We start from the raw sequence: 48,309 nt of genomic DNA on the forward strand, positions 1-48,309 counted from the left end.
TTATTTTTAAGTTGTCGACATTTTTTATACAGTACTGGGGATGTTATGATAAAAGATTTTAAAGCTACGTATTGTTTTCAATAAAAAAGAGTAACCATCCTTCAACTACCAAAGTAGTTGAGGTGGTTACTTTTCACCGGCTTCCAATTAGCCAACGCACTTCATGCGGAGTTCAGCTACATGGTCTAGGTGTTGATGTACCCCTTCTAATTGAGTTTATGCTTAGTTTACCTTCGAACTGTTCTCATCCTGTATCTCCTCTACTGTTCTAATGCCGTATCATCCATGTGTAGGAGAGGTTGAAGGGTATGGCTAACAATGCCAGAGAATAATGCTAGTACATGACATGCATGCATTGACATCTAATACTATGTCTGAAAGCCTTTGTAATGGTGGGTGTATTTAAACAAATACACAAGCACATTAAATAGAACATGCATTAGAATGACTACAAATAGATTAGTCGTGTATACATAGACGGTTGCCAACATAATCCCTACTATTAATTTGTAATAGCTTTTTGCTTTGAGCTGAAAGTAGTGAATAAATGTGAATGTCAAAGACGAAAAAGTTATATAAAATAATGGCGGAATTTCGTGAGCTGTAAGCAACTCATACATCACAAAACGAAAAATATATTCTTCTAATATCGGGATAAGGATAAGCGTTTGTAAAAGAAATTTCTTCTCTTTACAGGCTTTAAAGAAATACTTCACGCTTTTCAGTTCGAGAATTACTTGCATTGATGGAATGGCGATACACAAACATATTAGTAATAGAATACGCATATCCCGGACAAATAAAAAACTAAGAAAGATCGAACTTAGTAGCGCATATACAAATTTATCGGTTGTTCCTTTCTGTACAATTATTGTTTTATCAAAGAGTAAATAAAAAATCCCTGGAAAAAAGATGAGAATGGTAACAATTCTATGGAAGAGGATGGACCAGATCATTTAAAATGCCTCCGATGCCATTGTATCTTGGATGATATTTTTGTGGAAAACTCGGTGTACACAAAGGAAGTAATTCTGGTATAACAACTCGGGTAATTACTTGTTGAGACCCTAAGAAGTCAGAAGGTGTAATGTTTAAAAATGCTGCATATTGACTGAAGGATGGAACGCTCTTTACTAAGTCTTTAAGATTTTCGCTCCTTTGGCTTGCTGGTAATGTACTTTCTCGGAAGGCTAGATTTTCCGGCTTTCCCTTTCGAGCATAAAAAAGAACATTGTCATCAAGGTTATCAAAAACTGTTTGATTCAAAACCGAGTGGAATGTCTCTGCATGCGTCCAACTCGCATTCATATTATATTCAACGATGGCAAGCGTCTCCATCAATGATCGATATACTGCTCGTTCTAACGAATAGGACCCTTGGATCCCAACTGTATATCGAGGCATATAAGGTTGATTCGAGGTTATTTCACACATGACAATCGGAATAGGTTTGTCCAGCGTTATATCAATGATCGAGACATCAAAATAATCATAAAAAGGTGAATCGCCAAGTATCTTATCGATTAACTCTCTCCAATCATCTGTAATATCTTCACACCGCAATCCCCCAAACCAATACAAATTGTATGAGTCCAATTGATAAATTTCAATAATTGCAGCTTCAAGGCTTTGTTCAAATGTCTCATGAGAGGCAGTTCCTGTCGAGACTGCATTCGGAGCTGCAATCTTTTCATCTTTCTTTAAAAAATGAGTCCCTGATACCATTAATTGCATTGGAATATAAACAAACGTTCCTGGTTCATTCAAAGAATTCATTTTTACCCATGATAGCTCATCTGTAAGCTGTATATAACGACAATCTTGATCGTCATAGAGCAAGTTCACATATTCAAGTGGACATATGAGATCTCCAGTATCCACTTCTTTTTGAAGCGTTTTATAATCTCTCTTTACAACTAAATGCTGAAGCCCTCTGAATTGGGATGCATAAGCAAACCTTTCGGCTGATTCCCCTAAAAACGACATTCTTGTTTCATTATATAACTTGCCATAACCGCTCAAGTGGTAGGTAAAATGGATATCTTGGTCGTAGACAAATTTTTCGAAGCTTGGATAATTAGAAGTGATAAAATGAAAATCCGGCAATGGAAATGAACGGAGTCGATAAAACTTATCTGGAGATTTCCACAGTCCGGTAATTTTCCCGTCGAAATGGCGCATACGATCATCAATATGTTGATCAGTCAATTTAATTTTCATTTGCAAGTAATTCCTTCGTAATATTGACTGAAGCTACATTCTGTTCATCAAAATCGACTTGATGAATACCAGCGCACGTATTACATAGGATTGTTCTTCGATTAAAATCAAAGGAATACTCAAAGTTAGGGAAATAATAATAGAGGACAGCTCCCGTGAGCATAGACATGCCATTTACTTCTGTTTGCTCGATATTTTTCATAATCAACCCTAAACCAACTAGCAATTCTGCACTGGTCACTTCAAAATCATCATAGACAAATTGGGTTTCTGCTTGATAGTGAAGGCGAGACAGAATTTTCTTTTCTAGGCATTCATAACAGCCCGTCAATTTGGGTTCTACGCCAAACAACAAAAAATTTTCATTATCAAATAGTGCCATAAAAAAGCTCTGATCTAAAGCAACCATTAGTTTATTGACTGTTTGCACATTACGTCGTTCATTTAGAGTAGCTATATAATACACCGAGGAATACGACGAAAAGACTTCTCGTGCATTTTCGATAGAAGCATCTACCTTTAAAAAATTTGTATCAGCGCTAAGCAAATCCATATCAGCATCTGAGATGATTTCCGACCTTTTAAAAACGTTACTGCCCGGTACGCTATTTTTGACCATATCAAACACCTGTTGGTCTTCAACCATCACAAGTGTTTCGCCTGATTGAATCTTGTTACGGATGATTCCATAATTGTATAACGTTTTGAAATCATTTTGATGGATATGATTGGATTCAATCGTTACTTCCTCACCATCCAATATCGCTTCAAGAAGTTTGATGAACGTTGGAGAACTGCTCTCTTTATCGATGACCAACTCTGTCTGATGGAGAGCACCTTTTCTCAATATAATTTCCGTACCATTTTTCGTTAGTTGGACGCCTTTCGTTTTCTTATACGTAATTCCTGTCCGTACTTCAATTGGGATGCTTGTCATGTTTATTGCTCCTTTCCAACCATAATGGAATAGATGATATGTGAGTTCACACCATCTAGACCGATTGTTTTTTCAGCGTATTTCTTATCAAATCCTGCTACATCGCAAGAGCTATATCCTACACTATTTGCAACAAGATGAATATTTTGCGCTATCATGCCTGTTTCCACAAAAGCCAACAACATCCCAAGTTCTCCATACTTTAAATAATTCCTGTTAAGCTCGTACGAAAATAGCAAACTCATATTGGCATTCTGAGTATCTATTGGGGCATTTTGATACAGTTCCTCAAGATTACCCGTATAGGTGATCTTTTTTAGCGCATGGGTATAAGGACGATATAAATAGATACCATTCCGTAAGCCTTCAATTGCATTCACAACACAATAGACTGAGATTGGATAGATCCCTCCTCCAGACCCATGGTAACGACGGTAGGAACGATTCCCCTCCGCATCTTTTGAATATCGATTACTAATCCCAACTGAATAGGTGAGCAGTGTAGATAATTCATCCAAATTCATTCTGTAATTGCTGAACGCTCTCGTACTTTGGCGTGATTTTAAAGCCTGGCTGAGCGATCCCCTTACGTTTTTCGGCTTAGGCAATGCAATCATGGATGAATCGTCTTCAACTTCTTCCATACTTCTATGGGCATTAATCGTATCTGCTAATCCTGTTTCATTATAAAAGTTCAAAGAACGGATATCACTGATTCCTATATTGGTCATGCCAAGTAAGTAATTAAAAGCATTCGAATCTGCATAGCCTTTTACGATATTGGCAAATAACTTCGTATTGGATAGGTTGGCAATGTTATTCCTATCCTCATAAACAAGACTGTGAAGATTCATCAATCCTTTGTTCATCGATTGGCACCTCCCTTACTTCGCCGATTACTCAAAATTTCCAAGAAGAAAAACAGAAGAATTCCCATTCCCATTCCGACGAGCGCCATATTAAAGTTATTCGGAACACCACGTGCCGCTGCACCTTCAACTGGTTCAAATCTGAAATATTCCAAACCAAGGATTGTTAACGATTTATCGGTTTCAAGTTTCTGGATATCGACCTGTTGATAGCCATACGTAATGAGAAAGTAAAATCCAACCATCGTAATAATAATGGCCAACACAAAAGAAATTGAAATGCGTTTCATATTCATAGGTTGCACCTCTTTTTTCAATGTAATAATTCCCTTGACCCTTTTCTATAGAAAGAGGGTCAAGGGCCCTGATACCCCTCTGACAAAAATTACTCATGATGAAGAATTAAGACGATGAGCTACAGCAACAAGAGCATGAACAGCTACAACTACAAGATCCTGCAGCATAGTTCAATGCTTGCGTCTGTTCTTCGGTGCTTAGAAAACTATGCGACTGAATCGTGCTAACTTTCACATCCACTTACCTCACCTCCTTTAAATTCACTCTCAACCTTGTACTTATCTATTTTCCTAATGATTGAAAACTATAATGGAATTTAAACGTTTTTCGGATAAGCATATAAATCACTATCCCTATAACAACTAAATAGATCAGCGTCAATCGAACAAACTCTCCTAAAAAAAGGTCAGTAGTAAACCAGATATTGATAAAATCATTCATCAAATATTTCACCGGAAAATAGTTCATCGCATTTTGGACACCTTCCGGTAACGTGTTAAATTCATTGAATCCGCCTGATAGAGCAAGTATGGAAAACATAAGCGCTAACCCAGCAACTTGTACGATTTGTACTCTTTCGGTCAGGAGTCCCAACATCACGCCTAACGACAAAGTAAATATGGCTGCAAGCAAATAGTGTGAGATGAAACTGATGATGGCCAAGCCCCCTGGTATGTTGAGCGAGAAAACAATTTTTGCAAACAAACAGACGAGTACAAACTGGATGATCGCGATCATCATGTGTACGACAACTTTTGAACCAAGGATTGCAAATGGATTGATGCCAAAAAGAAGGTACCTTTCCATCACGCCTGACTCTCTTTCAGCTGTAATTGAGACAGGAAGTGAAACCAAACATAAAGGAATTAACCCAATACCTGAAGCGATCATGATGTATTTATCAGAAAGATGATAACCGTCTCCGATTTCAATGTTTCCAACACTTCCTACTACGATAACCATCATCATAAGGGGAAATAGTATACTAAAAAATAATACGATCGGGATTCGCAGCAAAATGACCTTCAACTCAATCCCTATATAGCGTAAATACCTCATACGATCTCTCTCTCCGTCTGTTGTCGTATATACGTATAAAGCGTCTTAATATCTTTCGGTTTATACGTGAAAGGAATATTGTCATGTCGCAACTTCTCCATGACTTTTTCTTCTTCCTCCTGATTTTTTGTCATAAAGATCTTCTGGGTATCTGTTTGTACAAAACGGAGTGACAAATTCTCAAATGACACATCACGATCAATGCTGATTGCTGAGAAAAATTGATGGGTCGCACATAAATTCTCGATTGTATCGAAGGCTAGCAATTTACCATCATCTAAGATCAATAGCTTATCTGCCAATTTTTCGATTTCTTCAAAGTAATGGGATACAATTAGGAGTGTTTTCTCAGAGGTGAGTGATTGGATGAGCTTAATAATTGAATTTCGACTATCGAAGTCTAAGCCAGATGTGATTTCATCGAATATTAATAGAGCGGGATTGTGGAAAATTACTAGAAAAATCGTCAGTCTCTGTTTTTCCCCTCCAGACAAATAAGAGAGTCTTTTATCTACAAGCTTCTGTAGATTAAATCGCTGTAACCCTTCTTGAATGCGTGAATCTGCTAAAGAACAATTACACACGAGCGAAATGATCTCTTTAACTTTCATTAAATCGGAGAACTGATTGTGTTGCATTTGTATACCGACGTCTTTCGTTTGAATATGCCGATGCACGTTGCCATTGTAATGAATTAAGTTCAGAATTACTCGAATCATTGTCGTCTTCCCTGATCCGTTGCTTCCAATAATGCCGATTTTATCTCCTTTTTCAATCGAGATATCAACGTTTTTTAAATCCAAAATGGTTCTGTCTTTTTTCACCACAGATATTTGTTGTAATTCGATTAGTGGCATTCGTAAAACCTCTTTTCTTATTACTTTGACGAATCATACATGAAGAACTCTCAAGAGAAGTTAATATAAACGAAAATAACTTAAATTCTGATTATTTATAACACAATTATAGATACAAGGTATTTACGATGTCAACACTATTTTCATTAGGTAAAAAGCATTAAATCCATTACGAAATTATAACATTTCCAATCTACCAATCTTTATACCTAGCGAATTTTTCCAAAAGAATTTCAGATATTGGTCTTCGTTCGACAAGTTTTTACTCTAATTTTAAATCTCTACTATTAATTATTAACATAGCCTTCCAATACAACTGACTAAGATTGGATTTTTTAAAAAAATAGTTTAGGCGCAAATTACTATTACTAATTCACCGTTCACAGTTGAAAAAAACACAAAAAGGTTCCAGATTGCATTCAAAAACGGACACATTCCCAATACTTTTTCATTCATGCTCACATACTTAAGTAGAGTAGGAAAATCTTACACCTACACAATACATATACATTCATGTGAGACTTCCAAAATACATTATTTTTATATCATCCTGAATTAACAATCAAATTGACTCAACATGATTTTTCATATATCCTAAAATTTATTTCATAAAATATTACTGAGGGTTGGGCAAAATGAACACTTTACAATGAAGTGATACGTATCATGCTCTGACCCACAAATAATCCAGATAATTATTATGCACGCTAGTATATGTGGTGCCTCTTCTTGTTCATTGTAGAAGAGGCCTTTATTTGTAAGTTAGCTGAGGAAAGGAGGAAGAAATGCAAAAAGGAAATCCGTGGGCATTGATTCCATTTGTTGTTTTTCTATTATTATTTATCGGCTCGGGAATTGTATTAAATGACTTTTATGCATTTCCTGTAACGGTTGCCATTTCAATTGCTAGTGCTGTTGCCCTCTTCATGAACCATAAAGAAACGATGACCAAAAAAATTGAAGCCTTTACGACTGGCGCTGGGAATTCGAGTGTCATGTTAATGGTCATCATTTTCTTACTAGCCGGGGCATTCTCGGAATCCGCCAAAGGAATGGGCGCGATTGAAGCAACGGTCAACTTTGCACTATCTATCTTGCCACAAAACTTATTAGTTGTTGGCCTGTTTATCATTGCTTGTTTTATCTCTTTAGCAATGGGCACTTCAGTTGGAACGATCGTTGCCCTCGCTCCAATTGGTTTAGCGATTGGGGAGCAAACAGGACTTTCAATACCCCTATTAATGGCAACTGTTATTGGTGGGGCGATGTTTGGTGATAACTTATCATTCATTTCGGATACAACGATTGCATCGGTGCGCTCACAAGGCGCCGAAATGAAAGACAAATTTAAAGTAAACTTTCTTATCGTTATGCCTGCAGCAATTGTCACTTGTGTTCTGTTAGCCTTTTTGACGCTGAATTCCTCAGCCAACGTGACACATGCGAGTTTTGAATGGTACAAGTTAATTCCTTATGTATTCGTTATTGTTTTTGCTTTAATCGGCGTCAATGTCTTTACCGTATTAGCAAGCGGAATCATCCTCGCTGGAACGATCGGCTTACTAGATGGCAGTTATGAAGTGATGACATTTATCGGTGCAATCGGTGACGGCATGAGCAATATGTTTGAGATGGCCTTTTTAGCAATGTTAATTGCCGGTATGGTTGAGGTCATTAAGCATAATGGCGGTATTGATTTTATCGTACATATTGTCACGCGTAAAATTAAGTCACAAAAGGATGCCCAATTTGCAATAGCAGGTTTAGTTGGTTTAACCGACCTTTCAACCGCCAATAATACGATAGCCATTATGATTGTTGGACCACTAGCCAAAAACATTGCCGACCAATACGCGATTGAGCCACGTAAATCAGCAAGCCTTATCGACATTTTCTCATGTGTGGTTCAAGGAATCATTCCGTACGGCGCACAATTTCTAGCCGCTGCTAGTATCGCTGGCATTTCTCCGATATTAATCATGCAATACTCCTACTACTCGCTTTTAGTCGGCGTATGCGGAGTCATCGCAATCCTAATCGGTTATCCTAGAATGAAAAATAAAACTATAAAATCGTAAACGCGCTATTTGTAGTATGATTAATTACAATATGAAAAGCTGTGATGAAAATCCTAAAGACGAACGGATTTTCATCACAGCTTTTTTCATTCCAGCAGATTACCTTCAACCACGCGACCGCTAGACTAGTCAATTCGGATTACTTGCTACATCAAGTACATTATTTTCAATTAAATATTGTTCAAGGTTTTCTGACAAGTACCCGTAAAACATAAATCCAACATATAATTTTTGTATTCCACAGCATCCATTGTGCGCGCAATTCATTTGCCATCGCCCAAAGTTCACTAGTCACTGTTTGAAGATTATTACTCATTCTTCTCATATCTTTTCATGATTCAAATTACTTTATACAAACACCTTTTACTCATATAAGAGATTTTTCGTCTTATAAACGTAATACCCCTCATAATGATAACTTGCATCGATACCTTTCATATAAACTTCACGGTCATTGATCTTATCCGTTAGGGCTGCTTTAAGGAGAGCCTTGATTTCAACATCTTTAATAGGACTTCTTTCCATTGCAAGAAGGTAATCTTCCTTATCGACTTGACTCCACGCGACAACCTGCCTTATTTCCCTTTTCAGTATGTTATCAAGCCATATTCTTGCGCTTCTTCCATTGCCTTCTCTAAAAGGATGCGCCACATTCATCTCAACATATTTTTCTATAATCTCATCAAAAGTTGATTGCGGCATTTTTTCGATATTTTCAAGGGCAACCTTAAGGTACATAACAGGTGCGAAACGGAAACTACCCTTTGCAATATTTACATCACGTATTTTTCCAGCGAAGTCATAAATATCTCCAAATAGGCATTTGTGAATTTCCGATAAAGTATTAAATGTTCCGGTCTCAAATTCGTCTAACAAACCCGATTCAAACATTTCAAGGGCTTTTTTCTTGCTTATTTTTTCTTCAACACGTGCAAGCTCTGAGGAATCAGTAATCCCTAATTTGTTTTCTAAAGTCATAACTTAATCCTCCCAATAAATAAACATCTGTTGAAATGAAGATTTTTTCTGTTCCTGTAAGTGATTTAACTTCCTCTGAAGAAGGGTGAAGTTTCATCTACTTGTATAAAGAAGTTACCAACTTTGATGTAGCTTTATTGTATAGTGGTCAAGACAATGAAGCTAGCCATGTTACGCAAATAAGATACGTTAGGCAATGGAATGTCATTACCGGTACATCCGATATTCTATTTATTATAAGATACATTTAACTCTTTAGCCGTTTTTGTGGTACCAATAGTCCATAGCTTTTCATATAAATCTTGTCTCGAGATGAATAGTATTATCCCTCCTTCATCTTTTGCTTCATTTTATATCACCATAAATTTCTGTCAATTGAAGTTACAGCTAAGCCCATATACGCATCAGATTTTGGTACTTACTCTACGTATGCTCACTCATAAAAAATACTCAAACAGTTTTCGTTTGAGACATAGGATATGTTATAGATATAAAGCATTCAATGATATAATAATGTAAATGATTAACAAGGCGGTGTTTCAAATGAGTGTTAACCGTGAAGAGCTGAAACGACTGGTTGACTATATTCACGAAGAAGATGCAGCTGAGGTATAATGATTTTATTGGTTATCTAAACATGAAACGAGAGTGGGAAACCATTAAACAAATTGATTTGTCTCTCTTTTCCGAGGATAAAGAACTTATCCGTCAAGTTCAAAACAGCCAGAACGATCGATTAAATGGACGGATTTTTGATCAAAAACAGGGACTAAAGTATCTTCAGAATAAGATCATGGAGTCCGAAAGTGAACAAAACCTATAAAGTCTTTTGGTCAAAAAATCCCCCGAACCATTCGTCCGAGGGAACATAAAACACACTTCATATTCAACTGAAAATCGCTGAACCTATTACCACCAAGCTATCTCAACTCTATCAACGCCACGCACTCGACATGACTCGATTGCGGGAACATATCCACCGGCTGCACTTCTTTCGTCCGGTAGCCCCCATCCTCCAATATGCGTAAGTCACGTGCCAAGGTTCCAGGATTACACGATACATACACAACACGTTTCGGCTTGTACTTTAAGATTGTTTGCAACAGCTTCTCGTCGCAGCCTTTGCGTGGCGGATCGACGACTAATACATCGAATCGTTTGCCTTGCTCGTACCATTTCGGAATGACGTCTTCCGATGCGCCTGCTTCGAAGTATGCATTTGTAATACCGTTTAGTTCAGCATTTCGTTTCGCATCCTCGATTGCTTGAGGGACGATTTCGACGCCGTATACTTCTTTTGCTTGTTGAGCGAGGAAGAGTGAGATCGTTCCGATTCCACAGTATGCGTCAATGACGGTTTCATTACCCGATAGCTCTGCATATTCGAGTGCTTGACGATAGAGCACTTCCGTTTGCGCAGGGTTCACTTGGTAGAAGGAACGGGCAGAAATTTCAAATTGGATGTCCCCGATTGTATCGATAATAACCGATTTGCCATACAAGCAAATTGTTTCATTGCCAAAGATGACGTTTGTCTTTTCACCGTTCACATTTTGCATGATGGACGTTACTTCCGGAAGTACGCGTTTAATGACGGCCACAATTGCATCACGTTGCGGTAATTTCTTTTTGCTTGTTACGAGGACAACCATGATTTCTCCGGTCGCTTGTCCTTTTCGTACGACTAGGTGGCGCAACATTCCCCGATGTGTGCGCTCATTGTATGCGTCTACGCCATGGATGAGCATTTCCCGTTTCAACGTAGCCATTAATTCGTCTGCTTCTTCACTTTGGATGATACAGACGTCCGTATCGACAATATGATGGGAGCGCGATCGGTAGAAACCGGCAACCACTTCTCCGTTTCGTTCGCTGAAAGGGATTTGAGATTTATTGCGATAGCGCCAAGGGTCTTGCATACCTTTTACAGGATGTACAGGTACGTCAGGCAGTTTTGCGATGCGGTCCATCACATCTCGGACTTGTTTTTGTTTTTGAAGCAATTGGCCTTCGTATGACAAGTGTTGCAGTTGGCAGCCGCCACATTGTTCAAACACGTGACACGGGGCATCTACTCGCTCAGGAGAAGAAGTCACCACGTTCAACAGGCGTGCAAATCCATAATTCTTCAACGTTTTGCCCACTTGTACTTCTACTTCCTCGCCAGGCAACGCACCATGTATAAAAAGTGGATAGCCTTCCACTTTCGCAACGCCTGATCCGTCATGCGTCAAATCCTCCACATATACGGTCAGACGATCATTTTGATTTACAATAAAAGACATGTTTACTTCCTCCAAATTTCGTATGTACCCAGTTTAGCATGTTTCGCGTAATCTTAACGGAAAATGTACATCTTTCTAATGAAAAAGAGCGGAGGAACTTCATGCGTCCCCCGCTACTTTTTGTACGATTATCAGTTTTGCATTCTTCACTTTTTCGTTCGACTCTTCGTCACCGCACTATCAAGCGGGGCAACGAGAAATGCAACGATAATTGCAAGAATGAGAACGACGAATGGCGCGTAGAAAATGATAAACTCGGATAAGAATTCTGCCATGTTGTTTCCTCCTTACGCGTGGTGATCTTCTTTTCCACGCACATAGTCTTTATTGAACAAGAACAGGCGTAATAGCAGGAAGAGTGATGGGATTAACAAACAAAGCCCTAGAATAAACGCTACTACGAGTGAGATTGCCATTGCCGGATTCGTGAAACTATCGTAAATCGTCAAATACGGATAGAGCAAGTATGGATAATGCGATGCCCCGTATCCGAAAAAGGCAAATGCGAATTGACCTACTAACAATGCAAACGCCCATCCGTATTGCTGTTTCTTCAATAGCAGGTATACCGTTCCAACAAACAGGATGAACGATATGAGGAACATTGGCCAGAATGTCTGGATATTTGCATAGTGGTCGGGATTATGTTTTCGAAGTTCAAAAATAATTCCGCCCGCTGTAACGATTGTTGGCAACGACCATATCAATGCATATTTCCGAAGCAGTTTCGTCGCTTCCCTGTCGCCTGCTTTGTTTGCATACCATGTCAAAAAGACCGCGGATATATAGAGTGTTGCTGCAATACTTAGTACGACAATCGACCACGTCAAAGGACTCGTGAACAGCTCCCAGTAGTCAAGCACAGGATTGCCGTTGACCATTTCGATGAAGCCGCCTTCTGAAATCGTTAAGACAATGGAGAGGGATGCGGGAATGAGTAATCCCGCAAGCCCATACATGAATGAGTAACCTTTATGTCCTCTTGCACCATACGTTTCAAACGCATAATACGAGCCACGAATGGCGAGTAAGATAACCCCGAAACTGACTGGTACTAAAAGTGTCGTTCCATAATAGAAAGCCGTTTTCGGGAAAAACCCGATAATGCCTACGAAGAAGAACACGAGAAATACATTTGTCACTTCCCACACAGGTGATAAATAACGTTGGATAACTTTCGTCAAAATCCGTTGCTTTCCAGTCATCAAACTGTAGGCGTTAAAAAAACCTGCCCCAAAGTCGATGGCACCGACGACAATATAGCCGAATAAAAACGTCCATAAAACAGAGATTCCTAAGATTTCTAAGTTCAATGTACGTCACCGCCTTTTTCGGTATGGCGATCTTCCAGCTCACGTTCTACTGGATTATTACGGAACATCCTTCTTAACACAACGATACTTCCGATACCAAGAACTAAATACAATAAAGCGAACAGGATGAGCATGAGATCCACATGCCCACTTGTCGTTGCGGCATCTTCAACCCGCATGATGTGGCGTAATATCCACGGCTGGCGACCAACTTCTGCTAGCCACCATCCTGATTCAATGGCAATGAATGACAACGGACCGCCTAAAACGATCAACCAACGGAACCACCGCGTTGTAACACTCTTCCAACCGCGTTTAATGCCGATCCAGAACCAAGCTGCCAAGAAGACCATCCACATGCCGATTAATACCATGATGTTAAATAAGTAGTGGATATATAACGGCGGGACTTCATCTTCTGGGAATTGGTCCAACCCGATCACTTCTGCTGTTGGATTGTTATGTGCGAGTAAAGACAATCCAAATGGGACTTTAATGGCGTACTTTACTTCTCCATCATCCATGATGCCTAATAATAGGAGTGGTGCATTTTCTTGTGTTTCAAAATGCCATTCGGCAGCTGCAAGTTTCTCTGGTTGGTATTCCGCCAAGTATTTTCCCGAGAAATCTCCGATCATAGCCGTTCCAATTGCAAAAATGAGACCGACTTTCATCGTAAGAAATAGTGCTTTTTTATGATAAATATGATCTGAGCCTTTTAATAGACGGAACGCTGCAATGGCGGCAAGTACGAAAGCTGCCGTCATGTAAGCTGTAATGACGACATGCGCAACTTTCGTTGGCATTGCAGGGTTGAACATCGCGATGATTGGGTTAATATTCACAAGTTCCCCATCTACAATATCAAACCCTTGTGGAGCATTCATAAATGCATTCACCATTGTAATGAATACAGCAGAGAAAGAAGCGCCAATCGCAACAGGGACTAGCAACAGTAAATGCTTCTTCTGGTTTTCAAAACGGTCCCACGTATATAAGTAAATTCCTAAGAATATCGCTTCAAAAAAGAATGCGAACGTTTCCATGAACAACGGAAGTGCGATGACATTCCCTGCAAGCTCCATAAAGTTCGGCCAGAGCAATGACAACTGCAAACCGATTGCAGTACCGGTTACAACACCGACTGCTACAGTAATGACAAAACCGCGTGCCCATCTACGTGCAAGTAGAATATAGTGCTCGTCGTTTTTTCGAATCCCGACCCACTGTGCAATCATAATCATGAGCGGTACACCCACCCCGATGGTTGCATAGAGAATGTGGAAGGAAAGCGTCAACTCCGTTAATACACGCGAATAAAATACAGCTTCTTCGTTCCCCATCTCGTCCCCTCCTCAGCTTCCAAAAATTCTTCCAAGAATCGAAACTAGCATGATGCCTGCTACAATAAATGCCAACCACATCAATCTTTTTTCATGTTTTTTATACACGAGGAATCCCTCCACATTATAAAACAGCTATCTACCTATTCATTCCCTATTTTACGCCTAAAAAACTGTATAGGGCGGTATTTTTGTGAAGAGTTTTCGACAAGCAAATCAGCTTGACAATAATTAGAATCTTTCGTATACTAAAGAAATCATAATGGGGTGAACAAAATGAAAGTGAAGAGAAAAGTGTTAGCGTACATTACAAAGGGAGAAAACACAGAGCGTAAAATCCTTGTGTTTGAGCAAAAAGACAATCCTGACGCAGGCATTCAAGTACCTGGCGGAACGATTGAAGATAACGAGTTGCTGATCGATGCACTGTATCGTGAAATCGAAGAAGAAACAGGTATTCGACGCGATCAACTGGAACTAAAAGGAAAAGTGAATAAGCGCAATTACTTTCCAACGCACCAGCAAGATACTGTCCATGAACGCAATATCTTTCATCTGACGTATATTGGGGATTGTGATGTAGAGTGGGATAATTGTGTAAACAGCACGGGCAAAGATAACGGAATGGTATTTCATTGTAAATGGATCCCTGTTCACGAATTACCAGCACTTGCAGCTGGTCAAGGGGACGAAATCGAGTTTATTATGTGAAATTGCAAAAACTGCATTGGATTGTTCAATCCAATGCAGTTTTTTTATCTTCATGTGCAATACGGTCTTGATCGCGAATCGCATCTAACGGAACAAACATCTCAATGTGACGATACAAGTTTTGGAAAGTGGCAGGTAATGTACCTCCATATTCTCCATCCAAATTTAACAACACTTCCTCAGAAGAAGTGATTGTTACTTTCTCTGCTTGCGAGGAGATCACTAAAGGATCATCCAAATGTTCTCCACGTAAGGCTAAACTGACGACTCTAATAAATTCTGCTATATTACACTTTTTCAGAACAAGCAATGTAAATTTCCCGTCGTTAATACTCGAGTTGGGTGCTAATTTTTCTAATCCACCGACTGAGTTCGTAAGCCCAACGAGAAATAACATAACCTCTCCTTCAAAGACGTTATCATCGTATTCGATACGAACGTTTGATGAATGGATGGAAGGGAGCATCTCAATTCCTTTTAAGTAGTATGCTAATTGACCAAGGACGGTTTTCAATCGACTCGGTACTTCATACGTCAACTCCGTCATTCTTCCGCCACCTGCGATGTTGATGAAATAACGATTATTCATCAATCCGACATCGACTGGAATCGTATCCCCTTTTAATATAATTTCAAGGGCATCGTCAATATCTCTCGGTATGCGCAAAGCACGGGCAAAATCGTTCGTCGTCCCCGTAGGAATGAGCCCGATTTTAGGTTTCTTCTCAAACGGTGAAACCCCCGCCACCACTTCGTTTAAAGTACCGTCACCACCTGAAGCGACGATCAAGTCGAAGTTCCGTTCAACCGCCAATCTCGCTGCTTCCGTCGCATCGCCTTCTCCTGTCGTTGCATGAACGGATGTTTCATAACCCGCCTTCTCCATCTTTTCTAGCACCTCTGCAAGATGCTTCCGAAAAATTTCACGACCTGCTGTCGGATTATAAATGATACGTGCACGCTTCATCCTAATTCCCTCTCAATTCATACAAATTCTAACACGCTAAGCACAAACGTGTGCCCAAAAAATCCAGTTGAATTTGCAACCGATTTCTCATTTTGATTGTTGTAACACCGGCATGAACGTTTTGCGAATGTCTTCATAGACAGTCAACCATAATTCATGTTGCGTCGTATATTCTTTCATTAGTTGTTCAATAAAGGCTTGTTGTTGTTCTTCAAACTCTGGAGCATCCTTGTCTGGCAACTGGCTTTTACGTGCCAAGACGTCTTCTTGAATAGAAGCCGCACGTGGGCCCCATTTCGCTAATACATTGCCTTCATCGTCCAATAACAAGTAGATCGGAATGGAACGGCCACCGTTCGTCAAATACCGGTCTATCAAATCTGTATCTGCATCACGGTAGACGACGCGTACGTCCAATAAAGCAGCCTCTGCAATCTTACGGAGTATCGCATTGTTCATCATTGCATCGCCACACCAATCTTCGGTGATGACAAGAATTCTTGGACTTTTTTCTTTTAATAAACCGATGAACTCATCGTCTTTCGGTACATCAAATTTTTCGTACACACCGAAACTATTCTCTTTATGCTTTTCCATTTGATCCATGTATGCTGTAAGTGTAATGGCTTCTTCAAAATATTGCTGCTCGCTTTTCAATCCCTCTCACACTCCCTTTTCTTTAGTGTATAGCTATTCGTAATGCGAATCAAATAGGATGCCACTAAAGAAACACAAAAAACAATCCTATACAGAGACTTATGAAAGACTCGTATAGGATTATTCAGAAATACGTTATCGCTTATTAATTTCTTCGAGAAGTATTTTATTGACAAGTGGTGGGTTTGCTTGCCCTTTTGTTGCTTTCATCACTTGTCCGACGAGGAAACCGACAGCGCGGTCCTTACCGTTTTTATAGTCTTCGATCGATTGTTCGTTGGCATCCAATATTTCCGTTACAATTGTACGAAGTGTGCCTTCATCGGATATTTGAACAAGACCTTTCGCTTTGACGATGTCAGCTGCATTGCCGCCGTTGTCAATGAGTTCTTTAAAGACTCTTTTAGCGATTTTAGAAGATATTGTTCCGTCTGCAATCAATTTAATCATGCTTGCCAGTCCTTCTGGTGTCAAAGCAGTATCATGCAATTCTTTTTGTTCTGCGTTCAAATAAGCAGACACTTCGCCCATCAACCAGTTGGAGGCTAGTTTTGCATCCGCGCCTGCAGCAACGGTCGCATCGAAGAAATCCGACATCTCTTTCGTCAATGTTAGGACGTGTGCGTCGTATTCCGGCAAGTCCAGTTCTTGTACATATCGTGCTTTTCGTGCGTCTGGTAACTCAGGAATTTCTGCACGGACACGATCCATCCACTCTTGGTCAATATGGATTTCGGAAAGATCCGGATCGTTGATGAAACGATAGTCATTCGCGCTTCCTTTAACCCGCATAAGAACAGTTTGCCCTGTCGCTTCGTCATAACGGCGTGTTTCTTGCACAATTTTACCGCCAGCTAAGAGGATTTTCTCTTGGCGCTCCACTTCATTCGCAATCCCTCTGCGTACAAAGTTGAAAGAGTTCAAGTTCTTTAATTCGGTCTTCGTGCCAAATTTCTCTTCACCGATTGGTCGTAACGATATGTTCGCATCACAACGGAGAGATCCTTCTTCCATTCGTACGTCAGAAACGCCTGTATATTGAATAATTGCTTTCAGTTTCTCCAGGAAAGCATACGCTTCTTCAGGTGAACGAATATCTGCTTCTGTAACGATTTCAATGAGTGGTGTACCTTGTCGGTTCAAATCGACAAGTGAATAGCCGTTATCAGAGTGTGTCAATTTCCCTGCATCTTCTTCAAGATGGACGCGTTCAATGCGGATTTTTTTCTTTTTGCCATTCACCTCAATTTCAATCCAACCGTTTGAGCCTACTGGACGGTCGTCTTGTGAGATTTGATACGCTTTCGGGTTATCTGGGTAGAAATAGTGTTTACGGTCAAAGTTCATGACACGTGCAACTTCACAGTTCAATGCCATAGAGGCTTTCATGCCGAATTCAACAGCTCTTCTGTTCAATGTAGGCAATGTACCTGGGTAAGCTAAGTCTGTCACGTGAATGTTCATGTTTGGTGCTGCACCGAAATGCGCTGGAGCTGGTGAAAAGATTTTCGTATCCGTCTTTAACTCGACGTGGACTTCAAGTCCGACAATTGTTTCAAAGTTCATTATTCATGTCCCTCCCCAATAGATGGAGTACGTTTATGAAATTCAGTCGCTTGTTCGAATGCGTGTGCCACTCTATATAGAGTCGCTTCGTCAAAATGTTTACCGATCATTTGCAATCCGATCGGTAAGCCATCAGAGAAACCGCATGGAACGGAGATGGCAGGTAGGCCAGCTAAGTTGACTGAAACTGTTAAAATATCGTTCGTATAAAGTGTCAGCTGATCTCTGACGATACCACCGATCTCATAAGCGGTTGTAGCGCTCGTTGGGCCAACGACAATATCGTAGTTCTCATAGAGGTTCGCAAAATCTTGCGCAATCAGTGTACGTACTTTTTGTGCTTTTACGTATAATTCATCATGGTGCCCATCGCTTAACGCGTATGTACCGTAGAGAATACGTTTTTTCACTTCAGTGCCGAAACCTTCAGCACGTGAACGCAAATAGATCTCTTCCAAGTTCTTTGCATCATCAGGACGGTAGCCATAGCGAATACCATCAAATCGTGCAAGGTTTGATGAAGCTTCAGCAGTTGCAATTGCATAGTAAGTCGGTGATGCATAACGAGCATGTGGAAGTGATACTTCTTCCCATGTTGCACCCATGGATTCAAGGACGTCAAGGGCTTGTCTAACGGATGCTTTTACGTCTTCCGCAACCCCTTCGCCCATGTATTCTTTCGGAACAGCAATCCGCAACCCTTTAATATCGCCCGTTAAACCAGCTCTAAAGTCAGGTACTTCTTTAGACGACGAAGACGAATCACGGTGATCGAGTCCTGCAATTGCACTCAGCAATAAGGCATTGTCTTCTACCGTACGCGTAAGCGGTCCGATTTGATCTAAAGAAGAAGCAAATGCAACAAGACCGTTACGGGAAATTCGACCGTATGTCGGTTTCATCCCAACAATCCCGCAAAAAGCGGCCGGTTGACGAACCGATCCACCTGTATCCGTCCCTAGAGAGAATAATACTTCGCCTGCTGCTACAGCAGCTGCTGATCCACCCGACGAACCACCAGGTACACAGTCCAAGTTCCAAGGATTCCTTGTGACCTTGAATGCAGACCGTTCAGTCGTAGAACCCATCGCAAATTCATCCATGTTCAATTTACCGACACTGATCATACCAGCTTGGTTAATTTTCTCCATTACAGTTGCGTCATAGACAGGTACAAAGTTTTCGAGCATTTTGCTCGCACAAGTCGTAACTGTCCCTTTTGTAATGATGTTATCTTTAATGCCGATCGGTAAACCGAATAGTGTCCCACGGTTCTCCATTGGTTCGTTATCCAGTTTTTCTGCTCTTGTAAGTGCCTCATCTTCTGTCACTGTAAGGAAGGCTTGTACTTTGTCATCCAAATGAGCGATTTGTTTGAATGCATCTTCGGTTACTTCTTTGACAGAAACTTCTCGGTTATGTAATAGTGCTTGAAGTTCTGTTGCCGTCTTTTTCATTAACGTCATCTTACATCCTCCTAAAGTTCCTTCTTACAGGATATTCGGAACTTTTATCATTCCGTTTTCATGCTCTTTTACACTTTTCAACATGTCATCGCGGTCCAGAATATCTTCCGGATGATCTTCACGGAGAACATTGAATAGTTGCAATGGATGTGTCATCGGTTCTATGTCAGTTGTGTCGACTTCTTGCAGTTCTTCTGCAAATTCAACTAACTCGGAAATGATTGTTGAATAGAGCTCTGTGTCTTGATCCGAGACAGCAATTCTAGCAAAATTTGCATAGTACCGCACATCATCTTGTGTAAACTTCGTCATTTTCGTTCCTCCCTATTGCAATTGTACGACTAATCATACCACCTAACAGGTATGTTGAAAAGTAACTGTTCCAGGAACAAACCGCTATCAATAAGAGGGATTGTTAAGATTTAACTCGAATGTATTTCAGTAGTTTACATCGTATTTATTCTTAACAAACCCATTATACTTCTTACCATTTATAGTCAGTAGCCATAAATATGAACAAATGGCTCCTCGTCCGCTGCCTTTTTGATAATAACCGCTTCAGGACCATTCACAGATGTAATGCTCACTTCCACATCAATATCCTTATAATAATCTTTCACTTTTGATGTCACAAATTGCGTAAAACCAATCGTTTCGCTTTTACCGAAAAACTGGATTGGAATAGTAATTGTTAGCGACTGCATCCGATTGTCTATGAAATGCCCTGTTGCAACGACGTTCACAAAACTTGGAAAGTACTTATCGATGTCCTGTTTGAAATTATTGTACGTCGTGTTAATATCCCGGTAATTTTCAATTGAAGACGATGCTGGAAGCAAAACGTACTGTTCGTTCACTTCTTTCCATCCATTTGGAGTCGTTTTCCCTTTATCAAAAAGAGTTGTTGCAAAGTAAGAACCAGGCACGATCGCATTCCGTTTTTGTTGTTTAAATAAGCCTACGACAATTGGAATATCTTGAAACCCTTCTTTTGCCCGCATTCTTTTAACAATTTCTTCTGCAGCTTTCATGCCTTGCTGTTCAAGTTCTTTGTCCGGAATCGTCGTTTCTTTACCATTTTTGCCATAATAAACGGAGTTTAACGCGAGTCCGATTGAAATGCCTGATAACCGTAATTTTTTATCATCGGTTAACGTCAAATAGTTCTGTTCAATAATATGGGCTAAAAATATCGGCTGCTCTTCCTCCGATTCCCCTTGTGCTGCTGGTGGGTTCAGTCCTTCAGCGTTTGTTGAGCTTCTAGATAACCAAGCTCTTGTAGTATCAGTATCAATATATTGCCCTTCTTGAAAATAGTATTTTTTTGTATCAAAATGCTGTGTGGATAACCGCAAAAGGCCTTGTTCAGCTTCCTCAATATCGTATTTTGTGTAAATATTATTTACGACAAGTCCACGACTGGCACTTTTCTTAAAAGGGAGTAGCGTTGGATAATAGTCATCTTTTAATTGTGCTTCTGGAATAATGACGGTCTCTTCCACTTTTTCATCGTTTTCTTGTATGACTTCCTCTTTTTTAGGACCGATTGATGGTAAACAACCACTTAAGAAAATAGCAGTCGCCGCAACCGGTATTAGTAATAACCTTTTCATTACGAATTACTCCTTTTCACCGAGTGCATTGACAAGCTCGGTTTCGTTCCATACAGGAATACCAAGTTCTTCAGCTTTGGCCAGTTTTGAACCCGCGTCTTCTCCTGCGATGACGAGATCCGTCTTTTTGCTTACGCTCCCACTGGTTTTGCCACCTAACGCTTCAATTTGCTCTTTTGCTTCATTACGCGTTAAAATGGATAATTTTCCTGTCAGGACGATTGTTTTTCCTGCAAAAGGACCTTCAGTCGGTACTTCCTGGCGGGTACGACCTTTATAAGTCATATTCACACCAAAAGTCTTTAGTTTGTCAAGGACTTCCTGGACATCTTCATTTGCGAAAAATGTAACGACGGAGTCAGCAACCTTCTCACCAACTTCATGAATTGCAATGAGTCGTTCTACGTCAGCCACAGCTAAGGCATCTATCGTACCGAATTCTTCAGACAACAAAGTAGCTGCTCTTGCGCCGACATGTCGGATTCCAAGGCCAAACAGGAGCTTTTCCATAGAATTCTCTTTCGAAGCGGCAATTGCATTTACGAGATTGGTCGCAGATTTTTCACCCATTCTTTCTAACGACAGCAGTTGCTCTTTCGTAAGCGCGTACAAATCGGCTACATCTTTCACAAGACCTGTCGTATAAAGTTGGTCCACAACACGTTCCCCAACACCTTCAATGTTCATCGCATTTCGAGAGACAAAATGGATAAGTGCTTCTTTCATTTGAGCTGGGCATTGTGGATTCACACAACGTAAAGCGACTTCTCCTTCAATTCTGACCAGATCAGAATCACATACAGGACAGTTTTCGGGCATATGATAGGGCACTTCATCTCCATTACGCTGGTCCATCACGACACTTACAACTTCAGGAATGATATCGCCTGCCTTACGGATGATGACTGTATCGCCGATGCGGATATCCTTTTCTCGGATGAGGTCTTCATTGTGCAATGAAGCTCTAGAAACAGTCGTACCGGCAACTTTTACCGGGTCTAGTAGTGCAGTGGGTGTGACAACTCCTGTACGGCCGACGCTTAACTCAATATCGCGTAGTTTCGTAAGGACTTCCTCTGCCGGGAATTTATAAGCAGTTGCCCAACGTGGACTTTTTGCTGTAAATCCCAATTGCTCCTGCTCTTCGTAGCTATCGACTTTAATGACGATTCCATCGATTTCATAGTCCAAATCCTGTCTACGATTTTGCCATGATTCAATGAAAGCGAGCACGTCTTCAATCGTTTTGCATCGTTTACTGAACGGATTCGTCTGAAAACCGAGAGAAGCTAAATAGTCCAGTGAATCTGCATGCGTATCTTGACCGTAAGCACCGCCATCGCCGCCGATTCCATATATAAATACAGACAGGTTCCGGCTTGCCGCAATTTTAGGATCCAATTGACGGAGTGAACCGGCAGCTGCATTTCGCGGATTCGCAAAAGGTTCTTCGCCGTTTTCATCCCGTCGTTCATTCAACCGCATAAATGATTTTTTCGGCATGTATGCTTCACCACGAACCTCAATGGTTACCGGTTCAGCAAGTTCTAACGGAATGGCATGAATGGTCTTTAGATTGGCTGTAATGTCCTCACCAATCGTTCCATCCCCACGTGTGGAGCCTTGTACAAATTCTCCATTTTCATATCTTAATGAAACGGCTAAGCCGTCTATTTTTAATTCACAAATATAACTGAGCGGTTGCCCCGTGCCCGCTTGTACACGTCGATCGAAGTCACGGATATCCTCTTCGTTAAACACATTAGAGAGACTTAACATCGGGTACGCATGGACGACTTTACTAAATCCAGCTAAAACGTCACCGCCGACTCTTTGCGTAGGGGAATTGGGATGTATCAACTCTGGGAACTGTGCTTCAATGGCAATTAGCTCCTGCAAATGGGCATCATAAACGGAATCCGAGACAAGTGGCTCGTCCATTACGTAATAGGCATGTCCATACTTTTTCAGCAAATCGTTTAGTTCTTGCACGCGCTTTTCAGCTTCTTTTCGTTCCATTTGTTCCTCTCCCTATGCTTTTTCTATTGGAGCGAATTTGGCGAGTAGCCGCTTCACGCCGATTGGATTCGGAAAAGCGATATCCAGTTCGACATCGTCCTCTTTCCCTTTCACGCTGACGACCATACCGGTCCCCCATGTTTTGTGAACCGCTTTATCGCCAGCTTTCCATCCTAGCTTCTCTCCGCCACTCGTTTTGTAAACAGGTTTTTTGACCGCTGGACGTACTGGTGCAGATGAGCGACCAAAACCGCCCGAAGAGAATCCATATGAATTCGTAGACGCCACTTCCAAAATGTCTTCAGAGATTTCATGCAAGAAACGAGACGGGTTATTGTAACTAGTACGACCAAAAATCGTTCGATAGGCAGCACAAGTTAAAAACAATCTTTTTTCTGCGCGCGTGATCGCCACGTATGCAAGTCGACGTTCCTCTTCCATTTCTGCACTGTCACCAATTGAACGGGAATGCGGAAAAATATTCTCTTCCATACCAATGACAAAGACGACCGGGAACTCCAATCCCTTTGCAGCGTGCATGGTCATAAGGACGATTTTCTCCGTCGATTGGTTCGTCTCTTTATCCAACGAGTCAATATCCGCAATAAGCACCAAGTCTGTTAAGAAGGCAACGAGTGAACGGTCACTATCATCCTCTTCTGCACGCTTCTCAAATGCTTCCGTTACGGATAAGAACTCATCAATATTTTCAAGACGACTTTCCGCTTCAATCGACTTTTCGCGTTCTAACATCGCACGATAACCCGTTTTTTCGAGTACTTGTTCAACCAATTCCGTAACCGGTAAATATTCCTGCATTTTAGCAAAGCCTTCGATCATGTCTCTGAACTTGACCGCTTCATTGGCCGCTTTTGCAGTAAGCCCCATGAAGTGGACTTCCTGTAGTGCGTCGAAAATGGAGCGATCGTTTTCAAGTGCAAACATTGCCATCCGCTCAAATGACGTCGCGCCAATGCTACGTTTTGGTTCATTAATAATACGTGCCAGTGCTAAATCATCGTCAGGATTGGCAATTAACCGCAAGTATGCGAGTAAGTCTTTAATTTCTTTACGATCGTAGAACTTTGTACCCCCGACGATCGTGTAATCCAAATTGGACTTCACTAAATATTCCTCAATCATCCGGGATTGAGCGTTCGTGCGATAAAGGACAGCAAACTGATCGAGCGACAAATTCTCTTCCTCTTTCAGCTCAATAATCTTTTGCACAATGTATTGTGACTCATCTTTCTCGTCGGCTGCTTTATAAACAGTGATGGCATTCCCGTCTTCGTTTTCGGTACGCAGTTTTTTATCGTATCGACTTTCGTTGTTTTGGATGACGTCATTCGCCGCTTGTAAAATCGTCTTTGTTGAACGATAGTTTTGTTCCAGCATGATAACTGTCGCATCCGTATAATCTTTTTCAAACGAAAGGATATTACCGATATCAGCACCACGCCATCTATAAATGGACTGATCTGAATCCCCGACAACACAAATATTACGGAACTTCGCCGCTAACATTTTAACAAGTCGGTATTGAGCGTTGTTCGGTTGCGATAGGTAAGAGTTTGAAGTTATCTCCGTCTTTTCCCCCGCTTAGCACCGTACGTGAGACTTTCACCTCATACGGCGCCCCATCAACTAATAGCTCGTTACATTATCAATTACACAGTTGCCAACACGTTTTCGAAGGTCGTTAACTTTACTCAGTTGTTTCCCATCAAGACTCACTATCGATAAATATTTCTTAATGGTTTGGTTATTGACTGCGTGAATCAATTTATGAACATCTTTTGCGATGAACACTAAATTTTGATAGGAATCTGTACCGCCTTTTGATTTAGGTTTCTTATGATGAAGCTCCATATTACCTATTTCCAACTCATAACCTGAAATAGCGCATTGCCCTTTTTGAGAGATATACTTGGATAATCGATTATCGTTGTACTCCATGCTCTCAGACTTTATAGGGTTTTCCATCAGATAATGAACCATAAAGGCTGGCACCGCTTCTTGACTACTATGAATCAAGGCTCGTCCTTCCGCAGTATAACTGTTCTTTTCTTGAGTGAAGTTCACTGGATTCTTGTGTTTCACGCCATCTATAGGAAATAGTGCTAATCCACAAGCAAAGATTTTCTTTTTACCGAGATAATCTTTATAAGCAGTCTGGTGGTATTTGGTGATTACCCCATTCGTACTCCTGACCTTCTTTAATTTGTTGTACAGGATTCTTTTGACTGAGTAAGCAATTTCGCTGAAATCTTTTGTGACGTCGGTAGCTTGCCGATAGTAGTTGTGAAAACCGAGAATGGTTGAATTGTACTTTGCCACTTCCGCTTTCTTTTGATGTCTACGAATATATTCCGCTTTCATTTTAACCTTCTCAACTATTTGTCGTTTAGCTTTATCCGATATTTTTGATTTTACAACACGCTTTTTACCTTTTGGAATCACCTTGAAATTAAATCCAAGGAACTCAGAATAGTTTTTCCGTAAGTTTACCACTTTCGATTTTTCGTGACTAATCTCTAAGCCAAGTCTTTCTTTTAACCATTTTTTTACTGCTTCGAATACAGTAAAAGCAGTTTGATGGTCACGACAAAATATTTTGAAGTCATCTGCATATCGAACTATAAACATTTCCTTCAACTTCGAGGTACGTTTAAGCTCTCTGTACTTCAATGATTGGTCTTTTCGCATTTTACTACCAATTACACGGTACCGAGTGTAATCCCGATGTGTTTCAAATGTCTCCCACTGGTTACTTATCCACCAATCGAATTCATTCAATACAACATTTGAAAGTAGCGGTGAAATGATTCCACCTTGCGGAGTGCCTTTTGTCGGTATTCCAATTCCTTTAATTTCGGCTTTGAGCAGTTTACTAATTATCGAGAGTATTCGTTTATCCCTAATTCCTAACGTCCAAAGTTGTTTTAGGAGTTTTCCATGGTCTACGTTATCGAAGAATCCTTTTATATCGACGTCTACTACATAATGCAGATTATTTCGATTGGCTAATGTGACAGCTCTTGAATATGCGTGAAGCGTTCCACGGTTTGGACGGAATCCGTAACTATGGTGATGAAACTTTGCTTCACATATCGGTTCTAATACCTGCTTCAAGCATTGCTGCACAAGCCTATCTTCGATTGTCGGTATGCCCAATGGTCTAATTCCACCGTTTGGTTTTGGGATTTCCTTACGTTTTACTTTATGAGGTTTATAATCCTCGAGTCTGTTCTTTACGTAAGCGACAAGTTTGTCAGGGCTTCTAAGACCTATTTCGAATATGGTATTGTTGTTTACTCCTGCCGTTTTACTACCTCGATTTTTCTTGATGTTTCGAAAAGCCAGTTTAACGTTGGCTGGATGTACTACCAGTTCGTACAGATTCGTAAAAGTTTCCCCATCAGAACTTAACTTGTAAAGTGTATCAAACATGTTTTGCGTGTTGTAATATTCGTTATTTCTCAGCTTTTGCCGTTTTAACTTCTTCGATTGCGTTTCGGAATCAGTCAATTACTCACCTCATTTACAAACCTAGACGATTTGTAAGTTTCAGCTTTCACTTCTCTTAGTCATACTCGAACCCGATTTCTGTGTGTAATAATGTCGTCTTCCATCAGTTGACTAGTGGCTATCCCTTCACTGCTTGTTATCACAGCTTCGCAGGTACTATGCCACCACCTTCACCGATACTAAGGTAAGTTATGAATTAAAAATGCTTTCCTTACCACCGCTTCATAGAGTGCAAACTCTCCACGTTATCGGCTTACCACGTTCCAAGAATCCTATCTATACATATACCCTTAGATGATTCCTCTAGCCCTGTTAGCTGAATGGTGCCTGTAACACCATAAGGTATTTCATAAAGACAAGTTTTACTCTACCTCACTAACCCTTACAAAGAAGGACTATCCATTTCGAATAGTTATACCTCTAGAGCCGTACATTCGGAATTTCGTCTATAGATGGTTGTTTCATCTAATTTCTCATCATAGGTATTTTGTAGAACCCCGACCTATCAGTCATACCCTCTGCCTCCAGAGAGCTTTCCTCGACTCCACGTTAGGATGACCTTCAGCCGACTTCACCGAGCTTATAACCTTCAATGTTTTGCACCATTGAACGCTATTCGGAGGATTAGGTGAGCCTTTCAGGGCGTTACCCCATCATTCGACTCATCAGATTCTTAGTTCTCCTAGATCCCTCTAGTGGCTAACCTTTTCAGTTAGCAACGTGTCGCACTGTCTTGGTACTCATCAACGTGAATGTATTGGAATTTGTTCTGATAATAGTCGAGGACATCAGGGACCCGTTCGAACAATGTGAGTGTCATCATGATGAGGTCGTCAAAGTCGAGGGATTGGTTTTGACGTAATTTCTTTGTGTACCCTTCATAGACAGTTGCAACCGTTTTTTCATAAGGGTTTTGCATATTGATTTGTGCTTTGAATTTCTCCGCATCGATACATTCGTTTTTCGCAGAACTAATCGTTCCTAGCATCGTACGTGGATCGTATTGTTTCGAATCGATGTTACGTTCTTTTAAAACATTTTTAATTGCTGTCAATTGATCTGATGAGTCTAAGATTGTGAAGTTCTTTGACATACCAATCCGATCAATATTTCTTCGTAAAATCCGGACACACATCGAGTGGAACGTTGACACCCACATGCGCTCACCCGTACCTGGTCCTAACAGGCCGTCAATCCGTTCCCGCATTTCACGTGCTGCTTTATTTGTAAAGGTGATTGCCAGAACATTAGAAGGATACACGTTTTTTTCAACAATTAAATATGCAATTCTATGTGTCAACACTCTGGTCTTCCCAGATCCTGCTCCTGCCATGATAAGCAATGGACCTTCCGTTTTTTTAACTGCTTTCGCTTGTTCCGGATTCATGCCGGCAAGTAGGTTTTCGCTTAGTTCATTCATAAGGAATTCCGCCTTTCTTAGAACGTTTGTTCTTTATTATACATGATATTCCTCATCAATGGGACATCGTTTTCACAGCTTGTACGGTCGTTAACGCCGCTTCAAAATCTTCATAGATGACATTACCTACTATTACCGTATCGGCTAGGCGTGCCATTTCCCTTGCGTCCTCAGCATTCCGAATGCCGCCACCATAGAACAGTTTCGTGTTCTCAAGCACGCGCGCAGCCGCTTTGACAATCGCTGGATCCCCAAACATCCCACTGTATTCTAAGTAAAAGACAGGTAACTTGAACAAATGCTCCGCCATGCGCGCATACGCGATGACATCCTCTTCATCAGGTACTTTATCGACACCTGTCAATTTTGCAGCTTTACAATCTATATTTACGATACAATACCCTTCAGCAATGACTTCTTCCCAATTCATCATATGACCGTATTCTTTTAACGCAGCATGATGGATTCCGTTGATCCACTCTGTCTTGGACGCATTCAACACAGTTGGAATGAAATAAAAGTCAAATCCAGGTGTCACCGAATCGACAGTCGATACTTCAAGAGCGACCGGAACCGAATAGCGACGGATTCGTGCCAGAAGATCGAGTACGTTCTCCAATGTCACGCCGTCTGACCCCCCTATGATCAAGCCGTCTGTCCCTGATTCAGCAAGCCGTTCCAACGCATTGTCTGTAATGTTTTTTGCAGGGTCCACTTTAAAGGCGTGACGCCAATTTTTTATATCCATTGTATGACCACCTATTTTGTAAAGTTATCATTTTACGTCTACATGTTGAGGTAAACTCTATCCAACAGTATACCAAAAAAACGAGCGGAAAGATTCTCCGCCCGATTTACTTCTTTTCCGTATTCTCTTCTAGTTCAGGATACAAACGGTTGAGTACCATATTGTAACCGCCAGATCCGTAATCGACACATCGTCTTACCCGAGAAATAGTCGCTGTACTTGCACCGGTTTCATTTTGAATCCGGTCATACGTCTTCTTTTGTCTCAATGCATGTGCAACTTCTAGACGCTGGGTCATCGATTGCAGCTCACTCATTGTTGCCAGATCATCGAAGAACGAATAGCATTCCTCAATATTCTTCAGTTCCAAAATCGCTTTAAATAGTTGGTCCGTTTGCTCACTACGAATTTTATCAATTTGCATATATGTTCCCCCTCTTTCTATTCGTGTCAAGGAGTATAGGAAACGGATTTCGCCAAACCAAGTGACGTTGGGATGACATGGAACCACGTCTTCCCTGGTACCAATTTTACAGGTACGCCGTCTTCCACCGGGACGATAAATCCTTCAATGTTCTTCCACTCAATTTCTTTTACAGCACCCGCTTGAAAAAGCATTGCCTTGCCGCCACTTTCAATATCTACCGCTTGTCTACCCTCGTTGTCAATTGTCCGGTGGGCAGTCTCTATGACAACAACATTTGCCACTTCAACCGGTAAATTGTTTTCTTTATCGACTGTCAAGACGTCATTTACCATACGCTGGTAAGTCCCGTTATCTGGGTTGTAAGCAAACGTACTGATGAATTCTTTGTTGTTACTGAAACGGACAACAAGCATTGAGGCGATATCTTCTATTTTAGCATCCTCAAGCGATTCATGGAACGTAAACGGAGGAATCTTTGTGACAACAGCCTGCGATTTTGTCATTTCAATCGCTTTACGAACATTTTCATTACTAATATAGGAATTATGTGGCGCTTTACGCTCAACCGACCTTTTAAATAGAATGCCATCATACTGCATGCCATTCACATGATCGACATACCGTTTGTCTAATAATGCCTTCGCATCCGGGCTATACCCATGCGCAACATAAAAAGCATCCATCCCCTTAGCAAGTTCTATAAAATAATCCCTGGCACTTCGAACGGGTCCAATCGATTCTGGCAGCTCACTTTGAAAGAGTGCCAAAAACCGAGTGACATTGCCTTCCGCCACAAACTCATACACGATATCCGCTGCACTTAGACCTGATTGTGGTCTAGCTTGAGGATGATTATTAATCGTAGCAAGGACTGCACGATCGCCCACTTCAGTTTCACCTTTTACACCTGTAAACAATGTTGGAAACAGTGCTCGCTCGTCATCCATTCCCTCCTGCTCATCCTCAACTTCAATGATTTCGGGTTTTTCTTGTGTGTGGTCAACTTCTTCCGCACCCGCTTTCTCATTTTTTGAACACGCCGACAACAGCAACAACACGATCGCCAGTCCGACTAGCCATCCCCTGTTTTTCCCTTCCATCTTTTCCCCCTATCTTTCCACTGACGGAATGATCACTTCATTTTTCATTACATGATAAAGTCCTAGCTGCGTAGCTCGAACATAAGGCAAATGCGTCGATTGTAAAAACAAAAAGGTGTAGACCGCATCTCCATGTTGGTAACCCCGAGTCGCTAAAGCTTCTTTTAACGCCACTTCCTCTTCAATTAAACGCTCTACAGAGGAAGCAGATAATCCCCCACCAATCGGTAGAGCGATGGAAGCAACAACTTCGCCATCTTCGACAAGCACCATTCCACCGTTCATCCGTTTCATCTCATCAAATGCTTGCTTCATCGCACCCTTATCTTTGCCAATCAAAATGAGATCACCTGTATTTGAATACGACGAGGCCAATCCTTGAACTTGATTGGCAAAGCCTTTTATGACTGTGTTCACACGCCACTTCCCATGTCGATCGACAAGTAGAAGAAAACTTTCATCATGTTCTTCCGCTAACTTGTCCACTGATAAATCGATCGTTACTTCATACGGTTTCGTAATGACATCATTGACCATTCCAATGCCGACAGGATGTGTAAAGTCAAAATCTTGTTCACTCAAATCAAAATCGAGTGTACAATCCGGAATGATGGACCAATCCACGTGCTGGAAAGTTCCAGTGGATTCATTGTCCCTCTTTAGCCATTTTCCTTTTGATAAGACATCTGTAGGTACCGGATGCCATTCGTCGTCAAGGAAGTTCAGCGTAGCATATCGACCCGTTGCAATGAGTCCATGCAAATCATCCATTCCGTAATATCTTGCTATGTTATAGGAGGCCATTGCATAGGCATCAATTGGTTTAACACCGGCATCCAATGCAACTTGGATACATTTATCCATGACACCATCCGTGTGGAATGAAGGTGTAGATCCATCCGTCGTCATCATTAAATGATCAAAAACATGTAATTCTTTGTCCACAATACCTCTTAACAAATGCGGTAAATCAGGACGAATGGAAGAATGGCGAAGCGTCACTGCATAGCCATGAAGTAAGCGTGATTCCACTTCTTCCACAGTCATCGCTTCATGATCCCCATCTGCGCCAATTAGCTTCATTCTAGCCAACGTTCGTTCAGAGGCACCTGGAAAATGCCCTTCAATCTTTTTACCCGCAGCCTTGGCAGCAAACAAATTGGTCATCATCTCTGCATCGCCGTTCAGAAGTCTTGGCCAACCCGTCAGCTCCCCCCCCATCAGCACATCGCTACGCTTTATCCATTCAGCAACTGCTGCTGGAGTGAACATTTCTCTCTCGTTGTGCAACACGGTTTGCGAGTCAAACCGCGCCCACCAATAAAACGAAAATGGCAATTGGTGTAATTGGTCAACCAATTTGAAAGCCTTTTCATTCCCTAAGAGCAAGAAGAACGTCAAATTATCTGCAATAAATGTCGTCGTGCCTCGTTTCCCTGCAAAAGATGCAAATGATTCAGGGTTGTACAACTGAAATGGGTGAACATGCGGTTCAATATAGCCGGGAACGATTTTTTTCCCTGTCGCGTCAACCACTTCCGTCTCCTCCATCAAGACAGGCATTCGACTGCCTGTATACACAATACGATCACCATGAATCCAAATGTTTCCTGTTACCCACTGCTTTAAAACAGAATGGAGGTAAGTAGCATTCTGGATAACCATATCAGGCGAAGCTTTACCGTTAATAATTTGAAGTTGTCTATCTATTGTATGTTGGTCCCACATAATATTGACTCCTCTTTTATCTTTCTATGGTTTTATCGTAGCATAGCAATCGTTGGAAATATAGAGCCAATATGCGCGAAGAGAGAATGTTCCGTCATACACGCAAACCTCCAATAGAAGAATGAACTGCTTTTTTCTCGGTTACTCTAAGAGCAAGGTTATGGAAGGAGGGTACGAAAGTTGAATAGTAATCATGATGAACAAGCGCCCATTCTTGTACAACGTCTCGCTCATCATTTACAACCATCTGCTGACATCATACAAACACCATTACACATTGATGGAACAAAAGCACATGTACTCTATTTAAAAAGTGTGGTAGATGGCCAACTACTTCAAACAATTGTTATTAAACCATTTTTCGAACTACGTGCCGCAGACTCTTTTGTTCAGTATCTTTCTTCACTGCCGAATAAAGTCGACGTTCCAGCTGAAAGACAACTTCTCATCGAATTGACGAAAGGGAATGTCTTAGTTGTCGTCGGTCAGCGGACTTTTTTATTGGACATAAAGAAGAGTGTTACAAACACAGTTTTGGAAACGGCTTTAGAACCGACAATTCATGGACCTCAGTTTGGTTTAAGTGAAAGTTTGGAAACAAATTTAAATATTATTCGCCATAGATACTATACTTCTTCACTTGTAGTGGAGACAGCTAGTTTAAACGATGAATCCAATCGGCCAATTGCCATTTTATATGATGAAAAACATGTTGATACGCATGTCCTAGATCTGGTTAAAGAACGGTTGAAAGATTTAAAAAACCCTCTTATCCAGTCTACAGGGGATTTAGAGTTATATTTAAACAATCAAAAACTAACATTGTTTCCTGATACATTATTAACCGAAAGACCAGATCGAATCGCCTATAATTTGGCCACCGGAAAAGTTGTTCTACTAGTGGACGGAAGTCCCCAGGCGACAATGGCACCTGCAGTCTTCTTTGATTTCATGGTTTCAATGGAAGATCATTATCACTCTTTTTGGATTTCACTGTCAACGCTCATGCTACGCTATGCAGGATTACTAACCTGTATCATTTTACCTGCACTGTATGTAGCCATCATTTCTTTCAATCCAGATGTCATTCGCACAGAGCTTGCCCTTACAGTTGCCGGGAGCAGAATAGGAGTTCCTTATCCTTCTTATATTGAAGTGCTTTTCATGCTCGTCTTTATTGAATTGCTCACGGAAGCAAGTATTCGATTACCGAAGGCGGTTAGTGCAACAGCAACAACTGTCGGTGGTTTAATACTTGGGACAGCAGTCGTCGAGGCTGCCCTTGCTTCCAATATCATGATTATCGTCGTGTCACTCGTTGCAATTTCAACATTCGTTATCCCCATCAACGAAATGAGTTTTTCTATTCGCATTTCAAGATTTTTTTTATTGCTGTATGCCTCTCTATTTGGCTTGGCGGGGGTCATTATCGGCATGCTTGGCATTATGATGTATTTAACGAATAAAGAAAGTTTCGGAAAACCGTATTTAAAAATGTATTGGAAAAACCGCAATGATGAACTGAAGGTGAAAGCGGATGAATAGATACGTTTATTATTTAATTTTTATAAACATGATTGCGAATTTAGTTGCGACAGTTCCTAGAATACTCGTTGTGGAGAGTAAAAATGGGGTGCTGTTTTCTATGGGGCTTGCAGCAATTTCAGGTGTTATTATTACGTTCATCACGGTCAAATGTTTTAACAATTTTCCAGGTCAGGACCTCATTGAGTTACTTAAAACCCGAACTTCAAAGTGGTTTTCCGTGCCTGTTCTGCTCTATTTCGCGCTGAACTGGTTTATAGCAGGCCTCATTACCTTAGTAACATTCACTTTCATACTCATTCGTTTTTTGTCACCAGAAACTTCTATCTTCATGTATGTGTTAAGTTTTTTGGTCATCATCTCTTATGGGGTCCTAGCTAAAACAAAAAGTGTATTATATATGACTGAATTAACAGTCGTCCTATTTAGCCCTTTTGTCTTCTTACTCATCGTAAAATCATATGTGAATGACGTGTTTAATATGGATTTTGTCAAGGTCGCTCTAATGCATGCAAATGAATGGCCAAGTTATTCCGCCTATACAGCTTCCACTTACTTATATATCGGTATTGTCAATCTAGTTGTCTTTAATCGCTATCTTACGGAGAAAATCCGTTTTGGTGCAAAACAGATCATCATTATTGGAGTGGTTGGCGCTTTCGTTTTATTAACAACATATTTCGTACCGATTGGTATTGCTGGGTTTGATGAGATCGATCGATTAATTTATCCTTGGATTTCCACAAGTGATTCCATCCGAATGCGCTTTGGTATTGTCGAGCGCTTACTTTTCATTTTTTTATTAATCTTTTTAGCAATTGCTGTGCTCAGCATTGTTATTCATTGGCACGTTGCTGTGAAATTCTTTTACACGGTGTTCACATTCAAGAAGCTGAAGTGGAAGGATAAACCACTATCACCTGTGCTCATCCTTATACTGTTTTGGAGTGTAGGAATTTACATGGTCTCTTACTTAACCGAGCATCAGTTATTTATTTTTACAAGCTATTTCTTTAACTTACTGCCCTTGTTTTTCACAGTTTTAATAATAGTCTTTTTTGTCATTAAGCGAGGTGTGAAGGGATGAAACAATTACATTTGTTAATTATTTCGCTTTGTTTGATAAGCACGTTTCTTTCAGGTTGTGGCTTTAAAGATATTGATAAACGAGTATTCATATCAGCAATTGGCATTGATCCAAGTGAAAATGGCGAAGGATTTAAAGTAACTTTGAAGATTGCGTTACCAATTGGTTCTGTTAAAGATGCTTCAGGTGCTAAATATGCCTATTTTTCAAAAGAGGGTGAGACAATTGGTGAATCTTTACGCACCCTTGAAACACATACTGACAAAGTGCTCGAATTCGGTCATATGAAAGCAATTGTCATCCATGAAAAATTGCTAGCAGATGGCGTGAAAGAATATATGGATTATTTCACTCGTAGAGGCGATATCCAGCTCATTGCATATATAATCGCTGCCCGTCCAACCGCTGAAGATGTCTTAAAAACTGAACCGAGTACTGAAGCCGCTTCAACGGTTTCGCTTTTTAACTTTTTTGATCAGACAGGTACGGAAAGTCCTTTTATCACGACAGCTTTTCTGTTCCAATTTAGACGAGATTATTACGGAAAGGGAATCGATTCATTCATTCCGTTAATGGAGACAAATGAAGATAAAACCGAACTACGTGTCAATAAAGCTATTGTTACTGGACTAAATGATAAATTTCTCGTTCTCTCCTCTATTCAAACCAAATATTACAATACGGTCTTCAATGAAAAAAGCGGGTTTGACTACAAAGTAAAAAGTGAAGATTTAGTTCTCATGTTAAATATCGATAACATTCATACGTCATATAAAATTATTACAGATGGCAATGAACCTGTTTCAATAAAAGTCGATGTCAAGATGATCGGGATCATTGGACAATCAAATAAGATTTTATCGATCGACAAGTTAGATGAATACAATAAAATTTCATCGAAAACAATTGAGAAAAAGTTATTGGATTTTTTGAAGTTACTTCAAGAAGAAAAGTTAGACCCCGGATTCGGATTGCGCTACCGTGCAACCCGATTAAATGAAGAAGGATTATTCGAAAAATGGAAAGAAGCTTATCCATCTCTCCCTATTGATTTAAACGTGGATGTTCAATTAAAGAGTACGGGGGCGATCGAGTGAAGTTTGCCTAGTCGTTTAAAAAGAGCTACGGGCAAATTGAGTTGAGACAAGAAGTAGTATTGAGCAATGAACTTGCGACGAAATTGAAGCGTCACTGTCCTTAAATCGACTTGCCACACCTCATTATACTTCTATTGAAAACAATAGCGTGTGAAACCATCAAACAATAATGGTTTCACACGCTAATAGTATTCGATCAACTACTTGAATTAATTACTCAAAGGTGCGCCAGCCGATATCTGTACGGTAGAAGAAATCCTTCCACTCCAAGTTATTTAAGCCTTTGTAGACATGTTCCTGCGCCTCTTTCAATGAAGAAGCCTTCGATGTAACGAGGAGGACACGGCCTCCATTCCCGATAAACCCTTCACCGTCTATCTTTGTGCCTGCATGGAACACTTCCAGACCGATGTTCTTTAAAACATCTAACTCTGGCAATGCATTTCCTTTTACTACATCTCCCGGATAACCGTCTGCAGCAACGACGACCCCTAACACAGCATCATCATGCCATTGCAGTTGATATGGTTTGCCTGTCATGAGCGCCATCATGAATTCTCCGAAGTCAGATGCCATCCGTGGTAATACGACTTGTGTTTCCGGGTCACCGAAACGAGCGTTAAATTCAATTACTTTCGGTCCTTCAGCTGTTAAAATGAGTCCAGCATACAAGATTCCTGTGAAAGGCAGACCAACTGATGCCATTGCCTCGACAGTCGGTACGACAACCCGATTATACGCTTCTTGGATGACGTGTTCTGAAATTTGAGGAACAGGCGAGTATGCTCCCATGCCGCCAGTATTAGGCCCTGTATCGCCATCGAATGCACGCTTATGATCTTGCGCGATAGGCATCGGATAGATCTGCCCTTCATGGACAAACGACATATAAGAAAACTCTTCGCCCTCAAGATATTCCTCGATGACGACACGAGAGGATGAATCACCAAATTTTTGATTGCCAATCATTTCATCCACTGCATCGACTGCTTCCTCCATTGTCATTGCCACGACGACGCCTTTACCTGCAGCGAGTCCATCGGCTTTTACAACAATAGGTGCGCCTTGTTGACGGATGAATGCTTTTGCTTCGTCCACATCCGTGAAGGTGCCGTAAGCAGCAGTTGGAATGTTGTACTTCTTCATTAATTCTTTGGCGAATGATTTGCTGCCTTCAATTTGTGCTGCGGCTTGCGTCGGACCGAAAATCCGTAAATTTCGTGTTTGGAAGTAATCAACAATTCCCTCCGCTAACGGTTGCTCAGGACCTACAAAAGTCAGGTCAATCGCATTTTTTTCGACAAACTCTGCGAGCGCTGCAAAATCGTTGGCGCGTATTTGTACACATTCAGCGTCTTCTTTCATGCCATCATTCCCAGGCGCAACAAACACTTCAGAGACAGAAGGAGACTGCTTAAATTGCCTTGCAATCGCGTGCTCCCGTCCCCCACTTCCGACTACGAGAACTTTCATGAATAGATCCCCCTTGTATTAATGCTTGAAATGACGCACGCCCGTGAATACCATCGCAATTCCGTATTCATTCGCTTTCTTAATGGAATCTTCGTCCTTCACTGATCCACCTGGCTGAATGATCGCTGTAATACCTGCTAGTGCTGCAGCTTCAACTGTATCATCCATCGGGAAAAATGCATCCGATGCCAGTGCGGCACCTTTAGCCCGTTCCCCCGCTTGTGCCAATGCAATAGTTGCTGCACCTACTCGATTCATTTGCCCTGCACCTACACCTAACGTCATTTGCGCATCTGATACGACAATTGCATTAGACTTCACGTGTTTGACAACGGACCAACCGAGTTTCAACGCTTCCCACTCTGCTTCTGTCGGCTTACGATCTGTAGCAACACGAATGTCCGCATCATCGAACCCATATGTATCCGGTTGTTGTATGAGCAACCCACCTTCTACAGAAACCGTGTTCCACTGATCTTTTTTCTGCTGGGTGAACGAAATGGTCAATAAACGGATGTTTTTCTTCTGTGTCAACAGCTCCATTGCTTCATCTGTAAACGATGGTGCGATAATGATTTCCAGGAAGATTGACGATAATTGCTCTGCAGTTTTCGCATCCACTTCACGATTTAGTGCCACAATCCCTCCAAAAATCGAGGTAGCATCTGCTTCATATGCTTTATTGAACGCTTCAGCAATTGTTGCTCCAGTACCAACTCCACACGGATTCATATGCTTTACTGCGACAGCAGCCGGTTGTTGGAACTCCTTGACGATTTGAAGGGCAGCATTCGCATCTTGAATATTATTATAGGATAGTTCTTTTCCGTGCAATTGCGTTGCATAAGCAATGGAGAAATCCGAGCCGAGCGGACGGCTATAAAATGCCGCTTTCTGATGTGGATTTTCACCATAACGGAGCGGTTGTTTCAATTCGTATGTATAGGTCACTTGCTCCGGGAATTGTTCACCAGCAAGATCTGTCAAATAGCTCGAAATAAGGGCATCATACGCCGCGGTATGCCGGAATACTTTTGCTGCAAGACGGCGACGAGTTTCCAGTGTCGTTTCACCAGCAGATGTTAATTCTTTAAGCACTTGCTCATAGTCTCCTGCATCCACGATGACGGTAACATAAGCATGGTTTTTAGCCGATGCACGTAACATTGCTGGTCCGCCAATGTCAATGTTCTCTATTGCATCCTCAATTGTTGTGTCTGGTTTGGCGATCGTTTCTTTGAATGGATACAAATTCACACATACGATATGGATTGGTTGTATCCCGTGTTCCTTCATTTGTGCTATGTGGGAGCTATCATCTTGTTTAGCAAGCAAACCACCATGGATCATCGGATTTAATGTTTTTACGCGCCCTTCCATAATTTCCGGGAAACCTGTCACTTCATCGACAGCTGTGACTGCTACTCCATTGTCTTTTAAATGTTTCATCGTTCCGCCTGTTGACAGAATTTCGTAATCCAATGCGACAAGCGCTTGTGCAAATTCTAAAATCCCAGCTTTGTCCGACACACTGAGCAATGCGCGTTTTTTCATGATTTATATCCTCCGATTACTAGTTAATTGCGTTAGCGACAAATAATTTTTGCAACGTTTCTTTGTAAATGACATGCTCAATGGCATGAATGGATTGTGCAGTCATTTCAGTATTCCCATCCACAACCCGAACAGCTTCTTGCGCAAGAATCGGGCCTGTATCCATTCCTTCATCTACAAGATGTACGGTGACGCCTGTCACTTTCACGCCATGCGCAATCGCTTGTCCGATTGCGTCCTTACCTGGAAACGATGGTAATAAGGAAGGGTGGATGTTAACAATGCGTGATGGAAAAGCGGCCAACAAATCAGGACCGATCAAACGCATATAACCGGCTAATACAATCCATTCCACTTCAGCTTGGCGGAGTATGTCAATTACCGTTTTTTCAAATGCTTTCTTAGTTGGGAACGCTTTAGGCTCAACTGCTACGACGCGAACTGCAGCTTGCTTGGCACGTTCAACAACGAAGGCAGCCGGTTTATCCGTCATGACAAGCGCAATCTCTGCGTTCAATTCCCCTTCACGGCATGCATTTTCAAGAGCGGCAAAATTGCTGCCGCTCCCTGAAGCAAAGACCGCAATCTTCACCTTTTCTTTCATTCCGCTAAACTCCCATCGTGCTTACCAATGAACGTAATGCCTTCCGACTTAACGACACGACCAATTTCGTATGCATCTTCCCCGTGCAAAGCTGCAATTTGAATAGCGCGTTTCGCCTGTTCAGCAGGAAGGGCGATCACAAATCCGATTCCCATATTAAAGACACTATACAGGTCTTTATCAAGTAATTCCCCTTTATGTTTTAACATGTTGAAGATAGGGAGTACCGGCCAAGAGCCGAGCTTCACTTCCACACCAAAACCTTGTGGGAACATCCGAGGAAGGTTTTCAAAGAAACCACCACCTGTAATATGCCCCATTGCATGTACGTCTAACTCTTCATGTATTTGAAGGACGGGTTTTGCATAAATCTTCGTTGGTTCCAACAACGCGTGACCAATTCGTCCAAGTTCTTCATAACCAGCAATGTATTCATCCATCATATAGCCTTGCTCTTCAAAAACAATTTGACGTACTAACGAAAAACCATTTGAATGAATTCCGCTAGAAGCGAGACCGACTAACACATCGCCTTCTTGTACATACTCACCTGTCACAATGTTGCTTTTTTCACAAGCACCGACAGCAAATCCTGCTACATCGTACTCATCGACTTCGTAAAGTCCTGGCATTTCAGCTGTCTCGCCACCGATTAACGCAGCACCGGCTTGTACACAACCATCCGCAATTCCTTTGACAATCGCTTCCACTTTTTCAGGAACTGCTTTTCCGAGTGCGATATAATCTAAGAAATAAAGCGGTGCTGCCCCTTGAGCAACAATGTCATTTACACACATCGCAACACAGTCAATGCCAATTGTATCATGCTGATCAGCCATGAATGCCACTTTCAGTTTTGTTCCGACTCCATCTGTACCGGAAACGAGCACAGGCTCTTTATACCCGAGCGCAGAAAGATCGAACATTCCACCGAAACCACCAAATGCCCCCGCAACCCCTTTACGTGCTGTCCGTGCAACATGTGATTTCATGCGTTCTACGGACTCATAACCCGCTTCAATGTTGACACCCGCTTTTTCGTAAGCCTTCGACATGGAATTTCCTCCTTTGAGCAAATATGTACAACTATCCATCACAATGACGAATTACCAACCTACTGGATACGTAACACCTTTGAGTAAACCAAACAGAACCGCTTATACGTCATCAACTACGTATGAGTGCGTCTACATGGACAATCAACGACGCAAGCTAAAAGATCGAACGGATAGGTATTTGTGCGTCTGACAATCACTTACCGTCCGATTTCCTTCTCATGCGGCAATACCGTATCCGCATAAATGTCTGTCGGATATTCACCTGTGAAGCAAGCAAGACATTGGCCACAATTTTTCATCTCAGGTGACCTGCCAATCGCTTTCAGCATCCCTTCAGCAGAAAGGAATGTAAGTGAATCGGCTCCAATCAGCTCACGCACTTCCTCGACTGAACGTCCGGTTGCAATTAGCTCCGAGTCCGTACTAATATCGACGCCATAAAAACAAGGGCTCACTAGAGGCGGTGCACCAATGACGACATGGACTTCTGTAGCACCGGCATCCCTCAACATACTGACAATCCGTTTTGACGTCGTTCCTCGCACAATCGAATCATCGACCATGACGACACGTTTCCCGGCAACGACTTGATGCACTGGAGACAGTTTCATCTTCACGCCACGCTCACGCATCGACTGCGTCGGTTGGATGAACGTTCTACCCACATATCGATTTTTGATGAGTCCTAATTCATAGGGGATGCCACTTTCCTCTGAAAAGCCGATTGCTGCAGAAATACTTGAATCAGGTACACCTGTCACTACGTCTGCCTCAATTTTCACTTCCCGAGCCAATTGCTTGCCGCAACGTTTGCGCGCCATATGAATATTAATGCCGTCAATATCTGAATCCGGTCGGGAGAAATAAACATACTCCATCGAACACATTGCCCGTTCAGCTGGCTCAGCAAAACGATCCGACTGCAAACCTCTTTCATTAATAATGACCAATTCTCCCGGTTCGACAGAACGAATGCATTCCGCGCCAATTAAGTCAAACGCACATGTCTCTGAAGAAACGACCCATGCATCCCCTAATTTCCCCAACGACAACGGTCGTAAACCGTTCGGGTCTTGAGCAACCATTAAACCTTCTTCCGTCAACACAACAAAAGCAAAAGCCCCTTTCAACATGGACAACGCTTTTTTCACACGGTCCCGCTGTGTCAAGGACCCACTGCTACTTCGCTTAATCAAATGCGCTAACACTTCTGTATCCGAAGTCGTTTGAAAAATGCTCCCTTGTCTCTCTAAGCTTTCCTTTAAGTCTTTTGCATTGATTAAGTTCCCGTTATGTGCAATGGCCATACTACCTGTCGTTGAACGAAAAACGAGGGGTTGTACGTTTTCTGCACCACGCCCATCCTCTGTCGTATACCGGACTTGACCAATCGCACTGCGACCTGTCAAACTTCGTATAGCGTCGCCTGAAAATACGTCATTGACAAGGCCTTCCCCTTTCACAACATGAAGACCTTTGTGATCTTTCGTCGCGATTCCAGCACCTTCTTGACCACGATGTTGCAATGCGTGCAGACCATAATAACTGATCTGCGCCGCATCTCCATGACCCCATATCCCAAACACTCCACACTCTTCGTTTAAGCCTCTGAGCTCAGCAAGCATGCAATTGCTCCTTTCCATGCAGAACGGAACTCTTCCACCGTCCCATCTATCAACACGGAATCCTCTTCACCCGTAATCCTGATTTCCTCTCGATCGGTCACAGTACCGATTCGTACAGCGTCCTCATTCAATTGCTCAAATGCATGTGCATGTTCTTCTTTTACCGTAACGATGAAACGTGACTGTGTTTCACTGAAAAGCGCTGTCACTGGTGAGCCAGAAAGCGTCACTTCTGCACCGAGACCTTTCGCATCAAACGCCTTTTCACAAAGTGCTACAGCAAAACCACCTTCTGAAAGATCAGTAGCTGATTGGACAAGGCCATTCTGAATCGCAGTAAGCAATCCTTTTTGACGGTTTACTTCCACGTCTAAATCGATTGCAGGCACTTTACCGAAAATCTTCCCTTCAATCATTTGTTGCAATTCACTGCCACCGAATTCCGTAGCCGCTTCCCCAATGACGTAAATCGTATCACCAGCTTGTTTAAACGATGTAGTCGTCACTTGCGCCAAATCGTGGACAATTCCTACTAACCCCATCGTTGGCGTCGGGTACACAGGCACTCCATTCACTTCATTGGACATTGAAACATTCCCACCAATAATGGGTGCATTTAATTTACGGCATGCTTCTGCAATTCCATCCGCAGATTTCTCAATTTGCCAAAACACTTCTGGTTTGTCCGGACTACCGAAATTCAAACAATCTGTTGCAGCAATTGGCTCAGCACCTGAACAGATCAGATTGCGCGTCGCTTCAGCTACAGCAATTTTCCCGCCCATTTCCGGATCAAGGTATATGAACCGGGAATTGCAATCTGCCGTCATGGCAAGGCCTTTATTCGTCCCTCTTACCCGAATGACACCCGCTGAAGAGCCTGGAGCCACAACAGTATTTGCACGTGCTTGCGTATCAAACTGGTTGTACACCCATTCCTTGGACGCAATGGTCGGTCGTTTCAATAACGCTAATAACGTCTCCTTCAAGTCTTCAACGTTTGGCTCTTCATTGGCCATCGCTTGGAATTCCTTATAATACGCAGGCTCTTCTGATTTTTTATAGTAAACAGGTGCATCTTCAGCAAGTGTGTCTGCTAAGACTTCCGCAACTACTTCCCCTTTATGGTAAAGCCTTAACATCTTATCATCCGTCACTTTACCGATTGCAACTGCTTCAAGCCCATATTTTGAGAATAAATCGATGATTTCCTGTTCACGACCTTGCTTTACAACAACGAGCATACGCTCTTGGGATTCAGACAACATCATTTCGTACGCAGTCATACCTTCTTCACGTTGTGGAACTAGATCCAAGTTCATCTCCACACCATAGCCCGCTTTTGAAGCCATTTCAGCTGATGATGAAGTGAGACCGGCTGCCCCCATATCTTGAATACCAATTAGCGCATCTGATTTCACGAGTTCTAGACATGCCTCCATGAGGAGCTTCTCAAGATACGGATCACCTGCTTGCATGACTGGCAGTTCCTCTTCTTTATCGACAGCCACTTCTGCTGAAGACATCGTTGCACCGTGAATGCCATCACGTCCTGTCTTTGCCCCGACATACATAACGGTATTGCCAACACCGGAAGCAAGCCCTTTTTGAATATCTTCATGGTTCAGTAAGCCAACAGCCATCGCATTGACAAGCGGGCGTTTTGAATAGCAATTATCAAATTGCACTTCTCCTGCAATTGTTGGGATTCCAATCGTATTTCCGTAGCTCGCAATTCCTGCCACAGCTTGTTCAAATAAATAGCGATCACGTGCTTCAGACAAATCCCCAAATCGCATCGAATTGACGAGTGCAACGGGACGTGCTCCCATCGAAAACACATCACGAATGATTCCACCTGCTCCTGTTGCTGCTCCGATGAAAGGTTCGATTGCAGAAGGGGAGTTATGGGATTCAAGTTTAAACACAGCTGCTTGATTATCACCGATATCAACAATCCCAGCCCCTTCACCCGGTCCTTGTAGGACACGTGCCCCTTCAGTTGGAAACTTGCGTAGTACCGGTTTTGAACTTTTATAGGAGCAATGCTCAGACCACATAGCAGAAAACAGTCCTGTTTCTGTATAATTCGGAAGCCGTCCCAGCATACTGACTGCCCGATCAAACTCCTCATCGGTCATCCCCATTTGGCGATACAATTTCTCATCTTTGATTTGCTGAGCTGTCGGTTCATGCATGACGTTCACTCCCGTTCTTCAAGATTGATTGAAATAATGCTAGACCATCTGTTCCACCAATGAGTACTTCCACAGCGCGTTCAGGCAATGGCATCATCCCTAAAACATTTCCTTGTTCATTCAAAACACCTGCAATGGCTGCAACACTACCATCTTCATTGCCATCCGCATACGTAAAAGCAACCCGGCCATTTTTCTTTAATGATGCTGCCGTTTCAACATCAACGTAATAATTCCCATATTCGTGCGCGAAAGGAAGTGTTATGTGCTGATCTTGTTCATAAGCACTCGTAAACAATGAGGTTGCATTTTCAACCTTCACAGATGTTTTACCACTTCTAAACTTCAATCCTTTATTTCTCAAGAAAGCACCTGGCAATAACCCCGCTTCCACGAGAATTTGAAAACCGTTTCCAACACCAAGTACTGGTTTTCCTGTAGCAGCAAACGCTTGTAAACTAGCAATTGCAGCTGAGCTTAATGCAAGCGCACCTGGTCGTAAGTAGTCTCCATAGGAAGCTCCTGTCGGAATGACAACTCCGTCATAGTGTTGCAAGTCCGCTTCATAATGCTGCACAATCTCTGCATGTGCACCGATGATATCTGTCAGCGCATACTTCATATCTTCATCACAATTGGAGCCTGGAAAGCTTAGTATAGCGAACTTCATTTGCCCGCAACCTCCTCAATTTCGAAGCGATAGTTTTCGATTACTTTATTGACAAGAAGGGCATTGCACATTTCATGTACACGTGTTTCAATCTCCGAATTTGTACCTGCCAAATCAAGTTCAATCATCTTTCCAATGCGGACATTTCCAACTTCATCGAAACCTAACTTATGCAGAGCATCCTTCGTAGCAATACCTTGTGGATCTACAACACTCTCGCGTAATGAAACGAATACTTGTACTTTTGTCATGTTTGTTTCCTCCCGGATCAAATTAGTTTGTAATCGATTTATGTGGTAATGAAATGATTCCTACTCCTATCGCTTGTCTTCTTTACTCCCAAATGCCCGTTGCTTCAATTTCTTGCAACGTTTCTTCAATCGACTCCGTCATAATCGTCACGTGCCCCATCTTCCGTTTTTCTTTCGCCTCTTGTTTCCCATAAAGATGGATAGACCAATCAGGATAGCTCGTTACAATCTTCTTTAGAGGGGCTACATGCTCTCCTAACACATTCACCATGATGCACGAACCCCATAGCTTTGGTTTACGTAACGGCCAACCGCAAATTGCTCGAATATGCTGATGGAACTGTGACACGTTACACGCTTCGATTGAATAATGTCCTGAATTGTGCGGACGCGGAGCTAACTCATTTATAAGAATTTCTCCATCCTCCAGTACAAACATCTCTACCGCTAACGTCCCGACCAACTTCAAATGGTCGGCTATTTGTTTCGCCGCTTTTTCTGCTTTCTCTATGACAGTTGCACTTACACGAGCTGGAACGATTGACTCATGTAAAATATGATGTTTATGAATATTTTCAGATACCGGCAAACAATAAGATTCACCTGCCATATTCCGCTGGATAATAACCGAAATCTCCGTTTTGAACGGAACGAAAGCTTCTGCAATACATGCGGAATGTGCAAACAGTGGGTAAGCATCATCTAGCTGCGCTGAGGAATCCAGTTTTACTTGCCCTTTTCCATCGTACCCACCAAAAGCCGTTTTCACGATACAAGGATATCCGACATTCTCAATCTTCTCTTTCAACTCCTCAAAACTAGCCGCAGTGGCATACGTTGCAACTGGTGCACCCGCTTCCACAATCTCCGCTTTCTCAGCAATCCTGTTTTGTGTAATTCTTACTAACTCAGCACCTTGAGGAACATAAGCAATTTGAGATAAACGATCTAACCCTTCGTAGTCAATGTTCTCAAATTCATATGTAATGACATCGCTCACTTCCCCTAACTCTTCTAATGCCGCTTCGTCATTGTAAGGTGCAACGATTTGGATATCTGCAATTTGTCCACACGGTGAATCCATAGTCGGATCAAGCACTGCAATTTTAAACCCAGCTTCCTTAGCCGCAAGCCCCATCATTCGACCGAGCTGTCCTCCCCCGATGATACCAATTGTTTGGCCAGGCAATATCGTCTTCACATTAGCTCACCACTGCTTTCCATTGACAGTACACGCATCTTCTCTCGACGAAGCGCAAGTCGTTCCAATAGTTTTTCATCATGTACCGCTAGAAATTGTGCAGCTAATAAACCTGCATTCGTTGCACCAGCGTTTCCAATCGATACAGTTGCAACTGGAACGCCACCAGGCATCTGAACGATTGAAAGTAATGAGTCCATCCCATTCAAAGCTTTTGATTGAACAGGCACACCAATCACAGGTACTAATGTCTTCGCTGCTACCATGCCTGGTAAATGTGCTGCACCACCAGCACCTGCAATAATGACTTCAATCCCTCTTGCTTGAGCCTCCTCAGCATACGCAAACATTAAATCCGGCGTACGATGTGCAGAAACCACCTTTTTTTCAAAAGGCACTTCTAACTCTTCGAGAATGTCACAAGCATGCTTCATCGTGTCCCAATCACTTTTACTTCCCATAATGACACCCACTTTTGGTTGCACCGACAATCGACTCCTTTGCTCGTTTCTTTTCTACAAAAAAACCCTTGAATAAGCCGCGTTCCACATACATGGAAAGCAGTTCATTCAAGGATTAATAATAAGCGTTAAGATGATTGTATCCATTCGCCATGGCACACCTTTCGCTGAATCCAAAAAATCGCTTTCCCTCATAGTCCGGACATTACGGTGTCCTGGTAGAAACGTTGAAGCCAATCCTTCAACATATATGCGGGTTCCTCTATCACTTCTTTATAGTACCAATAGATAATAAGCTCGTCAATAAAAATACGAACGATTAAAACGATATATTTTAACAACGTTCGTGTATTCACTATTACTCACTAAGTACACCTTTAAATTTAATGACTTGTCGAATCGGAATATACTGCCCATCCACTTCTTCAAAAATCGGTTCCTCTTTACGTCCTGCGACCGAATAGCCTGCATCTGCCAATCGTTGCAAACAATCCGTAATCCCTTCTCCTTCTTCCACTTCAAACCATACGGTCTTTTTCTTTGCACTCATTTAAACAATTTCCCTTTCCGAACAGTCTTCACCCAGAACCCACCATGAATCGTCTTTGGCTCATACGCAATAATAAATGCTTTTGGGTCAATCTGTTTTATCGTATCATACAATTTCAATTCATCCTTACGCGGTGTCAAAATTTGCATCGCCGAACGATTCCCTTCTAGTCCATTCGCAGACCAATCTGTCACACCATATCCTTTATCACGCAGCAATTTCGGCATCGTATGATCGATATCAGCAGTGATGACGTTTACAGTAATATACCCTAACGCCATTTTCTCTTCAATTTTCGTACCAATAATAATCCCAATACCATACCCAACCGCATACGCAACAATATTTTGTATTTCATTCAAATTATCCAGCACTAAGCCAAGACCCACAATATAAATGACCACTTCTACCATACTGACGAGCGCTGCAATATACCGATAGCCTTTAAGCGTAAGTATCATCCGAATCGTAAAAAACGATACATACACAATATTAATGACAAGAATTATCATAAACATCGTCAATTTACATCATTCCTTTTCACTAGGATGACTTCCATCGTATCGCTCACAGGAAAAGAATTCAAGAGATTGCTTGTTAATTTTGGAGGAATTAGTCCCATACAAACAGTTTCTTATTGTTCATCAATATATTTTACTATGTACCCGAAGGGAATCGTTTATATGCGTGGAGTTAGGTGATTATGCGGCTTTTGGCCAAAGTTTGCCGTGTTTAAGGCGATTATG

Annotated in this window: 42 protein-coding genes, 2 pseudogenes and 1 riboswitch; of the genes and pseudogenes, 5 read left to right on the forward strand and 39 right to left on the reverse strand. The window is 41.7% G+C overall.

What is annotated here, in order from left to right; all coding sequences use genetic code 11:
* Positions 1–368: 368 nt before the first annotated feature.
* From NRI27_RS15240 to NRI27_RS15270, 8 genes are all read right to left on the reverse strand, one after another.
* Positions 369–956 (reverse strand): CPBP family intramembrane glutamic endopeptidase, encoded by a 588-nt coding sequence (locus NRI27_RS15240; RefSeq protein WP_371391505.1) that lies wholly within the window; start codon positions 954–956, stop codon positions 369–371.
* The gene (locus NRI27_RS15245) at positions 931–2,220 is read right to left on the reverse strand and encodes a YcaO-like family protein (protein ID WP_371391506.1); all 1,290 of its coding nucleotides are present in this window, start codon (positions 2,218–2,220) and stop codon (positions 931–933) included. Before NRI27_RS15245 ends, NRI27_RS15240 begins: the two co-directional genes overlap by 26 nt.
* A complete protein-coding gene (locus NRI27_RS15250) occupies positions 2,210–3,157 on the reverse strand; it encodes a hypothetical protein (RefSeq protein WP_371391507.1) in 948 nt (315 codons plus the stop codon). Before NRI27_RS15250 ends, NRI27_RS15245 begins: the two co-directional genes overlap by 11 nt.
* 2 nt (positions 3,158–3,159) lie before the next feature.
* A complete protein-coding gene (locus NRI27_RS15255; RefSeq protein ID WP_371391508.1) occupies positions 3,160–4,026 on the reverse strand; it encodes a SagB family peptide dehydrogenase in 867 nt (288 codons plus the stop codon).
* A complete protein-coding gene (locus NRI27_RS15260; RefSeq protein WP_371391509.1) occupies positions 4,023–4,322 on the reverse strand; it encodes an LlsX family protein in 300 nt (99 codons plus the stop codon). Before NRI27_RS15260 ends, NRI27_RS15255 begins: the two co-directional genes overlap by 4 nt.
* Before the next feature lie 106 nt (positions 4,323–4,428).
* Positions 4,429–4,563: a listeriolysin S family TOMM bacteriocin gene (locus NRI27_RS18050; protein ID WP_450097603.1), complete on the reverse strand. Its 135-nt coding sequence runs from the start codon at positions 4,561–4,563 to the stop codon at positions 4,429–4,431.
* 42 nt (positions 4,564–4,605) lie between these two features.
* On the reverse strand, positions 4,606–5,382 hold the full coding sequence (locus NRI27_RS15265) for an ABC transporter permease (RefSeq protein WP_317946003.1): 777 nt from the start codon (positions 5,380–5,382) through the stop codon (positions 4,606–4,608).
* Entirely contained in the window at positions 5,379–6,239 is an 861-nt protein-coding gene (locus tag NRI27_RS15270; RefSeq protein ID WP_317946005.1) for an ABC transporter ATP-binding protein, read from the reverse strand. Before NRI27_RS15270 ends, NRI27_RS15265 begins: the two co-directional genes overlap by 4 nt.
* Before the next feature lie 785 nt (positions 6,240–7,024).
* Between NRI27_RS15270 and NRI27_RS15275 the strand changes: the two genes are divergently transcribed.
* On the forward strand, positions 7,025–8,317 hold the full coding sequence (locus NRI27_RS15275) for a Na+/H+ antiporter NhaC family protein (RefSeq protein ID WP_371391510.1): 1,293 nt from the start codon (positions 7,025–7,027) through the stop codon (positions 8,315–8,317).
* Positions 8,318–8,680: 363 nt separating this feature from the next.
* Here the strand turns inward: NRI27_RS15275 and fic are convergent, their stop codons facing one another.
* The 5 genes from fic to NRI27_RS15300 form a co-directional block, all read right to left on the reverse strand.
* Complete coding sequence (gene fic / locus NRI27_RS15280) at positions 8,681–9,295, reverse strand: protein adenylyltransferase Fic (RefSeq protein ID WP_371391511.1); 615 nt, start codon at positions 9,293–9,295, stop codon at positions 8,681–8,683.
* A 920-nt stretch (positions 9,296–10,215) separates the two neighbouring features.
* Positions 10,216–11,580: a 23S rRNA (uracil(1939)-C(5))-methyltransferase RlmD gene (gene rlmD, locus NRI27_RS15285; protein ID WP_371391512.1), complete on the reverse strand. Its 1,365-nt coding sequence runs from the start codon at positions 11,578–11,580 to the stop codon at positions 10,216–10,218.
* 146 nt (positions 11,581–11,726) lie between these two features.
* On the reverse strand, positions 11,727–11,855 hold the full coding sequence (gene cydS, locus NRI27_RS15290) for a cytochrome bd oxidase small subunit CydS family protein (protein ID WP_317946011.1): 129 nt from the start codon (positions 11,853–11,855) through the stop codon (positions 11,727–11,729).
* A gap of 12 nt (positions 11,856–11,867) precedes the next feature.
* The gene (locus tag NRI27_RS15295) at positions 11,868–12,893 is read right to left on the reverse strand and encodes a cytochrome d ubiquinol oxidase subunit II (RefSeq protein ID WP_317946012.1); all 1,026 of its coding nucleotides are present in this window, start codon (positions 12,891–12,893) and stop codon (positions 11,868–11,870) included.
* Positions 12,890–14,236, reverse strand: a complete 1,347-nt coding sequence (locus tag NRI27_RS15300; RefSeq protein WP_317946013.1) for a cytochrome ubiquinol oxidase subunit I — start codon at positions 14,234–14,236, stop codon at positions 12,890–12,892. The genes NRI27_RS15295 and NRI27_RS15300 overlap by 4 nt, the downstream gene beginning before the upstream one ends.
* Before the next feature lie 276 nt (positions 14,237–14,512).
* Here NRI27_RS15300 and NRI27_RS15305 point away from each other — a divergent pair, with 276 nt between their 5' ends.
* Positions 14,513–14,947, forward strand: coding sequence for an NUDIX hydrolase (locus tag NRI27_RS15305; protein ID WP_317946014.1), 435 nt, complete (start codon positions 14,513–14,515; stop codon positions 14,945–14,947).
* Positions 14,948–14,972: 25 nt separating this feature from the next.
* On the opposite strand, the gene NRI27_RS15310 is transcribed toward NRI27_RS15305, so the two are convergent.
* The 14 genes and pseudogenes from NRI27_RS15310 to NRI27_RS15375 all read right to left on the reverse strand — a co-directional run bounded on the left by NRI27_RS15310 (position 14,973) and on the right by NRI27_RS15375 (position 32,189).
* Positions 14,973–15,914 carry a diacylglycerol kinase gene (locus NRI27_RS15310; RefSeq protein WP_317946016.1) on the reverse strand — a complete coding sequence of 314 codons (942 nt, stop codon included), beginning with the start codon at positions 15,912–15,914 and terminating at the stop codon, positions 14,973–14,975.
* An 87-nt stretch (positions 15,915–16,001) separates the two neighbouring features.
* Positions 16,002–16,571 (reverse strand): thioredoxin family protein, encoded by a 570-nt coding sequence (locus tag NRI27_RS15315; RefSeq protein ID WP_371391513.1) that lies wholly within the window; start codon positions 16,569–16,571, stop codon positions 16,002–16,004.
* A gap of 135 nt (positions 16,572–16,706) precedes the next feature.
* Positions 16,707–18,137, reverse strand: a complete 1,431-nt coding sequence (gene gatB / locus NRI27_RS15320; protein WP_371391514.1) for an Asp-tRNA(Asn)/Glu-tRNA(Gln) amidotransferase subunit GatB — start codon at positions 18,135–18,137, stop codon at positions 16,707–16,709.
* Entirely contained in the window at positions 18,137–19,603 is a 1,467-nt protein-coding gene (gene gatA / locus NRI27_RS15325; RefSeq protein ID WP_371391515.1) for an Asp-tRNA(Asn)/Glu-tRNA(Gln) amidotransferase subunit GatA, read from the reverse strand. The genes gatB and gatA overlap by 1 nt, the downstream gene beginning before the upstream one ends.
* A gap of 24 nt (positions 19,604–19,627) precedes the next feature.
* A complete protein-coding gene (gene gatC / locus NRI27_RS15330; RefSeq protein WP_371391516.1) occupies positions 19,628–19,915 on the reverse strand; it encodes an Asp-tRNA(Asn)/Glu-tRNA(Gln) amidotransferase subunit GatC in 288 nt (95 codons plus the stop codon).
* 185 nt (positions 19,916–20,100) lie between these two features.
* The gene (locus tag NRI27_RS15335; RefSeq protein ID WP_371391517.1) at positions 20,101–21,216 is read right to left on the reverse strand and encodes a CamS family sex pheromone protein; all 1,116 of its coding nucleotides are present in this window, start codon (positions 21,214–21,216) and stop codon (positions 20,101–20,103) included.
* Positions 21,217–21,222: 6 nt separating this feature from the next.
* On the reverse strand, positions 21,223–23,235 hold the full coding sequence (gene ligA / locus NRI27_RS15340) for an NAD-dependent DNA ligase LigA (protein WP_371391518.1): 2,013 nt from the start codon (positions 23,233–23,235) through the stop codon (positions 21,223–21,225).
* 12 nt (positions 23,236–23,247) lie between these two features.
* A pseudogene (locus tag NRI27_RS15345) lies at positions 23,248–24,789 on the reverse strand (3'-5' exonuclease); the annotation flags it as partial.
* 93 nt (positions 24,790–24,882) lie between these two features.
* Positions 24,883–26,688 carry a group II intron reverse transcriptase/maturase gene (gene ltrA / locus NRI27_RS15350; RefSeq protein WP_371391536.1) on the reverse strand — a complete coding sequence of 602 codons (1,806 nt, stop codon included), beginning with the start codon at positions 26,686–26,688 and terminating at the stop codon, positions 24,883–24,885.
* Positions 26,689–27,493: 805 nt separating this feature from the next.
* Positions 27,494–28,186: pseudogene (locus NRI27_RS15355) on the reverse strand (UvrD-helicase domain-containing protein); the annotation flags it as partial.
* 55 nt (positions 28,187–28,241) lie between these two features.
* Complete coding sequence (pcrB, locus tag NRI27_RS15360) at positions 28,242–28,934, reverse strand: heptaprenylglyceryl phosphate synthase (RefSeq protein WP_371391519.1); 693 nt, start codon at positions 28,932–28,934, stop codon at positions 28,242–28,244.
* A gap of 106 nt (positions 28,935–29,040) precedes the next feature.
* The gene (locus tag NRI27_RS15365) at positions 29,041–29,358 is read right to left on the reverse strand and encodes a YerC/YecD family TrpR-related protein (protein WP_371391520.1); all 318 of its coding nucleotides are present in this window, start codon (positions 29,356–29,358) and stop codon (positions 29,041–29,043) included.
* Between the two features lie 26 nt (positions 29,359–29,384).
* The gene (locus NRI27_RS15370; protein ID WP_371391521.1) at positions 29,385–30,461 is read right to left on the reverse strand and encodes a DUF3048 domain-containing protein; all 1,077 of its coding nucleotides are present in this window, start codon (positions 30,459–30,461) and stop codon (positions 29,385–29,387) included.
* Between the two features lie 9 nt (positions 30,462–30,470).
* Positions 30,471–32,189 (reverse strand): adenine deaminase C-terminal domain-containing protein, encoded by a 1,719-nt coding sequence (locus NRI27_RS15375; protein ID WP_371391523.1) that lies wholly within the window; start codon positions 32,187–32,189, stop codon positions 30,471–30,473.
* A gap of 180 nt (positions 32,190–32,369) precedes the next feature.
* On the opposite strand from NRI27_RS15375, the gene NRI27_RS15380 reads away from it, so the two are divergent.
* The 3 genes from NRI27_RS15380 to NRI27_RS15390 are packed head-to-tail and all read left to right on the forward strand — an operon-like array spanning position 32,370 to position 35,918.
* The gene (locus tag NRI27_RS15380; RefSeq protein WP_371391524.1) at positions 32,370–33,734 is read left to right on the forward strand and encodes a spore germination protein; all 1,365 of its coding nucleotides are present in this window, start codon (positions 32,370–32,372) and stop codon (positions 33,732–33,734) included.
* A complete protein-coding gene (locus NRI27_RS15385) occupies positions 33,727–34,821 on the forward strand; it encodes a GerAB/ArcD/ProY family transporter (RefSeq protein WP_371391525.1) in 1,095 nt (364 codons plus the stop codon). The genes NRI27_RS15380 and NRI27_RS15385 overlap by 8 nt, the downstream gene beginning before the upstream one ends.
* Positions 34,818–35,918, forward strand: coding sequence for a Ger(x)C family spore germination protein (locus tag NRI27_RS15390; RefSeq protein ID WP_371391526.1), 1,101 nt, complete (start codon positions 34,818–34,820; stop codon positions 35,916–35,918). Before NRI27_RS15385 ends, NRI27_RS15390 begins: the two co-directional genes overlap by 4 nt.
* A gap of 213 nt (positions 35,919–36,131) precedes the next feature.
* Here NRI27_RS15390 and purD read toward each other — a convergent pair whose 3' ends face one another.
* From purD to NRI27_RS15450, 12 genes are all read right to left on the reverse strand, one after another.
* Entirely contained in the window at positions 36,132–37,391 is a 1,260-nt protein-coding gene (gene purD / locus NRI27_RS15395) for a phosphoribosylamine--glycine ligase (RefSeq protein ID WP_371391527.1), read from the reverse strand.
* Positions 37,392–37,409: 18 nt separating this feature from the next.
* Positions 37,410–38,945 carry a bifunctional phosphoribosylaminoimidazolecarboxamide formyltransferase/IMP cyclohydrolase gene (gene purH / locus NRI27_RS15400; protein WP_371391528.1) on the reverse strand — a complete coding sequence of 512 codons (1,536 nt, stop codon included), beginning with the start codon at positions 38,943–38,945 and terminating at the stop codon, positions 37,410–37,412.
* A gap of 19 nt (positions 38,946–38,964) precedes the next feature.
* A complete protein-coding gene (gene purN, locus NRI27_RS15405; protein WP_317946044.1) occupies positions 38,965–39,549 on the reverse strand; it encodes a phosphoribosylglycinamide formyltransferase in 585 nt (194 codons plus the stop codon).
* Entirely contained in the window at positions 39,546–40,604 is a 1,059-nt protein-coding gene (purM, locus tag NRI27_RS15410; protein WP_371391529.1) for a phosphoribosylformylglycinamidine cyclo-ligase, read from the reverse strand. Before purM ends, purN begins: the two co-directional genes overlap by 4 nt.
* Before the next feature lie 200 nt (positions 40,605–40,804).
* The gene (gene purF, locus NRI27_RS15415) at positions 40,805–42,232 is read right to left on the reverse strand and encodes an amidophosphoribosyltransferase (protein WP_371391530.1); all 1,428 of its coding nucleotides are present in this window, start codon (positions 42,230–42,232) and stop codon (positions 40,805–40,807) included.
* Entirely contained in the window at positions 42,208–44,439 is a 2,232-nt protein-coding gene (purL, locus tag NRI27_RS15420; protein ID WP_371391531.1) for a phosphoribosylformylglycinamidine synthase subunit PurL, read from the reverse strand. The genes purF and purL overlap by 25 nt, the downstream gene beginning before the upstream one ends.
* Entirely contained in the window at positions 44,423–45,100 is a 678-nt protein-coding gene (purQ, locus tag NRI27_RS15425; RefSeq protein WP_371391532.1) for a phosphoribosylformylglycinamidine synthase subunit PurQ, read from the reverse strand. The genes purL and purQ overlap by 17 nt, the downstream gene beginning before the upstream one ends.
* Positions 45,097–45,351 (reverse strand): phosphoribosylformylglycinamidine synthase subunit PurS, encoded by a 255-nt coding sequence (gene purS, locus NRI27_RS15430; protein ID WP_317946054.1) that lies wholly within the window; start codon positions 45,349–45,351, stop codon positions 45,097–45,099. Before purS ends, purQ begins: the two co-directional genes overlap by 4 nt.
* Before the next feature lie 82 nt (positions 45,352–45,433).
* Positions 45,434–46,552: a 5-(carboxyamino)imidazole ribonucleotide synthase gene (gene purK, locus NRI27_RS15435; protein ID WP_371391534.1), complete on the reverse strand. Its 1,119-nt coding sequence runs from the start codon at positions 46,550–46,552 to the stop codon at positions 45,434–45,436.
* Complete coding sequence (gene purE, locus NRI27_RS15440; RefSeq protein ID WP_371391535.1) at positions 46,549–47,037, reverse strand: 5-(carboxyamino)imidazole ribonucleotide mutase; 489 nt, start codon at positions 47,035–47,037, stop codon at positions 46,549–46,551. The genes purK and purE overlap by 4 nt, the downstream gene beginning before the upstream one ends.
* Positions 47,038–47,187: 150 nt before the next feature.
* Positions 47,188–47,287, reverse strand: a riboswitch (purine riboswitch).
* Positions 47,288–47,371: 84 nt separating this feature from the next.
* Positions 47,372–47,563, reverse strand: a complete 192-nt coding sequence (locus NRI27_RS15445; RefSeq protein WP_317946060.1) for an NETI motif-containing protein — start codon at positions 47,561–47,563, stop codon at positions 47,372–47,374.
* Positions 47,560–48,081 (reverse strand): DUF2179 domain-containing protein, encoded by a 522-nt coding sequence (locus NRI27_RS15450; protein ID WP_317946062.1) that lies wholly within the window; start codon positions 48,079–48,081, stop codon positions 47,560–47,562. Before NRI27_RS15450 ends, NRI27_RS15445 begins: the two co-directional genes overlap by 4 nt.
* Positions 48,082–48,309 lie beyond the last annotated feature (228 nt).

It is taken from the genome of Sporosarcina sp. OR05 (genome assembly GCF_041414805.1).
Classification (GTDB): domain Bacteria; phylum Bacillota; class Bacilli; order Bacillales_A; family Planococcaceae; genus Sporosarcina; species Sporosarcina saromensis.

Excerpts from the sequence above, each read along its gene's own strand:
- purN (WP_317946044.1), bottom strand. The coding sequence starts at position 39,549 with ATGAAAGAAAAGGTGAAGATTGCGGTCTTTGCTTCAGGGAGCGGCAGC.
- gatC (WP_371391516.1), bottom strand. The coding sequence starts at position 19,915 with ATGACGAAGTTTACACAAGATGATGTGCGGTACTATGCAAATTTTGCT.
- NRI27_RS15245 (WP_371391506.1), bottom strand. The coding sequence starts at position 2,220 with ATGAAAATTAAATTGACTGATCAACATATTGATGATCGTATGCGCCAT.
- gatA (WP_371391515.1), bottom strand. The coding sequence starts at position 19,603 with ATGACGTTAATGAAAAAGACGGCAACAGAACTTCAAGCACTATTACAT.
- NRI27_RS15275 (WP_371391510.1), top strand. The coding sequence starts at position 7,025 with ATGCAAAAAGGAAATCCGTGGGCATTGATTCCATTTGTTGTTTTTCTA.
- pcrB (WP_371391519.1), bottom strand. The coding sequence starts at position 28,934 with ATGGATATAAAAAATTGGCGTCACGCCTTTAAAGTGGACCCTGCAAAA.
- NRI27_RS15305 (WP_317946014.1), top strand. The coding sequence starts at position 14,513 with ATGAAAGTGAAGAGAAAAGTGTTAGCGTACATTACAAAGGGAGAAAAC.
- NRI27_RS15310 (WP_317946016.1), bottom strand. The coding sequence starts at position 15,914 with ATGAAGCGTGCACGTATCATTTATAATCCGACAGCAGGTCGTGAAATT.
- purQ (WP_371391532.1), bottom strand. The coding sequence starts at position 45,100 with ATGAAGTTCGCTATACTAAGCTTTCCAGGCTCCAATTGTGATGAAGAT.
- NRI27_RS15450 (WP_317946062.1), bottom strand. The coding sequence starts at position 48,081 with ATGTTTATGATAATTCTTGTCATTAATATTGTGTATGTATCGTTTTTT.
- NRI27_RS15250 (WP_371391507.1), bottom strand. The coding sequence starts at position 3,157 with ATGACAAGCATCCCAATTGAAGTACGGACAGGAATTACGTATAAGAAA.
- gatB (WP_371391514.1), bottom strand. The coding sequence starts at position 18,137 with ATGAACTTTGAAACAATTGTCGGACTTGAAGTCCACGTCGAGTTAAAG.
- NRI27_RS15365 (WP_371391520.1), bottom strand. The coding sequence starts at position 29,358 with ATGCAAATTGATAAAATTCGTAGTGAGCAAACGGACCAACTATTTAAA.
- NRI27_RS15255 (WP_371391508.1), bottom strand. The coding sequence starts at position 4,026 with ATGAACAAAGGATTGATGAATCTTCACAGTCTTGTTTATGAGGATAGG.
- purM (WP_371391529.1), bottom strand. The coding sequence starts at position 40,604 with ATGTCGAAGGCTTACGAAAAAGCGGGTGTCAACATTGAAGCGGGTTAT.
- ltrA (WP_371391536.1), bottom strand. The coding sequence starts at position 26,688 with ATGTTTGATACACTTTACAAGTTAAGTTCTGATGGGGAAACTTTTACG.
- rlmD (WP_371391512.1), bottom strand. The coding sequence starts at position 11,580 with ATGTCTTTTATTGTAAATCAAAATGATCGTCTGACCGTATATGTGGAG.
- NRI27_RS15335 (WP_371391517.1), bottom strand. The coding sequence starts at position 21,216 with ATGAAAAGGTTATTACTAATACCGGTTGCGGCGACTGCTATTTTCTTA.
- purF (WP_371391530.1), bottom strand. The coding sequence starts at position 42,232 with ATGCTTGCTGAGCTCAGAGGCTTAAACGAAGAGTGTGGAGTGTTTGGG.
- NRI27_RS15370 (WP_371391521.1), bottom strand. The coding sequence starts at position 30,461 with ATGGAAGGGAAAAACAGGGGATGGCTAGTCGGACTGGCGATCGTGTTG.
- NRI27_RS15375 (WP_371391523.1), bottom strand. The coding sequence starts at position 32,189 with ATGTGGGACCAACATACAATAGATAGACAACTTCAAATTATTAACGGT.
- purH (WP_371391528.1), bottom strand. The coding sequence starts at position 38,945 with ATGAAAAAACGCGCATTGCTCAGTGTGTCGGACAAAGCTGGGATTTTA.
- NRI27_RS15265 (WP_317946003.1), bottom strand. The coding sequence starts at position 5,382 with ATGAGGTATTTACGCTATATAGGGATTGAGTTGAAGGTCATTTTGCTG.
- purS (WP_317946054.1), bottom strand. The coding sequence starts at position 45,351 with ATGACAAAAGTACAAGTATTCGTTTCATTACGCGAGAGTGTTGTAGAT.
- cydS (WP_317946011.1), bottom strand. The coding sequence starts at position 11,855 with ATGGCAGAATTCTTATCCGAGTTTATCATTTTCTACGCGCCATTCGTC.
- NRI27_RS15270 (WP_317946005.1), bottom strand. The coding sequence starts at position 6,239 with ATGCCACTAATCGAATTACAACAAATATCTGTGGTGAAAAAAGACAGA.
- NRI27_RS15390 (WP_371391526.1), top strand. The coding sequence starts at position 34,818 with ATGAAACAATTACATTTGTTAATTATTTCGCTTTGTTTGATAAGCACG.
- NRI27_RS15240 (WP_371391505.1), bottom strand. The coding sequence starts at position 956 with ATGATCTGGTCCATCCTCTTCCATAGAATTGTTACCATTCTCATCTTT.
- purD (WP_371391527.1), bottom strand. The coding sequence starts at position 37,391 with ATGAAAGTTCTCGTAGTCGGAAGTGGGGGACGGGAGCACGCGATTGCA.
- NRI27_RS15445 (WP_317946060.1), bottom strand. The coding sequence starts at position 47,563 with ATGAGTGCAAAGAAAAAGACCGTATGGTTTGAAGTGGAAGAAGGAGAA.
- NRI27_RS15300 (WP_317946013.1), bottom strand. The coding sequence starts at position 14,236 with ATGGGGAACGAAGAAGCTGTATTTTATTCGCGTGTATTAACGGAGTTG.
- NRI27_RS15385 (WP_371391525.1), top strand. The coding sequence starts at position 33,727 with ATGAATAGATACGTTTATTATTTAATTTTTATAAACATGATTGCGAAT.
- fic (WP_371391511.1), bottom strand. The coding sequence starts at position 9,295 with ATGACTTTAGAAAACAAATTAGGGATTACTGATTCCTCAGAGCTTGCA.
- ligA (WP_371391518.1), bottom strand. The coding sequence starts at position 23,235 with ATGGAACGAAAAGAAGCTGAAAAGCGCGTGCAAGAACTAAACGATTTG.
- NRI27_RS15260 (WP_371391509.1), bottom strand. The coding sequence starts at position 4,322 with ATGAATATGAAACGCATTTCAATTTCTTTTGTGTTGGCCATTATTATT.